This window comes from Chitinophaga sp. ARDCPP14 (assembly GCF_051362515.1).
GTDB lineage: Bacteria > Bacteroidota > Bacteroidia > Chitinophagales > Chitinophagaceae > Chitinophaga.
The window spans coordinates 173,014-230,684 of record NZ_JBKIXB010000006.1; the positions used below are offsets into that span (position 1 = coordinate 173,014).

Genomic DNA, 57,671 nt, shown 5'->3' on the forward strand with positions numbered 1-57,671 from the left:
GGGGCGCCAGCTTCAAACGCATCAACTACGACCTGCACAATGTACTGGGCTTTTACGCACTGCTGGTACTTTTTGCTATATGCGTTACCGGTATGGTATACGGACTGGAATGGTGGAGCAAAGGCCTCTACTGGGCTACCTCCGGTGGAAAAACATTGCCGGAATTCCGGGAACTGAAATCAGATTCCCTGCAGGCGGGCAAAAAACAGGATATTAACCTCGGCCAGAAAATGGATATTGCCTGGAAAACAGCGATAGGCAAACACCCGGAGGCATCCGGTTTTTACATGGCCTTCCCGGATACTTCCAAAGCCACCGCGTCTATTACCGTTATTGTATATCCTGAAAAAGGACAGTATTATAATAACCAGCGCTACGTATTTGATCAGCATACACTGGAACCGCTTACCGGGAATAAATTATATGAGCAATCCTTTGCAGAAGCCGAATTTGGCGCTAAACTCAGGCGCATGAACTACGATATCCACGTAGGCAGCATCCTGGGGTTACCGGGCAAGTTCATGGCATTCTTCGCCAGCCTGATCGGCGCTACACTACCTATCACGGGGTTTATTATCTGGTGGGGTAAAGGCCGGAAAAAGAAAACGCCGGCGCCGGTGAAAAGAAAGGCGCAAACAGCAGCAGTATAAAATAACTATTTCCCAATTACATAGATTCAGAGAAGAAAGGGCGTCATTCAGTTGATGTCCTTTTTTTATCGGGTGTACATACACCGGCTTTCTTTTAAATGTACAGAATTAAAGGAATAATGTACAAGTGAATAAAGAGATTATCGGTATAAATTTGCGCTTATAAAACAACGGACCATGAAAGCAATTGTTTTAAATAGTGCAGGAAGCGTAGATAACTTAGTACTCACAGACTTGCCGGTGCCGGTACCGGGAGAGGCCGAAGTACTGGTAAAAGTAAAGGCCATCAGCATTAACCCGGTGGATGTTAAAACCCGTGCCGGCAAAGGCAGGTACAACCTCCTGAAAGAGGAAAACCCGCTGATCCTTGGCTGGGATATTTCCGGCGTGGTAGTCGCTTCCAACTCACCGTTGTTCAAAGAAAACGATGAAGTATTCGGAATGGTCAACTTCCCTGGTCACGGCCGCGCATACGCGGAGTATGTAGCCGCGCCGGCCGCGCACCTGGCGTTGAAGCCGGCAAATATCTCTCACGATGAAGCGGCTGCAGCCACCCTGGCGGCGCTCACCGCCTGGCAGGCGCTGATAGATCATGCCAGCATAAGGCCCGGGCATAAAGTGCTGATCCATGCAGCGGCAGGCGGCGTAGGTCACTATGCAGTGCAGCTGGCCAAACATCTCGGCGCGTATGTCATCGGTACTTCTTCGGCCGCTAACAGGGAGGTGATCCTCGGATTGGGAGCGGATGAGCATATCGATTATCACACCCAGCCCTTAATAGATCATGTATCAGATGTCGATTTCGTTCTTGACACCATCGGCGGCGATACCATTGATCAGTCGCTCGAAGTAATGAAGCGCGGCGCTACTATTATCAGCATTCCTTCCGGTTTCCGGGAAGCGGTAACCGCCAAGGCGGAAGCAAAAGGCCTCACCGGCTTCTTCATCCTGGTGGCTTCCAACGGGGCAGAAATGGCTAGTATCGCTGCTTTGATGGAACAGGGCCTGCTCAGGTCCATCGTCTCCAAAACTTTCTCTTTGGAGGAAATGAAGCAGGCGCATCTCCAGATAGAAACCGGCAGAACAGTAGGTAAAATTATCGTACGGGTTTAACCGTTAGTAACGATTCCATAATAACAGCAGCGCAGTTTAAACAGGCGGTAGCCCGGCCGCCGGCGCTGCTGATTTTTTTTAGAGAGATGTAAAGAAATATTTCTATCTTGTTACCCATAATCAAGCACAAATGCACCGTATTTATTCAAGCACACCTCCGCCAGCTGTTGTTGTTTTGTCCGCAAAATAACCAGCACTACTACGGCTTCTAGCTATTCCTGTTACAGGAATCAGTTTGTCATTTATTTGCACTAAGTCTGTTTATTGACCTGGTTATTTTCGTGTACCCATATTCTCCCTTTTTTATTACACAACCGAAAATAATGACCAGGTATATATTAATGGTTTTTGCCGGCGCATGCAGCTTCGGCATCCTTTCTACTTTTGTAAAATTAGCCTACCGCGAAGGCTATACAGCCGCGGAAATATCCGTTACACAGGCCTGCACAGGCATGATCGTTTTGTGGATCCTGTATCTCCTTACCCGGCGGCAACGCCACCGGGTAAAGCCCGGCGATTGGGCCTGGCTGCTGTTGACAGGCGGCGGTATTGGCCTTACCAGTTTCGTATATTATGTGTCGGTAGCCTATATACCGGCATCGGTAGCTATCGTAATCCTGATGCAATTTACCTGGATAGGTTTGCTGATGGAAGCATTGCTGTTTAAAAAGATACCTTCCTTATTACAGCTCATCACCACCATACTGATCCTGGTGGGCACCTGGCTGGGCAGTGGGTTGGCCGGTGGCAGCCTTTCCGGCTTGTCTGTAAAAGGACTGTTGTATGCCGGCGCATCTGCTTTTTTATACGCCGTGTATATCATTGCCAACAGCCGCGTAGGCAAATCGCTGGATACCGGTAAGAAAAGTGCGGTCATCATTACTGGCTCCACGCTATGTATTTTCCTGGTAAACGCACCGCAACTGTTGGCCAGTACCCACTTCGATACGGGTCTGCTGAAATGGGCGCTGTTCCTGTCGCTTTTTGGAACCATTATTCCGCCGTTGCTGTTTGCCAAAGGAATCCCCAAGGTAGGGGCAGGGATCAGCGCGGTGATCATGACCGCCGAGTTGCCGGTGGCCATTGTGTGCTCGCATTTCATCCTGCTGGAACCTGTGAACGGCCTTCAATGGGCAGGAGTTGCGCTCATGTTGTTATCAATGCTGCTGCTGAATGCGCGTTATTTCCGCAAATAGAAGAGGAGACCGGGCATCTTGCCCGGTTCTTTTTTTACTGGTAGAAGATCGCTGAAAGCACTATTACCAGGCCATAGTCTTTAAACTCCCCGCGCATTACCTGCAACGATTTTCCCATGTGCTTTTCCACTGCCTTAACAGAGATGCCCAAACGCAGCGCGATTTCTTTATTGGACAAATGATCCCGGCGGCTCAGCAGGAATATTTCCCGGCTGCGCTCCGTTAATTTATCCAGCGCCAGCGCAAACCGCTGTTCCAGTAATTTCAGATCGTACGTATTATCTGTTTCGGCGGTAGTAGTTACGGGAAGTTGTTGGTGGTGCTGCTCATGCAGCAGCGAATTCCGCAGTTCATTCAGGATCCTGTTGCGCAGTGCGCCATGCAGGTATGCTTTGGCGTTTTTAATGCCGGTAAGGGTAGCGCGTTTTTTATACAGGGAGATAAAAATTTCCTGGATCATATCTTCCAGCAGATGAGGCGCCGGGAATTTCTTGTATGCATGTTGATACAGTTCTGCTGCATGGCGCTGGTATAAGACTTCAAAAGCCTTATTATCATTGTTCGCCAGTAGTGCCAGTAAAGCTTCATCCTGTAATGCAATATATTCCGTCATGCTTACCACTTAAGCCGGATCACATGATTGCCGGCTGCCCTTAAAAAGCATAAGATATAAAAAAAAGGATGCACCACATAAAACGCCCCGAAAAAATAAATTTCTACCAGGGGGTAGGGTAGCCTTTCACTGCTGTGTCTATACTGCAGACAACCAAAATAATGAGTGATCAACAACTGATAGGATTACTGGAAAAATACCTGCAGGGCAGGGGTACTGAAGAGGAACGGAATGCCCTGGAAGCCTGGTATGAAACATACCAGTCCGCAAAAGCGCCTGGCAGCGATCCGCAGCCCGATCTGCTGCAGATGTACCACGACATTACCGGCAGGCTGAAACAGGAAGGGGAATGGGTGGAGCCGCCACGCGCAAAAATCCACCCGCTCAAACAACGGGGATGGCGCATCGCCGCAGCCATACTGTTCCTGGTGGCCGGCGCCGGCATCTGGACGCTGCTTCCCCGCGCTAACAGGCAGCTGTCGGCAGATACAAAAGACGGCATCCGCAAAAAAATACAACTGGAAGATGGCACGCAGGTATGGCTCAATGTAAGCAGTCACCTTACCTATCCGGCCAACATCGGCAACAGCAGCAGGGAAGTATACCTGAAAGGAGAGGCCTTTTTTGAAGTAAAGCCAAAGGAAACACACCCCTTCACCATTCATACGTCGGGCGTGGACGTGCAGGTACTGGGCACCCGCTTTAACGTAAAAGCCTACCAAACCGATGAAAGCATGGAAACCACGCTGGTAGACGGCCGCGTGGCAGTAAGCCTTAGCGGGCATCCGGATAAAAAGCTGGTACTGGCGCCCGGTGAAAAACTCACCATCAGGAAGAAGGATAAAACGACGCCGGTAACAAATGGCCGTATCCTCGACTGGGACAGCGTACTGGCCATTGTAGAAACAATAACGCCAAATGTGACCAGCAAAAAGGTAAGCGAACTGGTATGGATGGACGACCGCCTGGAATTCAAAGACAAATCCTTCCCGGAACTGGCCATCTTAATGAGCCGCTGGTACAACCGTAAAATTATCTTAACAGATACCTTCCCGGCAGACTACCGCTTCAAAGGCACGTTCAAGAAAGAATCCGTTACAGAAGCGCTCAAAGCATTACAGGTCACTGCCGATTTTAATTTCACTATAAAGGGAGATACCATCTTTATACATCATTAATCAACCAGATCATAAAACAAACAGTAACACGATGAAAAAAATATTCCCGGTTCCCACCGAACCTGTATAACCACTCCTTCCGCCCATAAAAAAAGGGAAGTGCGGCAACACTTCCCCTAAAGCCAAACATGGTACGAAACAACGTAATCCGTGCGGGATGCCCGTTGTTTCTAATGTCTAACGTTCAATTTCAAATGTATGAAAAAAAAGCTGTGTTCAAAAACAGCCCTTTCCAACTATTCAGTGAGAAAAATATTCTTGTGTATGAAGCTTTGTCTCATCCTTATTACTGCTTCAATTTTACAGGTGCGCGCCGAAGTGTATTCGCAAAGCAAATTCACGCTCAACAGCCGGCAAATTGCCCTGCATAAGCTGCTGGAGTGGGTGGAAACGAAAAGTGACTACCGGTTTCTGTACAACTACAAAACTTTTCCGAAAGATGAAAAGGTAGATGTCAACTTCAAAGAAGCCACCCTGCCGGAGATCCTGGATAAAGTGCTGGCGAAAAATTTACGGTATAAAATGCTGGAAGGCGGACTGGTAGCCATCTCGGAAAGTACGGCCGATATCACGGTAACCGGTAAGGTAACGGCTGAAAATGGCCCCGAGCTGCCCGGCGTAAGCATCCAGCTGAAAGGGACCAGTCGTGGTACCACCACCGATGTTGACGGCAACTTTAAAATAACCGTCCCGGAAAACGGCGTCCTCATCATCTCCTACCTGGGATTTGAAACAAGGGAAATCGCCGTGAAAGGCAACGCGCAGCTGGCCGTCATAACACTGAAATCTTCCGATGCAGGTTTGAATGAAGTAGTGGTACTGGGATACGGACAAAAACAAACACGGCAAAGCATCACCGGCGCTGTGTCCAGCATACAAACAAAAGAACTGAAACAAAGCCCGGTAGCCAACCTCTCGAACGCACTGGCCGGAAGATTACCCGGCCTCATCACGGCGCAGCACTCCGGCCGCCCCGGCAGCGACGACTCACAGCTGTTTATCCGCGGTATCAGCACCACCGGCGCCACCAACCCGCTCGTGGTAATAGATGGCCTGCCCCGCGGAGATGCCAATATCGGTCAGCTGGACCCCAACGAAATAGAATCCGTTTCTATCCTGAAAGACGCTTCCTCTACTGCATTATACGGTATACAGGGCGCCAACGGTATCGTGCTGGTGACCACCAAACGCGGTAAAGACGGCCCGCCCAACATCCAGGTGAACATGCAGTATGCCTTGCAGCAGCCTACCAATTTTCCCCGCTTCCTCGATTCTTACCAATCCGGCCTGCTGGAAAATGAAGCCGCCAAAAATGATGGCATGCCGGCGGTATTCACCGACCAGGAACTGGAATATTATAAAACAGGACTGAAACCTTATGACTATCCAAATACCGACTGGTACAAGGAAATCATCCGGGACTATTCCCCGCAGAAAACAGTGAACATCAATATCGGCGGCGGTTCCAAATTCGTTAAATATTTTGTATCGGGTTCTTACCTGCGCCAGGAGCCGGTATACAACCACGCCAATGAAAATATCTACGGCATCAAATACAAATACGACCGCTTTAATTTCCGCTCCAACGTGGATATCACCCTCGATAAAAATACCGACCTGCAGGTAGACCTGGCCTCCCGCCTGGAAAACCGTACCAGTCCTTCTGCGGACCGTGGCAACAATGAATTTTTCTGGGTACTGCTGTCGCAGATGACCAATCGCCTTACACCCGTGTTTAACCCCGATGGCTCTATCGCCTCCGGCACCATGCGGGAAGATTTTTACAACCTGTATGGCGTGCTTACCCGTAACGGTTATATCGATGCCTATTGGCATAGTACCAACGGCAGCGTGGCACTCACCCGCAAGCTGGACTTTATCACACCCGGACTGAAAGTAAAAGGACTCTTTACTTTCGAGAACTATGGCGATATCAACTTTGCACTGGACCAGGACTTTGATTCTTATCGTTACAAATCAGTGCCCGGTGCAGAAGGTACGTATACCCAGCACCGTAAGGCCACCAGTTTACAACGCTCCGGTTATTCCAGCGGCGAAAGATATTACTACTATGATCTGAAAGTGATGTACGACCGCGATTTTGGTAAACACTCCCTCGGAGGCTTACTCCTGTTCAACCGCAATTACCGCTCCCAGTCGGGTAACCTCCCACGGGTATACGAAGGCTTTGTAGGCAGGATTGCTTACAACTACGCCACCCGCTACTACCTTGAATTCAATGCCGGTTACAATGGCTCCGAGAACTTTCCTCCCGGTAAACGGTACGGATTTTTCCCGGCGCTTTCTGCCGCCTGGGTGCTGAGTAATGAACAGTTCATGAGTGGCCAGTCGCTGTTCAGCTACCTGAAAATGCGTTTCTCACACGGTTACGTGGGTAACGACCAGGTAGGCGGCGACCGCTGGTTATATGTATCTGATTACGCCCGCGGCGATGGCTTTACTTTTGGCAGCGTGGGCACCGGCGCCGGCGGCTATTATGAAAACAGGGTGGGCAACACCGCCATTACCTGGGAGAAAGCAGCGAAAACAAACCTCGGTATTGAAACAGGATTTCTGAAAGATAAAGTGAAGTTTTCGGTAGATATTTTTAATGAACTGCGTAAAGATATCCTTACCTACGCCGGCACCATCCCTGCTTATCTCGGTATCACCGCATCACTGAACCGTAATATGGGCCGTATCCGCAATAAAGGTGTGGAAGCAGAACTGAATGTAAATTCCAACATCGGCGCAGTAGGCGTCTTTTCAAAATTGAATTACCAGTATGTAAAAAATAAAATACTGGAGATGGACGAACCCAAACTGGCATATCCTTACCAGAGCGCAGTAGGCCATCCTATCGGGTACGATCTCGGCTATGTGGCCGAAGGACTGTTCCGCAACCAGGATGAAATCAATAAAAGCCCGCAGCAAACTTTTTCACCACTCATCCCCGGCGACATCAAATACACCGACATCAATAAAGATGGCGTGATCAATGAAGCCGACAGGATCATGCTGCCCATGATGAATGTACCCACCAGTTATTTCGGGGCCACCTTCGGCATCGACTATAAAGGCCTGGATGTAAGTGTGCTGTTCCAGGGCGCAGGCGGCGGACGCCAGATCTACTCTTCGCAGCTCACCGGCAACTTCCGCGAAAGCTACCGGCCCATGCACCTGAACAGGTGGACGCCGGAAAACGCCGACAAAGCCACCTATCCTGTTTTACACTTATCGGAAAGTAATATGGCCAATAACTCGGTCAGTTCTACTTACTGGATCAGGAACACCGACTATGTTAAATTAAAGAATGCTGAGATAGGGTACCGGCTGCCGGCGCACCTCCTGAAAAAGGTGAAAATTAAAAGCGCACGCATCTATGTGAATGGTATGAACCTCATCAGCTGGGATAATGTGAAAGAACTGGGGATAGATCCGGAATCCAATACCGGCGGCCGCTGGGGCTGGCAGCCTTATCCGATTATGCGCGTGTATAATGCCGGTATCACCATCAATCTTTAATCACCTGTGATAAATTAAAATCATGAATACGTTCTTCGTTAAAACAGGGATAGCAGCAGTACTGATCATGTGTGTTACTGCCTGCGGTAAGAATTACCTGGACAGGAAGCCCAGTGATCTGATCACTGAAAAAGAAGTGTTTTCAAATATTGAAAACGCCGAAAAGTTTGTGAATACTATCTACCAAAGCTTACCCAATATTTTTAAGCCCGGGTCGGCATGGCCGCTCAGCAGTGCCACCGACGAAACCAACCAGGCCAGCGATAATTCCGCTTCTTATCCCGATGCCGGCAATTTCAACACCGGCTCCATGAGCCCTGCCAACTTCCCGATGCAGAGCTCCTGGGCCGACTATTATGGCAAGATCCGTTCGTGTAATAAGTTCCTTGCGCAGTACGACCTCGTGCCCCAGGATCCTAACTATCCGCAACGGCGCAGCCGCCTTAAAGGAGAAGTGCTCACCCTGCGCGCCTTCTACTATTTTGAACTGATGCGCGCCTGGGGAGGCGTACCACTGCTGCTGTCGGAGAAAAATCCGTTCGATGATCCAACAGGCATTTACTACAAACGCAACAGCATCGATGAAGTAACTGCCAGCATCCTCAACGACCTGCAGGAAGCCGGCACTTTGTTGCCGGTGGCTTACAACGATCGCCCTTCCAACTGGGGCCGTGCCTCCAAAATGATTGCACTGGCGCTGGAAGGCCGCGTACGGCTGTTTTACGCCAGCCCGCTCTACAATGCAGGCAACAATACCGCCCGCTGGCAGGCTGCCGCAACCGCCTGCAAGGCCGCACTGGACACTGCTATCGCCAACGGCTACACGCTGTACGACACCTACGGCGATATCTTCACCCAATACTTCAACCGTGAAGTGATCTGGAGCCGCCCCGCACCCGGCGCTTTCGGCGATGGTGGTATTGACCGGGAAATGAATCCCCGCAGCGCCAACGGCTACGGCAACATTACACCGCTGCAGGAACTGGTAGATGATTACGAAATGAAAACCACCGGCCTTTCCATTAAAGATCCCGCTTCCGGCTACAGCGCGCAACGTCCTTACGATGGGAGGGATCCCCGCTTTTATGCGACCATCCTGTATCCCGGCTGCTCCTGGAAAGGAAAGGTGCTGGATCCGAACGGGGCCGATGCACCGCGCTCCGGCCAGATTGCCACCAACTACTGGCCACGGAAATATCTCCTCCCTTCGGTCGACCTGTTTGCAGGCACCGGTGGCAGCGATCGCAAATGGGTACTCATCAGAACCGCGGAACTTTATCTCAACTACGCGGAAGCACAAAATGAAGCCGCAGGCCCCGCAACAGAAGTATACGATGCCCTCAATGCAATCCGCACCAGGGCCGGTATGCCGGGTATCAACGGTGGAACCAAAGAAACGTTGCGCGAAAAGATCCGCCATGAAAGAAGAATAGAACTGGCATTGGAAGATCATCGCTTCTGGGATGTGCGCCGCTGGAAAACCGCTGAACAGGTAGATAATAAAGAAGTACACGGCGTAGCCGTTAGCGGCACCGGCAATGTTTCCTACCGCTATCCGGTAATAGAAAAAAGGGTGTTCGATCCGGGTAAAAATTACTGGCTTCCCATTCCGCAAAGTGAAATGGATAAGGTAAGCAGCCAGAATCCTGAGTTTACGCAGAATAAAGGCTGGTAAAGCGTTCTACATCTCCCTAAATTTAAAAAAATGAAAACGATAATATACCGCTTACTGGCAGTATGGCTGTTGTTTACAGCCGCTGCCTGTAACAAAGACAACGATTTCGAACACGATAACAACGCACCGGTGGTGGTGGATAAATTTACACCGGAAACCGGCGCCGCCGGCACGGAAGTGCTGATCTATGGAACCAATTTCAGTAAAGATACCAATGGGGTGACCGTTACGGTGAATGGCAAAAAAGCCCTTGTCACCGGCATTATCAGCGATCATATCCTGGTAGTAATCCCGGAAAAAGCTGGCAGCGGTAAAGTAGTCGTAACCATTAACGGCAAAGCAGGCACCGCTCCCAAAGACTTCCAGTATTTATCTTCCTATAAAGTAACCACCCTGGCAGGCAACGGCGCGGCAGGCTACTCCGATGGCAAAGGCACAAACGCCGCTTTTAATTTTGATAAACGCTGCGGCCTCGATGTAGACGATAACGGAAACGTATATGTAGCCGATGCAGGCAACTTACGCGTGAGAAAAATTGCACCCGATGGCGCCGTCACCACACTCGCCGGCAGCGGCACCTCCGGCTATGTGGAAGGCAAAGGCCCCGCCGCACAGTTCTATCTTCCCTTTGATATTGTAACCGATAACAGCGGGAATGTATTCGTATCCGATCCTTCCGCATGGACCATCCGCAAAATCACACCCGATGGTACCACCTCCCGCATTTGCTGGGGCGAAGCCTGGGGAATTGGCATCGATAAACGCAACGGCACCCTGTACTACGCCAACAACGGCAGCCCTGGCAGCATTTATCAGGTAACGCCTGATGGCAGCAGCGTTACACCCATCATCACCGGGCTAAACAGACCCGCCGATGTAGCGGTAGATGACAAAGGAAATTTATTTGTAACAGAGAATGGAAACTCCGTGATCAAAAAGTTTGCTGCAGGTAACTGGGCGCCCACTATCATCGCCGGCGCGGAAAATCAAACCGGCCTGGTAAATGGTACCGGTACCGCTGCACGTTTTGAAAATCCCTGGAGTATTATCGTGGACAAAGCCAACAACCTGTTCGTAGCCGGTAACGGCAGTGCCGACGGATCTTCTGTTAACAGCAACCAATGCATCCGCTTCATCACTGCCAACGCCTGGGAAGTAAGCACCTATATAGGCGGCAGCACCGCAGGATTTGCGGATGGCGCCGGCGCAGCAGCGCTGTTTAATGCGCCTACCGGCGTGGCGGTTGACAAAGACGGCGTAGTGTATGTGCTCGACCGCAACAATAACCGTATCCGCAAAGTAACGGCAGAATAAGTAGCAGTGGCGGCCCGGAGACGGGTCGCCACTTTTCTCAGATAATTAAATGTTCAGTAATGTTCAAACAAGTCCTGTTTTATATAGCCCTATGGCTGTTGCCCGCAACTGCCATGTCGCAAACACCAAAAGATTTCAAATGGAACGTATTGCCTGTAAAAGGGTTGCTGCTCAGCGTACCAGCTCCCCAGGATGTGCCGCTGCTGTGCCGCTTTATCAAGGAAGCCCTGAAGGCGGAAGGGGTAAACACGCTGGCGTTACGGATTGAATATGCATACCAGTTTAAATCGCATCCCGAACTCGCCGAGCGCAACGCGATTTCGGAAACAGACCTCAAACAGATTGTAGCCGCCTGCAAGGAAGCCGGTATCCGCTTTATCCCTACCATGAACCTGCTGGCCCACCAGTCGGAACAAACAGAAATGGGACCGTTGCTGAAAAATTACCCGCAGCTCGACGAATCACCGGACTATAATCCGCCGGTGCCCTGGAAAAACGGCGGTATGTTCGACTTCTACAGCAAAAGCCTATGCCCGCTGCACCCCGACCTGTTCAAGATCATTTTCCCCCTGATGGATGAACTCATCGATGTATGCGGCGCCGATGCGCTTCACGTGGGACTTGATGAGGTGTGGATCCTGGGCTATGATAAGTGCCCCCGCTGCGGGGGCCGCGACAAAGCCGAACTGTTTGCAGGCTATGTAAACGCCTTGCATCAGCATCTCAAAGAAAAAAATTGCCAGCTGTGGATGTGGAGCGACCGCCTGATAGACGGAAAAGAAACCAACCTGCTCGGATGGCAGGCCAGTATGAACAATACCGCCAGGGCTATAGACCTGATCCCGAAAGATATCATGATCTGCGACTGGAAATATGAAGATGCACCGCCCACCCCGGCTTACTTTGCCATCAAAGGATTTCATGTATTGCCTTCCGCCTGCGGAAAAAAAGACGTGGCGCTGGCACAACTGGAACAGGTATATGCCGCCCGGAAAAATGCGCTGCGGGCAGATTTTTCCTATACGTTATCTGAACGGATGCCCGGCGTATTCGAAACCATGTGGGTAAATACAAAAGAATTTATTGATGCCTACTACAACCGAAAAGGTGTGCGCAAACCAACACAGGATAATGCAGATACCTTTAAAGCATTGTTTGCAGAGATCCGGAAAAAAGAAAAGATGTAGCATACTGCTATTTTACGCAATCGTTTGTGCTGGAAAAGCCGGGTGAAATCGCCTAACATTATCCTCCGTTCAACAGCACAAGCCATGAAAAGAAGATCCGTTTTTATTGCCATCTTATTGCTATCCCGGCTGGCGTTATCTGCCCAGGTATATTACGCCGGCAAAACGCCCGCCGTGGCAGTGGTGCAACCCGCTGCCAATACACTGGGGAATAATATACTGGAAGTAAAAATAAACGTGTTGAAGAACCACCTGCAACAGGTAACGTTTACGGATAAGCTGCGTGCTAAAGCATTCTCTTTTCCGCAATATAGTTTGTTTGAATTAAAATTGAAAGATGGAACCGTATTAACCGCCGCTGATTTCCAGGTAAGCACAAAAGACGCCGGTAACATCACTGCTTCACCAACCGCAGTACGGTTGATAGCGCGCCTGCCCGGTAAGCAGCTCACCTTTACATTGGTAAATACTGTAAAGAATATTCAGTTGATCTGGCGGATCACGTTGCACAACGACTGTAACTTCATTCAGCAGCATTTCCATATCACCGATCCTTCGTCGGCTGTGGACGATCTGTTACTGGTAAATGTTCCATCGGCCTATCAGCCGCAGCTTTCAGGCACTGTGGACGGTTCGCCGGTTATAGCCGGCAACAGTTTCTTTGCGCTGGAACACCCGATGGCACAGGGACGTGTAACAGACAAAGGTATTCAAAGCAGCGTGGCGGCATCTGCCACGCTGCGCTCCGGCAACGGGTTTGACGTGAGCACGGCCTGGGGCGTTACCCCGGAAACACAGCTCCGTCGCGGTTTCCTTTACTACCTGGAAAAAGTGCGCGCGGTACCTTATCGTCCTTTTCCACATTACAACTCCTGGTACGATGCAGGTTACGACGGCCGGGAAATTACCGAAGCCAACGCAATGGACCGTATCCGCATGTTTGGCGACAGCCTCGTCGTAAAACGCAAAGCAAAGATCAGCGCTTTCCTTTGGGACAGCGGCTGGGATGATTACAATAAACTCTGGTATTTCAGCAGGCACCTGCCCAACGGGTTTAAGAATATGGAAGCACTGGCGGCTAAATATCGTGCTGCCATGGGCGTATGGGTGTCTCCCTGGGGCGGCTACGACCAGGAAAAGATCAGTCGCCTTGCCAGCATTAAAACGCTCGGCCTTCCCTTTACGCCCAATGAAAATGGCCTTAGCCTGGCGGATAAAAATTACTTCGGCTACTTTAAAAAACTAACCACCGGTTTTGTGAAAGACCAGGGTGTGGTGAGCTTTAAATTCGACGGCGTAGGCGCAGGCAACGGCGCCAGCGGGGCAGGAGAGAAGTACGCTAAAGATGTGGAAGCATTTTTACGCGTCATCACCGATCTGCGCAAAATAAAACCCGACCTCTTCTTTAATTTAACGGTAGGCACCTGGCCTTCTCCTTACTGGCTCAATTATGGCGACGCCATCTGGCGCGCCGGCGGCGATATGGATGTACTGGGCGCCGGCACCAAAAGGCAGCAATGGATCAACTACCGCGATGCGGAAGTATATAAAAATGTAGTACAACGCGCAAAATTATATCCGCTCAACGCTATGATGTATCACGGCGTGGTAATCAATAATGAAAATGGCGTGGGCGCAGGTTTTACCAACGACGACAAAGGCATTGCGGAAGATATCTGGGAGTTTTTTGGCACCGGCACCGGCATGCAGGAACTGTATATCAATCCGCACCTGATGAGCAGCAACAGCTGGAATGTATTGGCCAAAGCCATGCGCTGGTCCGAAAAGCACCGGGATGTATTATCCGATGCACACTGGATGGGCGGTGACCCCGGCAAACAGGAAGTGTATGGCTTTGCCGCATGGAACCAACAGGAAGGCATTTTAACATGGAGGAACCCATCTCCCGGAACAAAAAGAATTACTTTCAATCTAAAAGAAGTACTGGAATTGCCGGTTGGCTATCATACCAGGTTTGCTGTTTTGAATGTTACAGAAGATGTAAAAGAAGAAGAGATGGATAGTGAGAAAACGATTATACTTGAACTGGCGCCATTCCAGGTGAAGGTGCTGGAGCTGAAGCCGGAGAAGTGATTCCAGGTTATTTATGGCGGGCGGTTTTTATGACAGCGTTTAATTCTGCGAGAAATAAATCAGCTTCCTTTTTATTTCTGATAGACATGGAAAGGCTATCGTTGCTTAAACGTTGCGTGGACGTATCCTCAACCGGCCTGACAGCCTTGCCGGAGCTTGCTGCAAACTGAATGATTTTATCTAATTTTTGTTGGATATTCTTCGTCATATGTCGAAATTATGGTTTTTTATTGAATAATCAGTTGTTTAAATGAAACATATAATACCTATAAAGATCCTTTGTAGATCTTTGGTAATCAAATTGTTCCGGTTTAGGTTTGAAAAACGGAAATCCCAGATTGTCTTTTTCAACTGTATTATTCCTTAATAATCTTACATACCAATCTACTCCAATTGTTATAATAACGTCGCAGAGATACTTTTTATTGGTTTGAAACATCCTGTGATACAAATATGCACGTATATCATTAGATCCATCCACGCCAATGGTCGATGAATTATTTTTCCGCAGAAAGCTTAAGGCAAACAATAAGACCGTCGAGAACATTTTGCCGATATTTGAGTGATTAACCTTAATCTCGTCGTTAATTTTTCCTTCTTCATTTAAAGGACCAAAGGCCAGGTTGAAAACATTTGGCAATAACGGATCGGTCAGAGGTCTGATTTCTATTTTTAGTAAAATCAATTTTCCGTTCTTTAGTCTGGAATAGAATTTTATATCCGTTAAATCAGTGGCAACTTCTATCGGCTCAAATGTATCTTCAAAGTTTATTCTGATCATTAGTCAAACGTATAGATTTTTTAGAAGGAGAATAACATTAATTGTACACTACAAAGACATAAATAGTAATATAGGTTTAACATATTTTTTTAAAAAAAAAAGGCGTTTCACACTCAATGAAACGCCCTCTCCACCTCATTTAAACGGGTCCGCATACTTCGGCTCCGTTACCAGCGACTGATCAGTCAGTGTTTTAAGAAAAGCAATAATATCATTTTTGTCTTTCGCGGAAAACACCAAGCCCCCGCTTTGTATTCCCGAAAACTGTATCCCGATATTTGGATTTTGTTTGATCCCGGTAGAATAGTGTTCTATCGCATCTTCGAGTGTGGCAAAGCGGCCATCGTGCATGTACGGGGCAGTCAGCTCCACATTCCGCAGGCTTGGAATTTTAAAGGTACCCTGATCGGCGGGTTTGTGGGTGATCTCACCAATACCTTTGTCGGTGTAGTTACTTTCCAGCCCGTTGTTGGAGCCAAACCCGGTATTTACCCCGGTATTGTCCACAATGAGGTAGGACGAGTTTTTTCCCACCCCGGCGGTGGAGAAGTCGCTATGACATTCGGTGCAGAAATCCGCCTGCATCAGCCGCATGCCATTTTTTTCTGAGGCGCTGAAGTTGCTGAATTGCGTGGCTACTCCCTGATCATACCTGGAATTGAAGGATACAATGCTCCGCAGGAACTGCGATATTGCTTTGGCTATTTTATCGGAGGTAACCACTTCGCTTCCGAAAGCAGCTTTAAATAGTGCCGGGTAGTAACTTATCCCTGTTAATTTCGTTTCAAGAGCAGCGAGGGAAGGTATTCCCATTTCTATATGATCCAGGACAGGCATCAGCGTTTGCGTTTCAATATCTTTGGCCCGCATGTCCCAGAACATGGTGGCCGACCGGAAGAAGCGGAGATTCACCACCGGCATGCTGTTACGCCGGGTTAAATTCCCTTCAAATCCTTCGGATGTGGCTACGCCGTCGGTAAAGGCTTTGTCCTGGTGGTGACAGGAACCACACGACCGGGTATTATTCACCGACAACGACTTGTCATAAAATAATACCCTGCCCAGGGTAGCTCCTGTATTGGTAATAGGATTGCCAACAGGCGTATTGTCCAGGGTAGGATTGGCATTCATAAATGCCTGCATGTAAGGAGGCATATTGTTGCGGGTGCCCACATAGTCATAAAGTGTACCGGGCAGGTTAGGAGCGTCAGGATCATTTCCGCCAGGCTCCGGGTTCGGCTCATTGGGTATGGGAGCGGGGTTGGCGCCGTTGTTTTCCTTTTTACAGGAAACCGAATTTAAAATAACAAGGGCTGTCCCGGCTATCAGGCAGATGAGATTTCTTTTGCTGATGGTTTTCGTCATGGTACAGATATTTGGGCTAATACACTTTAATTCATTTTTACCCTTACCTGGAACCATTAAAAAATTATTATTTGAAACAGATAGGGGGATTTGAAAGCTGAAGTGTATTACCAGGGAACGATCACTTCAATCACGGTAACCGGTTTTGTATTGAACGCACATATTGGCAAGGCAGATGACCTGTACAGGCAGATAGAAACATACTTTCAAATGTATTTTGAAGGATTGCACCGCTATGCCTTCACTATACTAAAAGATAATGATGAGGCCAAAGATGCAGTACAGGTGGTTTTCCTGAAGTTATGGGAGAAAAGGACAACAATAGACGGGCAGCAGTCGGTGAAATCCTATTTGTATACGGCCATCTACCATTATTGTCTTAATATAAAAAGACATAAAAAAATAAAAGATCATTACGCAACAACCAACAATCATCCTGCCGGCGAATTCAGGAATGCCCTGGTCAGCAAGGAAACGCAGCAACGGATCATGGCATGCATCGGAAAATTACCGCCACAATGTAAGCTGATCTTCACCAAAAGCAGGTTTGAAGGAAAGAAGTATGCAGATATTGCGGCAGAAATGGACCTTTCTGTAAAAACCGTAGAAGTCCAGATAGGAAAGGCTTTACGGATCCTTCGAGAGGAACTGTCGGACATCACGATCGCTGTATTTATTTTACTTTTATTACAACCATAATGAGCAACGGGGAGCTGTTATACGGGTTATTAGGGAAATACTTTTCCGGGGAAGCCTCCCCGGAAGAGGCGATGGCCGTGGATGACTGGATCACGCAACACCCGGATCACCGCAAATTATACAACGAAGCAGCAGCAGCCTGGGACGCAGCCGGGAACAACCCGCATCACCAGCTGCCGGATAAAGCGCTCCTGCTGCATGAAATCAAACAAAAGGCAGTGGGGTATAAACCGCAAAGGAACGCTTGGCGTATGGCAGCAGTCATATTGGTGCTGATAGGCGCCGCGACCCTTTACTTTATATGGCGGCCATCACCTGCAGTTGCTCCTTTGGTGATCAGGCAAACCACCACCGGCATTTACCACGATACCCTGCCGGACCACTCCCTGGCAGTAGTGAACAGCCATTCGGCTATCAAGTATACCCCGGGCCTCGCAGATAAAACAAGGTTCATTCAGTTAACCGGGGAAGCCTGGTTCAATGTAACTTCTGATCCCTTAAAACCGTTTATAGTATCAGTGGGGGACCTGCGCATTAAAGTATTAGGCACTGCCTTTAATGTCCGTGAACTGGCAGCCGTGATTGAAGTAGCGGTTACCAGCGGCGCTGTACTGGTCAGCAAGGGAGATACCGCTATAATAGTAAAAGCAGCACAGCAGCTGGAGTACAACACCATCTCCCAACGTTTCAGCATCAAAGGCGCCTTTAATCCCAATAAAACGGGATACGCCACCAGGATCTTTAATTTTGAAAATGCGTCGTTGAAAGAAATTATCACTCAACTGGAAAAGGCATACAACATTAAAGTGATCCTGGAAGATAAACGCCTGGAGAACTGCACCATGAGCAGTGCCTTTGAGAATAAACCGATACAATACGTATTTGAAGTGATTTCAGTTACGTTGAATGTACAATGTAGATTTGAGCATGACAGGATATATATCAGTGGGACAGGATGTAATTAGTCTGCTATCGAAATTTTTTATAGCGGCAGGGTTAACCCTCTTAACAGCCACCGTTTTTGCTCAGGAAGCCACCGTGAAGTTACAGGAAGAAGTAACCATTCCCGTTGCAGATATGCGCCTGGATGCCTTGCTGACCCTCGTCAGCAAACAGCAAGGCATCCGGTTTTCCGTGAACACAAGGAAGTTTCCAACCTCCAGGACCGTGCATGTAAAAAAAGGAACGCAATCTTTGTTAAGGTTGCTCACAGAGCTGCGTGAACATACCGGTATTGATTACCGTGTGCTGGGAGGTCATATTATTTTTGTAGATGCACCACCGCTTATTGTTACAAAAAAAGCTCCTGTAGTGATAAAACGGGAACGCGTAATACCACCTGCCCGTTTTGTCATCATCCCTGTTTCCCCGGTGACTACCAAACAGGCAGGTGTTATATTTCCCGCGCCGGACACCGTAAAAAAGAATACCGGCTATTTCTGGCCACTGATAACTGCACCACCTGCCGGCGCTAAAAGAAGCGAATCGGCATTCGCATTAAAACCCTATGCCGCCGCAGGGATGGTAGCAGACGAATCTTTTTATGTAAATCCAACCATCCATGTAGGAGTACCATTCCTTTACCTCGTCGGTTCCTGGAGCACTAACTTTTCTTTCTCTATGCTCCGGTATGGCGCAGGTACTTCTATACGTTTATCAGACAACTGGCGTTTACATCTGCAGGGTACTACAGGAAGGATGGAAGCGAACTACGACTCGCTGGCATTCCTGCAAAAAACAGTGAAAGCACAGCTACATAAGTTATCCCTGGCAGGGGAAAAACAAATAGGCGATCATTGGCGGCTTCAGTTTGGGGTGGCGCTGAATAGCCTGCAAACAACCTATTACACAGAAGGAAAACCACGTGCCCTGGGAAAGCAGGAGAGTGAGGCACTCGCTAATGTAAAGTACTTTAAACCACCTTATACCATCAGCAATAATTTCTCTCCGGATGCAAGCCGCAGTAATAAATTATGGATCGGTTTCCAGGCAGGCATCTTCTACAGTTTCTTAAGATGATTGCATTAAACATAAAAAAGAAGCCGGCTCCATGTAAGAAGCCGGCTTCCTTCCTCAATTACCTAACACCGCTTTCAACTTTTGATCCAATTCATCCCCGCCACTTCCAACAAGTTTGAATAATACTTTCCCGTCCTTATCCAGCAGTATTTTAGTGGGAAACCCGGTGATACCATACGCCATTGCCAAATCTGCCGATGCCTTTTCGTAGTTGTTAAGTACCTGTATCCAGCCGATGCCATCATCACTGATGGCTTTTAACCATGCCTTTTTTGCATCTTCCAGGTTGTTGGCTTTTTCATCTGCAACGCCCACTATTTCTAATCCTTTATTTTTATACTTTGCGTATACTTCCTTCAGGTGCGGGTGACTCGCCCGGCAGGGACCACACCAGCTTCCCCAGAAATCAAGTAATACATATTTCCCTTTAAGGGAGGATAACGTAAACGGCTGACCGTAATTATCTTTTTTGGTGAAGTTAATAGCCGTGGCGCCCTCGCTGGTAGCTTTGGCGCCGGATATCCGGGAGCCCAGGTACCTGCCTAAATAAGTACTTTTATAAGTATCGCTTAACTTGTTGTAAGCCTGCTCATAGGCTACTGCATCGTAGTCGCCCTGCAACCTTACCAGCAACATAACGCTTACGAAAGACTTGGGATGCTTTGCCACAAACTGTTTACGCATAACCGTGAGCTGTTCATTGGCGGCGGCCATTTCTGTTGTCATGGCTTTCCTGGCGGTGCTGTCTTCCGGTTTGCGCATGGCGGCCGACTTCTTCCTCAGCTCCCATACTTTTGATACCAGCGGCATTTCTCTTTGCCGGAGCGCATTCAGTTCTTCATTGGCTTTGTCGCCCTTCACTACTGCTTTGTAAAGTTCGGTGGCATCACCGGTAATGGTTACATCCGTATTTTCCGTGAGAAGGATTTCCAGGTTAGGCGCGGGCATAAACATACCGCCTTTCACCATTTCAAATTTTGAAGCAGGGTGGCGCGACAAAAAAGTACCCACTACCGGCTCCTGTACCTGCCCTGAAAAGATGAACTGGTCGCCATTGCGGGCAATTACCGTATCTGCCATATGCCCGCTGGCGGTTACATACGACAGGCTCAGACGATAGTCGTCCTGGCCTTTGATATGGGCAGTTATCTTGTATTTCTTTTGTGCGGTTGCCGGGAGAAAAGCGGCCAGCAGCATGCTGCCGGCCATTATCAATGTGTTTTTATTCATGGTTGGTGTATGATGTTTAGAAACTGGACATTGGAACAGAGGCCGCCTGTTTTGCAGGAACGGCTTTGGTGCCTTTTGCCAGGCTCTCCTTTATTTTCTTTTCTGCGTCTTCACTGTAGCCGGTGAAACGCTCCATAATTTTTCCTTCGGTATCCACCAGGTACATAGTAGGGATGCCGGAAAACTGGAATTGTTCCATAGTCTTATCCTTGTTATCACTCAGCAATTGTTCCCACGGCATAGCTTCCTCTTTCATTGCCTTTTCCCAGGCATTTTTATCAGTGTCGATGGAAATGCTTACTACCTCAAAGCCTTTTGCCTTGTAACTTTCATACAGCTCTTTTACCTTTGGGATGGCCTGCCTGCAAGGGCCGCACCAGCTTGCCCAGAAGTCAACCAACAGGTATTTACCCTTGTATTTTTCCAGTCCGGCCAGCGACCCATTGGCATCAGGGTACTTTACAGATGGCATAGGCTGCCCTGCTTTCAAACGCATGGCCTGTGCTTTGTTGGTGATAATCGTTTCCTTCAGCAGCTTTGCTTCTGTTAACCACGGATAACGCGCTATCAGCACTTCCAGCATTTTCATGGCATTGTCGTATTGTGCACCTGCCTGTGTGCCCGCCATACCACGGATGGCATATACCATCACCGGGCGGTCGGCATACGCTTTGGTAAGCACCTCTTCGCGGATTTTATAATCCTCGCCCATCGGGTTATATTTCTGATGGTCCCTCATATAGGCGTACCAGTTAGTATCAGTGGCTTTCTTGGCATAATACTCCATGTTGTATTCATCTATCATCCTGCGGTAATTCAGCTCGTTGTTCAGCTCGCGGAGGTTCACAAAGTTATTGTCGTAAGATCCTGCTACATAATTGTAGTGCGGAATCTTCACCTTATACCTGGCAGTATCATACCCTCTCATATGTACCGTTATATCGGCATCGCTCCAGAAGGTGGCACGGTCCCAGTTCATCGCATTGATAATATAAATGCCCTGGTGGTCCTGTTTAATTTTAAAAGAAAAGGAATTGTCTTTGCCTACTTCACAGGAATCTACTACCACAGGTTTTCCTTTGAAGTTATCTTTCGACAAAAATACTTTATTGACCGCCTGTTTGGGATCGGTAAATTCAACGGTGCCTTTTACCGTAACCGATTTAACTAACTTGTTCTGTTGCGCCTGTAATGCTGCGGGTATGGCCAGCACCGCTACACAAATCTTGAAAATTGCTTTCTTCATCATTGTTTGTTTAATTTATTATTTTAATATTTTATTTACTGTAATCTGCATTCTGCGCCAGGTCAGGATTGATGAAAAATTCCCTGGAAGGCAGCGGCATCAAAGCATGCGTTATGGGTTGCCCGAACGATTGCAGCCAGCTATCCATTTTACCAAAACGGCGCATATCACTCCACCTTAAACGTTCGCCAATGAACTCTCTGCGGCGTTCCTGTTCTATCATCGCAAGGAATGCGGCCGGGCTGCTGAAATCGCTGCTGCTGACAGTGCTGGCTTTACGGGCCGTACGCAGCTGGTTATACATGCTTACATCTGTTACGCCTTCCCGTGCATTGGCTTCTGCTACAATCAGTAATGCTTCGCTATAACGGCAAACCACATACGAAGGCGTAATTTCTGCAGGAAACTTGGTGAGAAAGTATACAGAGTCTATGATAGCGGCGCCTTTGGTACGCAGGAAACAAGTTCTGCGCACATCTGCCGGCTCATAGGATTTAACAAGGTTACTGTCGGCCCAGGTGTTGCCGGAACCGGACATATTCACGCCGTTGTAAGTACCGGGACCAAATACCGCAGGCAGTCCGTAAAAGGTACTGGTGCTGGTTTCATTGATCTTATACACGGCTTCTGCACTGTTCACCTGCGATTTGAAAATATCGGTATAGCTAGATTGGAGGCTGAACTTCCCGGAGCTGATCACCGCTGTTGCCTGGACCAGCGCTTCATCATTACGCCCCTGGTTCAGGTATAACCTCGACAGGAGCAGCTGCGCTGCCTGTTTGGACCCGGCTGCCGGGCTGGTGTAGTCTGCCAGCAGCGTAACAGCTGCTTTCAGGTCTGCTTCAATCAGCTGGTTGACTGCTGTGAGCGGGCTGCGCGCCGGCCGGCTTTTGGGATCTTCCCCGCCTTTTATGATAGCAGCGTCACCAAAGCATTCAGAGAGCAGCATATAGGAGAAGGCACGTAACAGGTACGCTTCTCCCAGCGCAGCACTGATGGTACTGTCGCCAGGAAACCCGTTGGCATATTGAATTACCATGTTGGCATTGGCAATACACTGGTAAGGCTGCCGGTACGCTACAGGCAACGAATTATCATTGGGCGCGATGTTATTGTTGTCGTATGTGGGGAAGGTGAGCGATTGAAAGTCGTCGCTCATAATATCCTGGAACGCATAATAAAGATAAAAGGAACCGTTGTTGGTGAGCGCCAGCTTGGCGCCGTTGATCACCAGCGGCAGGTTGTTTTTACTGAGTTGTGAAAAGCCGATCTTCGTATCGGGCGCCACCTCGTCCAGTTGCTTACTGCAGGCAGAAAAACTGATGGCGGCTATAGCGGTAAAATATAATAAAATATGTTTTTTCATGTGATGCCAGATTAGAATGAAAGATCTATACCTACAACGGCTGCGCGCGGATTGGGCAGGTTGGAACTTACAATACCGTTATTAGCGGCTGCTTCAGGATCAAACCCAATATATTTCGTGATGGTAAATACATTTTGGGCAGATGCGTAGATGCGTGCCCGTGAGATCTTTACCTTGCTTAAAACTACCGTTGGAATGTTATAGCTCAGGGAAATATTGCGCAAACGCACATAAGATGCATTGTAGATAAATTGTGTGGAAGGACGATAGTTCCAGTCGGCCGTTTGTCCGGCGCCATGTGGCCCTGTAATGGCCCTTGGCACATCCGTGATATCGCCCTTTTGCTTCCAGCGCTTATTGATGATATCAAATTTGTTAGGCATTACACCGTAAAAATCGGGGCTGTAGTTGCGTAATGTTTGCTCATAGAAATCATATACCTTGTTACCCACCACATAGTTGAACAGCGCATCTATTGTAAAGTTTTTGTAAGACAGGGTAATGTTGGTGCCACCGGTAAATGTGGGCAGCGCCACGGGTACGGTGATCATATCATTGTTATCCCATTTGCCATCCTTGTTCTGATCCTTATACAACATATCACCTGTTTGAGGATCCACCCCCAGCGACTCATACACCTGCACGGAGCCCAGCGATTGCCCCACTTTGGCTTTTGTCATAGGCCCGCCAAATACATAGGCGCCATAAGTAGTAAGGGAGTCTTTCAATGACAGCAACTGGTTCCTGTTGATATTCATATTGGTTTCCACTTTCCACGAAAACGCTGCCCCGGCACGGCTGCTGAGCGCCAGTTCCAGGTCAGCGCCATAGTTACGGATACTGCCTATGTTATCCGGGATGCTGCTGGCGCCGTAAATCCAGGAGATATCATTGTTGCTCATTAAACCATCGGTGGTTTTATTGTAATAATCAGCTGCCAATGTGAGCCTGTTGCCCAGCAGCGATACATCTATACCGGCATCTATCTGTTTGGTTCGCTCCCAGCGGATATTCGGATTGCCTATAACGGTGGTCAGCATCAACGCCGGATTGTTTACGTAAGAAGTAGCGTTAAGCAGATTCTGCGCATCAAAATATCCCAGCGGACGGATATTGCCACTGATGCCATAGCTGCTGCGGATTTTCAGCTGGTTCACCAACCTGCTGCCGGAAAGGAAATTTTCACGCGCTATATCCCATCCTGCCGATACCGCAGGAAACCAGCTATACCGGTTACCCGCATTTAGTTTGGAAGAACCATCGCGGCGGATGGAGGCATTGAGGAGGTATTTGCCTTCCCAATCGAGCCCCGTGCGCAGAAAGTAGGCGTCAGATACTTCTTTGTTACTGCTATTATTACTGCCAATGGCAAATGCGCTGCCATAAGCGCTGCCAGCGCCTCCGCCGGTAATACCATCTATTTTAGGAAAACCATTCAGCTCATAGCCAAAGTAATTAAGCTGGTTGTTATAAAACGTGTAACCCAGGGTGGCATTGATTCCCAAACGGCTTACCTTTTTCGTATAGGTGAAATAGTTATCGAAATTATAAGAGAAATTATCCACGCCGGTGTTTTTCAATACGCCCTTGTTAAAAGCCCCCAGGTAGCCGGTAGGAGGATAGAACACTGTGTTCAGATCATTGAACTTAGTGGCATTGAAAGAGGAGCGGAACGACAGGTCCTGCAATAATTTAATATCTGCAGATAAACCTCCCAGGTATACATTGTTCCTGTCTTTGTTGTTGTTGTCCATCATTACACCCAGCGGATGCTGCTGCTGACCAACATAATAACCCAGCGAGCCATCTGGGTTCAGTACCGGATCCGCCGGGGTGTCTGGCCGTGCATTGAATGCGGCCACCAACGGGTTATTGAAATTCTTCCTGACTGATTGCGTAATGTTGATGTTGCCATTTATCTTTAACCAGTTGTTTACCTGCTGGGTTACGTCCAGGCGGCCTGTATATCTTTCAAAATTGCCGGTACCAATGGTGGCTTCTTCTGCATAACGGCCCAGTGACATATAATAATTATTCCTGTCGCCGCCACCACTCATACTGGCCTGGATATTATTCACCGGCGCATTTTTATTTTTAACCCGGTCTATCCAGTCGGTGCTGCGATCCGCCATTTGCAGGCCATTCACCTGGCTTTGCAGGGTTTGTTTTTCGTTGGTCAGCTGGCTGATCTTGCCGGGCGTGAGGTTGCCGGGATCCGATAGCAACGTATTGATATCGCCAATACGGTTATTGCGGGCATCCAGGAAAGCGGAACTGTATTCTTCCGTATTCAGCATATGCCGGGAAGTAGGCACATTGTTCACTCCCGTGTACATATTGATGCTGAAAGCAGGCTTACTGTTCATCCTGCCCTTCTTGGTGGTAACAATGATCACACCGGTAGAGCCCCTGGCGCCATAAATGGCCGCTGATGCTGCATCTTTCAATACCTCAATGGATTCAATATCCTGCGGATTAATATTGTTGATAGAGATGGTACTTCCCTCTACGATCAAACCATCTATTACAATCAGCGGATTGGTGCTGGCCGCATTCACCGACTGCGCCCCGCGGATGAGGATATTGGGTGTGCCACCCGGACTTCCGTCTTTAGACGCAACAAATACGCCCGCTACACGGCCGGTCAGCGCTTTCCCGAAATCGCTGGCAATGTTTTTTTCAGGAGATAAAGCATCGCTTTTGACGGTGGAAATAGCGTTGGTTACTTTGCCTCTTTGCTGGGTGCCGTAACCCACTACCACGGCATCCGTGAGATTAATAGCCCTGATTTTCAACCATACCGGCGAAGCCTGGATAATACTGGCAGCAACAATTACATTTTCAAAACCTACAGAGGAGATCTGCAGTTGCGCATTGGCGGGAACATTCAGTTCAAATTCCCCTTTTTCATTGGTGGTGGCGCCTTTAGACGAACCAATTACTTTTACGGTGGCGCCGGGAACCGGTTGGCGGGAAACCGCATCCTTCACGGTTCCTTTTAGTACCTGCTGTGCATATACCGACGCCCCGGACATGCACAACAACAGGAATAAAAATGACTTTCTCATACAAATGGTTGGTTGATTTTTGCGATATACGGACTGTCTCAGAAAAATGAAAATCCAAGATACTTATCCTGTTTTCAGCTGCACCGGATAATGGACATACCGGGTGCGGAACAGTACATTCCCTCTTTTTACATGGATGAAACATTTTCCCCGCCACAAAAGCACGAATCACCGGAAAGTGCCGGCAGCAGGTACTTTCCGGTAATAATAAAGTACCAACAGGCATATAACAGGGACGAAAAAAATAAATATCGTTTTATGCCAAAACCGTTATTTCAAATGCTATCTTCAATGTTGTAAGTGTATATGCAACACATTAAACCATACCGTTATTTTGTTCACCTGGCCGTTTGCATGGCCGTGATACTGCTGTATAGTTTTCCGCAGCTGAAAGGAGGCTGGCCCTATCCCATTGCCATGAAATGGACATTGGTACGGCTGGTGCTGTACGGATGCATTAATTTCCACCTGTTTTACCTGCTGGTTTTCGGTTTACTTCCCCGCCCGGTACAATATAAACAGCACTGGAAAGTGATCATTTATGTCCTTGCAGCGATCTTTATTTTTGCTGTTATTAAGTACATGGTAGGTTATTTCTTTTTCCCCGACCAGGTATTGCTCCGCGGGATCCCTTTTATTGGCCGCCCCAAAATATATATGACCTTCGTCGAGTACGCACCGGAAACCATCAAAACAGGAATGGGAGTAGCCCTGCTGGCCTACGGTTACCGGTTGTTGTTGCAATGGCGCAATACCGCACCCGGCGACCGGTTGCTCGCTACCGCCGCCACACAAGCCGCCATCCGTTATGAGCGTATGCAGGATGGATCCAGGCAGCTGCTGCACTATCTCCAGCAACTCACACCGGTACTGGAAAATGAACAAACCCGCGAAAAAGAAGGAACCAAAGCGATCCTGCTGTTGTCTGATTTGCTGAGATATATGCTGTATGATAAAGCGCTGGAAAAAGATAAAGTGAGTTTTAAGAAAGAACTGCTCAACTATGAACGCTACCTGGATTTGCGCAGGATCTGTCATCCCCATCAGCCGCTGACCCTCCGCATCACCGGGGAGCCCGGCGGTATGATCGAGGCATTACGGCTGCAGAACACCACAGAAAAATACCTGCAGCAACTGGGTGATACGCCGGGCGGAATTATGATAGCACTGCATATAGTTGAACAATCGGTGGCGCTGTCTGTATCGCCGGTGCTCACAGCCGTTCACATCTCCCAACATAAAATAAAATTGTACCCGGAATATGCATAGTACCCGCAAAAATATACAGGAGCTGTTGCTCTTATTGCTGGTATGGATGCTGGCGGTATATGGTGTTAATGTGCTATTGGCGAGGCCGCTCACACCAGAGAAATTACACCATTTAAACATCAAATCCGGCCTGTTCGGGTTGTTTAACTTCCTGCCGTTTTATATTTATGTACGCTGGATAGTTCCTGCCTTTCTACAAAAAACAAATTGGATAAAACTGTTGCTGTCTGTAGTACCGGTCATCCTGGGAAGCATTGCATTGAAATATTTTATCGCGGATCATTTTTTCAGACAGGAAATACTTTATGCAGGTTACCGGTATGTGAATATGCAAAAAGTACAGCTGTATATTTCCGCAGGGGATTATTTCCTCAGTAACCTGTGGAGCGGCGCTATGATTGTGTTAGCCGCTTTCTCGTACCGGTTTTTTATTTTGTGGTTACAGGAAGATAAACGCAGGGCCATTTTACAGCAACAGCAGCTGCAGGCAGAATCAGGTTTTCTGAAGATGCAGCTCAACTCGCACTTTTTAATCAACAGCCTGAACAGCATCTATTCCCTGGCGCTGATGAACTCACCGGAAGTAGTAAGCGCCCATAAAACGCTTACCCACCTGCTGGCCTATATGGTAGAACAGCCTTCAGATATTGCTTACCGCGCTGCTATAACGGAAGAAATACGCTATTTGCAGGACTTCGTAACACTCCAGCGCATACGCACGGGTTGCAACGAAGGCGTTATTTTTTCTTTGCCGGAACAATTGCCCGGCAAGGAAATAGCACCGCTGCTGCTGGTGCCTTTCGTGGAAAATGCTTTTAAACACGGCGTGAGTAATCGCCCGGAAAAGCCGGTCACCATTACCATGATGTGTAATGAACAGCGACTGGTATTCCGCGTACACAACTATATATCCGGCCAGCAACGGGATAAAACCGGTGGCATAGGACTGGACAATGTAAGGAAACGTTTACAACTGATCTATCCTGGCCGGCATCACCTGGAAATTCAGGATTTGAAAGAAGAATATTTCAGTAACTTAACGATCAACTGGTAATAATATGGCGGTAAAGTGTATAGTAGTAGATGATGAGCCATTGGCCGCACAGGTGTTGGTAGCCTTCATCAACAAAACGCCGGACCTGCAGCTACTGAAAACATTTCACAATCCGCAGGAAGCACTGGCATTTGTAAAAAATGAGCCGGTAGACCTGGTATTCCTGGATATACAAATGCAGGAACTCAGCGGCATAGAATTTATGCAGCTCGCACCCCGCGGTATACAGGTAGTAATTGTTTCTGCCTACGATGAGTATGCAGTAGAAGGCTTCGACCGCGAAGCAGTGGACTATCTCCTGAAACCCGTATCGTTTGAGCGTTTCGCGCGGACCGTACAACGGGTGCTCGCGAAAAATGCGCCCGCTATATCGCAGCCTGCAGGCACCGATTATATATTTGTGCGCACCGATAAACGCATTGTACGGGTGGATGTAAAAGATATCCTTTTTGTAGAAGCGCTCCGCAACTACGTAGCCATACAAACTAACAAGCAAAAGATCCTGACGTTACAAAACCTCCGCAGCTTTGAAGACATCCTGGCGCCCTTCCGCTTTTTCCGGGTGCATAAATCGTTTATCATCTCCCTGGATAAAATAGACAGCATAGAACGGCAACGGATATTCACAGGAGAACATCATGTGCCGATTGGAGATGCTTACCTGAAACAGTTTATGGAAGCGATTAATATGCAGCGGTAACACTATCTCATTTAATAAAAACGGCCCGCCAACCGGCAGGCCATCTTTAAATTGAACCCCGGACCCGGACTACTCAGGCGCCAGTGGGTACTTCTTTTCTAATCCTCTCCGCCTCATGAATCGCCATCACCGTTTTTATGATTGCATCTGGTGTAACTGAAATACTATCTATGCCCAGCTGAACAAGGAACCTGGTGAAGTCCGGAAAGTCGGACGGTCCCTGCCCGCAGATCCCTACCTTTACATTCTGTTGCTTAGCCACCTTGATCAGGTGCGCAATCAGCCGTTGCACTGCGGGGTTACGCTCGTTATAAAGGTTGGCCACCAGGGAAGAATCCCTGTCGAGACCAAGTGTGAGCTGTGTCAGATCATTGGATCCGATCGAGAATCCGTCTATGTATGCAGAAAATTCTTCGGCCATCATAATGTTGGAAGGCAGTTCCGCCATCAGGTATACTTCCAGTCCATGCTCGCCGCGGCGCAGCCCGAATTCCTCCATCGTAGCCAGCACCAGCTGAAGCTCTTCCACGGTCCGGCAGAAAGGGATCATCACCACCACATTCTTTAATCCCATCGTTTCCCTTACTTTAAGGATCGCTTTACACTCCAGCTCAAAGGCTGGTTTGTATTCAGGGGAATAGTAGCGGGAAGCGCCTCTCCAGCCTATCATCGGGTTTTCTTCCGTAGGCTCAAAGTATTTACCGCCTAATAAATTGAAGTATTCATTACTCTTAAAATCAGAGAAACGGACAATTACTTTTTCCGGGTAAAAAGCCGCGGCAATTTTTCCTACACCATACGCCAGTTTATCAACGAAGTAATCTGTTTCGCTGGCATGTCCCTGGATGAGTTGCGCAATCTTCGCAGACAGCTCAGGGTCATTCAGTTCCTTGTGCTTCAGCAATGCCATCGGGTGCGCCTTGATGTAGTTGTTGATGATAAATTCTTCGCGGGCCAGTCCCACGCCTTTGTTAGGCAGGTGTGTAAACTGGAACGCCATGGCGGGAGAGCCTACATTCAGCATCAGCGGTGTGCGGATGGAAGGCAGGGTGCTCAGGTCCAGTTTATCTTCCCGGAACGGCAGGATCCCTTCGTATACAATACCATCGCTGCCTTCTGCGCAACTCACGGTGATGTCCTGCCCGGCGTTTAATTTTTCGGTAGCATCGCCGCAGCCAACAATGGCAGGGATACCCATTTCACGGGCTACTATCGCAGCATGACAGGTACGTCCGCCTTTATTGGTAACAATCGCAGAAGCCATTTTCATGATGGGTTCCCAGTCGGGATCAGTCATGTCGGTAACCAGTACGTCGCCCGGTTTGAATTCACTGCCCGTAATAAGGCGGTTATCGAGGGAGAAGAGGATGTTTACTTTGCCGGCGGCAATTTTATCACCCACCGCGATGCCTTTCAGCAATTGTCGGGGATGCGTGCCGTTATGGTTGATCGCATAAGTGGTGATGAGGTTATGATCTTTGCGTGAATGAATGGTTTCCGGCCTTGCCTGCACAATGTATAAATCATTGGTAAGCCCGTCTACCGCCCATTCCACATCCATCGGGCACCAGCGGCCTTTTTTCTCAGAATAATAGGTTTCAATACAACGCACCCAGGTAGCCAGCTGCATGATCTGGGCATCGCTTAAACAAAAATGTTGCTGCTGCTTTTTTTCTACCGGGATGATCTTTGTTCTTTCATCACTGCTTTCGCCATACACCATTTTCTTATCCTTTACACCCAGTTTCTTTTCAATGATAGGGATGTAGCCATCCTTCATGCATGGTTTGAATACAATAAATTCATCCGGCGATACGGCGCCCTGTACTACCATTTCTCCCAATCCAAAAGAACCGTTGATCACTACCACTTCTTTGAATCCGGATTCTGTGTCGAGCGAAAAAGCGACCCCGGAGGCGCCAAGATCGGCCCGCACCATTTTTTGCACACATACGGATAAGCCTATACTAAAATGGTCATAGCCGAAGTTCTGGCGATAGCTGATGGCGCGATCAGTAAACAGGGAGGCAAAACAGTTTCTTACCGAATCAATCAGGGCTGCGGGGCCTCTTACGTTGAGAAAGGTTTCCTGCTGACCGGCAAAGGAGGCATCAGGAAGGTCTTCCGCGGTGGCAGACGAGCGCACGGCTACATCGGTTTGTTCCTGCCCGTATTGCTGCGATAAAGCATAATACGCAGCAATGATTTCCTCGCTTAGTTCATGCGGAAACCGGGTGCTGCTGATGGCCTGCCGTATCTTCTGACCGGCCCTGCGCAGGGTGATGATGTCGCTGTAGTCTACCGTGGCTACCTGCTCGGCAATAAATTGTTCGAGCCCGCTTTGCTTCATAAATTCATAGTATGCTTTGGTAGTGATAGCAAACCCGGAAGGAACTGCTACGCCTGCTTCTGAAAGATTGGCAATCATCTCGCCCAGCGAAGCAGATTTACCGCCCACTAAGGCAATAGCATCCATGCCCACCGCGTGGAGCGGCAGTACAATACTCTCTCTCATGTAAAAATGAGTTTAGTGAATAATAATGAGGAAGGACATTTTTTTGTCTTCCAAACGTGGTTAGATTTCTATGACACCAAATTAGATCATGCAGAAATGGAATAGCGGCAACCCGGATAAAAGCGAAAACAAAACTAAAAAAAGGGGATGTCACCGATTTTTTTTCATCAAATCAGTAGCAGTATCATTATTTTTGATGAAAAATCGGCCCATGAATTTTATACCTGACCAGATTGATATGTGTATAATGGACATATTGCAGGAGGACGCCAGGACCACGAATAAAGAGATTGCTGCGAGGTTGGGTAAGTCGGTTACTTCTATTTTTGAAAGAGTGAAGCGCCTTGAAGCAGAGGGGTATATTTTACGCTATATCGCTGTACTGAATAAAAATAAACTGGGCAAAAATCTCGTAGCCTGGACCAGCATCACCCTCAAAGAGCACGGCCAGGACAAGTTTCCGGAGTTTGAACAAAAGATCAATACCTTCCCCGAAGTAATGGAGTGCTATAAAATGAACGGGCAGTTCGACTACCTCCTCAAAGTACTCATCGCAGATATGGAAGCCTATGAAGTATTTAATTTTACCAAACTATCCAAACTGGATAATATCTACAAGATCCGCAGCCTGTTTGTTTTAGCAGAAACAAAACAGGAAGTGGAACTCAACCTCAAAACAGGACTGCAAACAAAACTGCAACAGAAAAATAAATAATTTTAAAAAGTAGGGGAGAAGGTTTTTTTTTCCGGATTATCGTAATTTCAGGAAAAGTTAACCCATATGGCAAAACAAACCGGGATGCTCCAGTTCACCGGTAGGCTCGGTAACATTATCGGCTACAAACGAAACGGCTCCTACTTCCTCCGCACTATGCCGGAAACAGTCCGGCAAACTTCTGCTACCCGAAAGGCAGCACACCATTTTGGCATCGCCAGCAGGAAAGGTAAACTGATCCGGCAGGCCATTACTCCGCACCTGGACATCAATTCCGATGGATCACTGGTGAACCGCCTGAACAAAACACTTATTCCGGCAGGGAAAAATCACCTGCATGCTGTCAAAGGATTCCGGTTTAACCGGCATTGCGGCCTGGAATACTTCTTCCCGGATCAACCGGTTATCCAGGACAACATCGTGAAAATACCTGCACAGGTAATACCGCAACAGGAAGCTTTCACCCACCTGGTGGTAAAAGCCATTGCGGTACGGCTCTGTTTTACGGAACGCTGCATTGAGAAGATGTATACCGCCACTGCTATCATTGATCTGAACCAGCCCTTCAATGGCGCGGAACTGGAAACAACCCTTCCGGGGAAAGGATCACTGCTGGTAATACTACAGGTACAACCTTACAACGGTACCTATGCAATACAGAACAAACGCTGCATGGCGGCGGATATCATAGCGGTAACGGCACCCGCAGCCATAAAGCGAAAGACCATCACAACAACAACTGATCACCGCATCAAGTCCACCTTTTCTGCACGCATCTGGCGGGTCCTAAGCGACCCCTCGCCCCATCCTCCGCCATTGCTTAGCGATGTCACCGGCCATTCACCACCGGGAATTGTGAAATCCGCAACTTAGTACACCCAAAAGGTACCAAGGTAATCTCTTCTTCTTCCCCTGTTTCCATACCATAGGTAATGCTATACGGAATGGGGCCGGTCATCTCATTGTATAACTTCCAGGAAGGAATCCTTTTTGCGGTTGTTTTAAGGGAGATGGGTACCTGCCCGGGACTCCACGGCCAGCCAGTCTTACTGCCATGTTGCTCTACCCGGTAACGCGCTGCCAGCTGATCATCCGGAGTGGCTATCAGTGCGTAGTTCCATGGGGTAGTAGGCCGCACTTCCAGGTAACCGGCGCCATAGTCCAGGGGATCCTTATCGTTTTTTACCGCCCTCACTTCCTCGCCTATCTGCAGCGCATAGGTAACCGGGCCGCGTTCTACTGATAATGAATTTTCAAACCAGTGTTGCTGGTAGATATGCATCGGCAACAACAGTTCTACTACATCACCTTGCTGCCAGGTTCTTTCCACCTTCACTACCTGGTTGCCTGCAGCTTCCTGCCATACTTTACCATTGATCTTTATAACCCCTTTTTTACACCACGCAGGTATCCGCAGGTGAAAAGGGAAGTTTACTTTTTTGGGTGTATTAACGGTAAAAGTAACCGCTTCTTCAAACGGGTAATTAGTGACTTCCTTTACCGTAACAGGCGTTTGACCGGCCACATTTATCTTCACTTCGCTGGGGGCATACACCAATGCTGCCACGCCACTGTCGGCGGTAGCATACCAGAGGTTTTGTGCAAACTTAGGCCAGCCCTGGTGCATATTGGAGGTGCAGCAGGGATAACCGGACAACAACCCGTAACAAAGATCCGTACCGCTGTGGTTTACATCAAAGTTGCGGATATGCCGTGTAGCCATCACCTGGTTGGCCTGCTGGAAATACTGCCGGCTCATAAAGTCTTCGGTAATCTGCGAAGGCAATACATTAAACGCGATCTTCTCCAGCTGATCGGCATACCTTACATCGCCGCTTATCTCCAGGATACTTTCAAGCGAAAACATCATCTCTACAGCGCTGCATAACTCCGATCCCTGCGTGGGATTATTGCCATGCAGGGCTTCATCACCACCATAAAGGCCATTCGCCATCCCATTGAAGGTACGGAGGTCATCAAACCCTTTGGCCGTGGCCTGCGGGTATAACGTGTCGGGCTGCTGCTGGAAATAGATCATGGGCTCTTTTATGCCCTGGGCCAGGTTTACGCCATGAATACTCCCTGTGGTCGATAACAGGTTGGTATGCATAAAGGCGCCGGCATAGTCGAAGGTTTGCTTGTGGATCAGGGCTGCAAGGTCCAGCAGGAACGCATCTCCCGTAATATTATATAACCAGTACACCACCATCAGGTTATCACCCGCGCGGTACTTCGCCCAGAAGGTCCAGTGGTCCAGCGGCTTTTGCGGCAACTCTTTCAACTGGTACCGGAAGTAGTTGGTCATGAGTGTAATGATCCGCGGATCAGCGGTAGCATCATAATATTGCTTCAACACTTTCAGCATTACCATCTTGGGCCACCAATCGCGGCTGTTATCCCTTTGAATCCCCGGTTCAGCGGGATAGTCTTTAGCCGGACCAAAATAGCCGTCGGGTTGCTGGCTTTTGATAGACCATTCCACCCAGGGCTTTACCTTTGCAATCAGCGCTTCATCTTTCAGGAGATACGCCAGCGGCAGCAATCCGTCGATCCAGTAAGGGCCGCGTTCCCACTGGTCGCCATCCCCGCCCAGCCATCCGTTCCGCTGGTTCATGACCAGCGGGTACAATTTATCCAGCTGACCGGTAGCGCCATTCTTTTGCTGCACCAGCACGGTACGCAGCCATCCCTGTGGCGTAATAGCGCCCAAAGGAAGCAGGGAGTAAGGTTTAGGATGGAGCGGCGCCCGGTTGCCATAATACTGTGGTGCAGGCGCTGTATTCTTTTTTCCCTGCGCCGCTGCCTGTAAAGTAAGACCCAGCAATATCGAGGAAGCAATAGCAAAGTATTTCATAAATGAGTGGTGACGTGGCATAATGAAACGCCAATATATCTTTATTTCACAAGGCGAGTTATCCCGGTTGCCTCATTCTTTCTATAAAACGTATCATAACACCTACTCATAATGTATCTGGCAGTTGTTACAGAAAAAACTCCGCCGGTTGGTTTTACCCAGGTAGGCTTTGATGAGCGGGATCTCACAACGCGGACAAATCTTTTTCGTATGTGCGAGCCAGTGCTTCTTCAGCACAAAAGCTTTCTTCCATTCAAGAAAGTCGTAGCTGTATTGTACTGCCTCCTTTACCAGCTCCTTCTTCTTTTTCAACGGCAGCTTTCCCACCAAACTTTGCGGATGCACGCGGATACGGAACAACACTTCATTTTTGATAATATTCCCTACGCCGGCAAAAATATCCTGGTTTAGCAGGGCATCACAAACCAGGGCATCAGGTATCTTTTTAAGTTTAGCCATTGCCTTTGATGCATCCCAGCTTTCATTCAGCACATCGGCGCTCCAGTCGTATACTTCATCCAATGGCTCCTCTATGATCCGGATGGAAGAGGTATAAAAATTCAGTTCCCCTTTGGCAAACTGCAGGTGCAAACGGGCAGGCATATCCTTGGTTTCATTGATCCGGTAAGTGCCAAACATCAGGAAGTGAATGCGGACTGCAAAGCCCGGAAAACAGATCAGGAAATGTTTGCCCCAGCTTTTAAAAGCGATGATCTTTTTCCCTGTCATCCGGCTGAAATCAATTGTTTTGGAGTTGCCGGAGGCCATAAGCACCTTCTTCCCGGTAAAGCGGGCTGCCTCTTCTTTCAATATAACTATGGAAGGTCCTTCTGGCATAAAATTGATGTAAATTTATCTACCGTTAACCGTACTAAATTATGTGCCGTATATGTCGCAGTTAAGTTTTTTTGATGACAACGAAAGCCTGCGCTTCCCGGAGAACCTGCTGGAATATTACCCGCATTTCCTGGAGACAGGGCCCGCACTGGCACTGATGAATGAGTTGATAGCCACCGCGCCATGGAAACAAACCACGCTCACCATCAAAGATAAAGTACTGCTTACCCCGCGGCTTACCGCCTGGTATGGCGATGCACAGAAAAGTTACCGGCTGTCGGAAAAACAACTGCACCCATTTCCCTGGACACCTGCGCTGAGTGCGTTACGGGAAAAGGTAGAAGCCTTTACCCATATGCACTTCAACAGCGTATTGCTGAATTATTACCGCGATGGAAATGATTCGGTAGCCTGGCACAGCGATAATGAAAAGGAACTGGGACAACATCCCAATATTGCTTCCCTGAGCCTGGGACAGGCCAGGAGCTTTGATTTCAGGAGTAAGAAAGATCATCAGCAGAAGTATTCACTTAAATTGGGCAACGGTTCCCTGTTAATTATGAAAGGGGACCTGCAGCATCATTGGGAACACAGAATCCCGAAATCAGCCCGGCCCCTGCAACCAAGAATAAACCTCACCTTCCGGATTATTTATTAGTTGGTATTATTACACAGTTGAGGAATAATGTCACACCCGTTTATGGCATCTTGTTACAAATGCCTACTTTCGCAGTACGTTAAACACCTGTTTTATGAATCTATACACGGCAGTAGCATTACCGTTATTCCTTTTGACCCTGCATCCCCGGGATGTACACAGCAAAGACAAAGCTAACACGGAATTTTCGGCTCCAAAGCCCCAGTCACGGATCTCTATCGGCAAGGGTATTGATCTTATTGTAAAAGGACTCGGACTGAACATCGATAACGTCCGTTTTATTAAAGCGCCCAAAGCCACCGATTATTTTAAGAAGGCCAACGATAAAGCATCGTATGCACCTTCGCTCATTATTGCGGCTGTCAACGGACTGGAGTCGCTGCGCGACGTAAACCCGGAATCACCGGCTACCCGCGAACAGTTTGCCCTGGCGCTGTATGAAGCGATCCAGTCAACCGGGCAGTATCCCGTGAATATGATGTTTATCAACATCAAAGATGAAAAGTCTTTTGTAAGCGGAGGTATGAATGCCGTGCAAACATTGATCAAGTTTAATGTAGTGGCACTGGAAAATGGCAACTACCGTCCAAAGGCATATATCACCAAAACAGAAGCTTCCGGAATGGTGAAGAAGGCCGCTGCATTTATTCAATCGCATAAAAGCGCTGCAGCAGAACATAACGGAAAAGAAACGGCAAGCTTTACTTCCACACCGGTGAACGATAAAGTGAACAGCATCGTTATCACCGCGGAAAACCAGCCTACATCCGGCTATTCGGTTAAAGTAACCAGCATTGTTTTTACAGAAGCAGGCGAAGCAGAGATCCATTATAAACTCACAGCCCCGGCTTCCGGCAGCATCAACCTGCAGGTAATCACCTCACCAACAGCAGAAACATTTGTACCTGCCGGGTATAAAGTAGTATTGAAACAAGACTGATAAAATATCGCTATAAAAAAAGCGGGCATTTCATATCTGAGATGCCCGCTTTTTTATGATATTTTTTTTATTCAGATGCTGTCCTTGCCTATCACGGTCCAGTCGTTATTGCCATGTCCCTTCTCAATCCACCGGTCCATTTCAGCGGCAATAGCCGGCAACACCGCCAGTTTAACATCGCTTTTCTTTGCCGCATCTATAAACAGCTGCGTGTCTTTCCGCGCCATGCTCAGTTCCCAGGAAGGACTGTTATAGTTACCGGAAGTCATACGCTGTAAGCGTGCGGGCAACGCCGCTCCGGGGTTCCATGAATCAAATAACGTACTTACATCGCCCAAAGGAATGTTCAGTGCTTTGGCAAGCGACAGGGTATCAGCAAGACCGGCAGTGAGCCCCACCAGGAAGCTGTTTCCGATGAGTTTCATGGCCGCAGCTTTACCGGCCGTATCGCCGAAATTGATCACCTTCCCCGTCATTTTGGAGAGTGCAGGCTCCCATGTGCTGATCACTGCCTGATCGCCGGAAACCAGCATGTAACCGGTGCCGTCCAGCGCATTTGCCGGACCCATAAATACCGGTGCATGCAGGTAAGTAAAACCGCGTTCCTTCCATTCTTTTGTTCTGGCAGCTGCGCCTTCGGCAGAAGTGGTGGTATGATCAATGATCACCGCTCCCGGTTTAAGTGCAGTGGCTGCTGCCGCCAATACTTCATTTACAGTATGATCATCTTTTAAGGTAAGATGAATGCGGTCTGCGCCTTGCACCGCAGCGGTTACCTCCGGAAATACTTTGGCGCCGTATGCTTCCAGCGCTGTCGCTTTCGACGCGGTACGGTTCCATACCTGTACCTGTTCACCCTTGCCGATCAATGCCCTTACGAAATTTGACCCCAGGAGGCCCATGCCTAAGAATGCTATCATAACCTTTTTTTTCCGAAGGTAGCAAAAAGTTAAAAAGTGTTACCTGCATATACGGCCGGTTTACGTCCGCTCCACGGCGCCGCGGCTTCCAGCTGTGCTGCCAGCCGGAGCAGCAACGCATCGTTACCTGTTTGGGCCGAAAAGGTAATGCCAACAGGCAGGCCATTATCTCCCATACCCAATGGTAAGCTGATGGCCGGCACACCGGCAATATTGAATACCTGCCCAAAGGGAGCAACGGCACAAACTTCCTGCACCCAGCTATGCCAGTCGATGTCCGCGGCATTGCCGTTCATGCTGCCGGCTAACGGCGCCTGTATAGCGGTGGAAGGGGTGATCATAATATCGTACTCTTCGTAGAAGTTACCTGCTGCCCGTGATACGGTATTGCTGTATTCTACCGCCCTGATGAGGTCTGCGGCAGACAATGCCTGACCTGCCTGATAGCCGCTCAGCGTGCTGGTTTCCAGCGTTTGCGGGGAGATGTTGCGTTGCATGGCATGCGATACCTGTGTGATGCCGTAAAACGTATAGGCGCCCCAGATAGTCTTGATGCAATCGAGAAGCTGCGTCGCTTCCAGGTCAAAGCGTTGCTCTTCCACCCGGTGGCCCAGCGAGGCGCATAGCGCTGCTGCGGCTTTTACGGCATTCACTATAACCGGGTCAACGCTTCCGGGCAGCCATGGCTGCAGGTTGAAAGCGATGTTCAATACAGGCAGGGGCTGTGTTAACGCAGCTACATACGAGGCTGCCGGCGGTGTGTAGTAGAATTCGCCGGGCGCGGGGCCGGCAGTGGCGTCCAGGGCAGCAGCGGAATCGCGCACACTGCGCGTGAGCACATGCTGCACCGCCAACCCGAAAAAGGATTGTCCCCGGTCCGGCCCTACGGGATTGAGATTACGGCTGGGCTTTAGTCCTACCAGCCCGTTAAATGCAGCCGGTATGCGGATAGATCCCGCCAGGTCCGTAGCGTGCGCCATGGGAACCATACCCGCCGCCACCGCAGCCGCGGAGCCACCGGATGATCCACCGGGGGAATAGTCCGTATGCCAGGGATTGCGGGTAATGCCCGATGCCAGCGATGCCGTGTCGGTAGACCCGCCAAATTCAGGTGTGGTGGTACGACCCATGATGAGCAAGCCGGCGGCCTTGTACCGCTTTACCAGTTCGGTATCATGCGGCGCCCTCATACCTTTGGCAATGCGGCTCCCCATTTCGTAATACTGGCCTGCTTCAAAGGCTGCCAGGTCTTTCAGTAAAAAGGGGACGCCCGCAAATGGGCCGCTACCCGTATTTTCCGGTAAATGTGCTGCCCGGTCGGGGTAAACTTCCACCACGGCATTTAATACCGGGTTCAACTGTTGAATGGCGGCCAGCGCGCATTCCGCCACCTCTTTCCGGCTCACCTGTTTTTCTTTAATCAGCGCTGCCAATCCTGTGGCATCATAGCCGGCGTATTCAGATAAATGCATATTTCCTGTTTTTTGTTATAGCAAAATTATACCCGGTAGATGGGTTGTTTTAGGTATGATTTTGCCATTATTAGGTATATTTGCACTTATGAAAGAGAATCTGCATTATCCGTTTGAAATCATTTATAAGGAGCTGGAAGTAGGTGAAGAGAAGCGGCGGACGAGCAATTTTTTTGAGCTCATTTATATCATGGAAGGTACGGGGCAAGAGACCATCAATCAGCAAACATTTAATTACGTGCCGGGACGCCTGCTGCTCATCACCCCTGAAGACCTGACCACCTTTCATATCACTACGCCCACGAAGATGTTGTTGATCTGCTTTAATGATATCTACATCAGGTCGGCCGCTTTTTCCGGCAATGAGCGGGAGCGGGAAGCGTGGATTAAACGGCTGGAATTTATCCTGCAACACGCCAACCACGAACCCGGTTGTGTCCTGCCAAGCCAGCCACATAAAATGCTGGCAAAAACAATGGTGGAAACGCTGGTAACCGAATACCAGCACTGTGATCTGTACAGCAAGGAATTGATTCAGCAGATGGTGAACAGTCTTATCATTCTCGTGGCCCGGTCCATTGCGCAAAGGCTCCCCGATAAATTTACCCCGGTAGCCGATAAAAAAACGCTCGACATCTTCCAATATATCCACGAGCATATCTATGAGCCGGAACAACTAAAGGTGAGCGCCATCTGCCAGTATTTTAATATCTCCCCCAATTATCTCGGTAAATTCTTTAAAAAACAGGCCGACGAAACGCTGCAGCAATATATCCAGCATTATAAAATAAAAATGGTGGAAACACGCTTACTCCACAGCGATATGCGGATCAATGAAATTGTAAATGAATTAGGGTTTACAGATGAAAGCCATTTAAACAGGCTTTTTAAAAGATATAAAGGGATGAGTGCTTCCATGTACCGGAAAACAATGTGGAATGCGGATATCAGCGCGTTTACAAAAAACAAAACAATAGTGACGGACCAGCAGCGTGGCGCTTAATTTTTCAGATCTTCCTGAAGGATCGCTTCTTTCAATACTTCTTCGTGTGCATCTGCCCATTCTCCCAAAATTTTTATTACTGGAATGAGGGATGCGCCCAGCTTAGTAAGGCTATACTCCACCTTCGGCGGGGCCTGTGCAAACACTACCTTCGACACCAGGCCATGCTTTTCCATTTCGTTGAGCTGGATGTTCAATACCCGGCGTGTAGCATCCGGAATCTTCCGCTGTAGCTCACTCGGGCGCTTATGCCCTTCATGGATGAAATACAGCAGGCGCACTTTCCATTTACCGTAGAGCACTTCCCCCACGAGGTCGAGACCGCAATTCAGTGTAATGGGTAGTTTTTTTACATACATGGTTCAAAAGTACTTTATTGTTCTTAAACGGGCTATAGGGATAAATTCCACTCTATGCGAATCGTTTTTCCGTTATTGTCCGGCATAGATGATTGACGGAATTTTGCTGAAAATAATAATAACAGATGGAACCAAGATTAAGTTTTGACAACGAACTATCCGGTAAAACAGCCCTGGTTACAGGCGGTACAAAGGGAGCAGGAAAAGCCATTGCAGCACGACTGGCCAATGCCGGTGCAAAAGTGATCATCACTGCCAGAACGAAGCCGGCAGACACGAACCCGGCATTTCATTTTATAGGCGCTGATCTGAGCACTCCTGCAGGCATTACGAGCGTAGCAAACGAAATAAAGGAAAACTACGGCGGCGTAAACATCCTGGTTAATAACATGGGCGGTTCTGAAACCCCTGGTGGCGGCTTTGAGGTATTAACGGATCATCATTGGGATGCCACCCTCCAGGCCAACCTGCTGGCGCCGGTGCGGCTGGACAGAGCGCTGTTGCCTTACATGCTGGCACAAGGCACTGGTGTAATTATTCATATTGCTTCCATACAAGGCACTATGCCGCTGTATGATTCCACGCTGCCCTACGCAGCCGCCAAGGCTGCATTGATTAATTACAGCAAGGGCTTGTCCAACGAAGTGGCGCCGAAAGGAGTGAGGGTACTCACTGTATCGCCCGGCTTTATCCAAACCACCGCCGCCGACAAAATGATTCAGGAAATGGCCGACCGTGCCGGCAGCAGCTTTAACGATGCCTTGCAGCAACTCATGCAGTTCCTGGGCGGCATTCCCATGGGGCGCCCCGCCAAACCGCAAGAAGTTGCGGACCTTGTCGGCTTCCTCGTTTCCCCGCGTGCAGGATATTTAACCGGCACACAATACATCATCGATGGCGGCACCATCCCCACCACATAAATAAAAAATGGGAAGATGAAAATGCCACCATTTCCATCTTCCCAAATAAAAAATAAAAAATCCAACCCAACCCACCCCAATCAAATCAAAATCAAATCAAAAATCAAAATCAAATCAAATCAAATCAAAATCAAACCACCACACCAAATCAAAAAACCTAATCAGCAAAATCAGCGTAATCAGCGGGAAAGACAACCTCCGCTGCATTAAGTCCGCGCCTTGTCGGCCCCCCCGCTCTCCGCACCCGCATTACCCGTTTGCAGCAGGAGTACAAAAGGCGCCGCCCGCGGTGCATTCCCCACCTGGATGAAGTATTCACTCCGCCCGATCAGCTCCGGCGTTATCCGCGCTTCGGGCTGCCCCACAGGGGAGACTTTCAGCAGGATAACCCGCGGAGGCAGTTTCACCCGCAGGTTGCCGGATACCGGTACGTTGCACACTACCATGTAAACGCTGTCGGATCCGTTTTTGCGGATATAATAGCCCCAGTCCTGTTTGTCAAAACCGGCATAGCCGCCGCCATAAACAGCGGCGCCGTTTACTTTCATCCAGTTGCCGATTTCCTGCATACGCTGCGTTTCTTCAGGGCGGAAGGTGCCATCTGCTTTGGGGCCGAAATTGATGACGAAGTTGCCGCCAAGAGATGTGGATTTTACCAGCATTTCAATCAGCTCGTCCGAAGATTTAATATGCCCTGTCCATTTGGCGCAGTATCCCCACTGGTTCTCGGGGATGGTCATCACACCTTCCCAGTCGTTGCCATGGATGTCCGCATATTTTTCGGGCAGCTTGCGTTCCCATCCCTGTTCGTAATCGCCCATGAGGCGGCTGTTGGAATCAAAATGCCTTGCGCCTTTTTCGTCGGCGCGGAGGCGGCTGCCAATGATCAGCCCGGGATGCAGTTGCTGGAGGTATTGTTCCAGCTCATCGGAGAAGGCGCCGTCATTTTTCCAGGAGTCGTCCCAGGTGCCATCAAACCAGAAACCTTTTACGGTGGGATATTTCACCAGCAGTTCCTTCAGCTGGTTTTTCACAAATACTTTGAAGCGACTGTAGGCAAGGCTGTCGGCCGGCGTTTTGAGCGAGGCGTGCCAGTCGGGGTGGTTCCAATCGATGATAGAAAAATAGAGATATACGTCGATTCCTTTTTTATTATAGGCATCTACCATTGGGCCGATGATATCTTTTTTATAAGGCGAGGCGGCTACCGTATAGCGGGTATACTTACTGGGCCACAGGCAAAAACCATCGTGGTGTTTGGTGGTGATGATCATATAGGCTGCGCCCATATCCTTTGCATATTGCGCCCATTGTTCCGGGTGATAGTTTACGGGATTAAACTGTTTGTATAAGTTGTCATAGTCGCAGCGCGGCATTTCTTTCCAGGAGCGGATCCACTCTGCGGCGCCGTTGTATGTTTTCCCGTTCCATTCGCCACCGGGAATGGCATACAGGCCCCAGTGGATGAATTGTCCCAGGCGAAGGGATCGCCAGCGGGCCATATCGGCATCGGTTCTGTTGCCGGTGCGGTGGGCGCCGTGTTGCAGGGTGATGGTGTCTTTAATAGGATTGCTTTGTGCGCTGCTGTGCAGTTGTGCGAGGAGCAGTGCGGCAGCGATACAGTATTTTTTCATGTTGCTCTTTTAATGGGTCCAGGTAATGGTGTCCGTGTATACTTTACCGTTAGATACGCCGGAAGCGGTGAGGGTGTTCACACCTGTCTTCAGCGTAAGGTTATCAAAAATAAAGTCTTTACTATTGGCGCCTGTGCGACCGGTAACAGGCGCTCCGTTGTTCAGTGTGAGCGTTACCTTTTCCAGGTTGCTGAACACTTCTGCGTGTACCCGTTCGGGTTGTCGCACATGGTTCCGTCGCTCTGCAATGTAGATCATGGGAGCGGGGTTCCAGTTGGCTTTGTACCAGTAGAAGGCGTCCTTTTTCTGTTTGCGGTCGTAGGTGATGAGTCCTTTCAGGTTGCGTGCATTTACACCCCCGCGGTTCCACATGGGCACTGCAAATTCAAACATATTCCATAAATAGGAGGCCGCAATATAAGGATGCTTTTCTATCACTGCCCATTGTTGCACGTGTGTGGCAGTTTGATAGGTTTCCGGAAAAAACTGCCCGCTTACCGGATCAAAGTTGGTACTGAGACTATCGGTATGCTGATCAATATTTCCATCTGCGCCGTATTCTGTGAGCATCAGTTTATAGTCGGGGTAGTTTTTCTCCAGGCCGGATACCCATTTTTCAATGTCGCCGATCCTGCCTTCATACCAGCCAAAGTAGCGGTTCATGCCTTGTATGTCGGCGGCCAGGTTGGCCGGGCGGGTCATTTCACCATAACCGCTTACCGCAACGGTATACCTGCGGGGATCTTCTGTTTTGGCAAGGTCGTTCAACTGCCGGGTGAGTACGGCCACATGCTCGTCGGGTGTTTTGGAATACACTTCATTGTGCATGCCCCACACGTAAATGGAAGGATGATTGAAGTTTTGCCGGATCAGCTCCGTCAGTTGCTGCCTGGCATTTTCACTTTCCTTGCCGGAGAAGTTATTTACAAAAGGGATCTCTGCCCAGATCACAAAACCCATGCTGTCGCATTGCGAATACAGGTATTCAGACTGCTGGTAGTGCGCAAAGCGGATCGTGGTAGCGCCTATTTCCCGGATCAGGTTCAAGTCTGCTTTATGCTGCGCATTGGTGAGCGCATTGCCGCAGTCCTGCCATTCCTGGTGACGGGTAACGCCGTGCATTGCATAAGGCTGTCCGTTCAGGAAGCAGCCCTTGCCGGCGGTTACTTCAAAGCGGCGTAAGCCCAGCGGCTGTGTAACCGCATCGGTAATGCGCCCGTTGATAAGAATGGAAGTGGTGAGGGAATAGAGATACGGATCTTTTAACCCGTTCCACAAATGCGGCCTTATCACCGGTAGCTCCTGGCGGATGATATTAATGCCCTGCGGGCTCAGGTTTGTCTCTTTAACCGTAACGGCTACACGTTTTCCGTGCTGGTCGCGGATCTCTGTTTGTAGCTGTACGTTAGTATGATGTGGTTGTTTGTTCTCAATTTTTGCAGTAACACCCACTATCGCTTTTTTATCGCTCACGTTATCCTGGGTAATATAGATGCCGGGAGAAGCGTAGTCGGTAGTGGTGATGTTGATGTCATTGGTGATCAGCAAATTTACCGGCCGGTAAATTCCCCCGAAAATACCAAACAGGAAATTGTTGATGGGCAGTACATCTTCCCGTGCCGTGTTGTTGGCTTTTACTACAATAGTATTCTCTGCTTCATAGTTTACCGAATGGGTGATTTCAAAGCAGAAGGCAGCGTAAGAGCCTTTGTGCTCGCCAATGAAGCGGTTGTTCACATATAGTTGCGCTACCGAGCCTACGCCTTCGAATCGCAGGAATAATCTTTTTCCTTTCAGGGCGGCGGCTACCGGGAAAGTTTTCTGATAACACGCTTCACCTGCATAAAAATTCTTTCCTTCCTGCATGTCTTTGTTGTTCCAGGTATGCGGAATGGTAATCGCTTCCCACGTGGTATCAGTGCTGGCATTTAATGGTCCTTTCCTGAAAGTCCAGCCATCATTGAAGGGAATTACTTTTCTTCCTTCCTGCGCGTACCCCTGTAAAAACAGGAGTACGTGGAGGAAAGTGATGATACAATATTTAGTCATGTGCCGGATTATTTCGTATAGCCTGTGTTCTGTGTCAGCACGGCGTCTTTGTTCACATCAATTTCAGATTGCGGGATGGGCAGGTGAATGTTATAGTCGCTGATGGTAGGCGCTACTTTAGGGTTGTATTTCTTCACGCGTTCCACCAGTTTCTTTGTTCTTACCAGGGTAAGCCTGCGGAGTTCTTCTGCGGTGAGTTCGCGGGCTCTTTCATCGAGGAGATAGTCGAGGTTTACTTCGCCGGCCAGTACTTCTTTGGCGTGGGCGCGGCTGCGGATTACGTTGATGCTGGCGGCGGCATCGCCGGGGCGGCCCTGTTGCAGCTGCGCTTCTGCGAGCAGGAGGTAGGTTTCCCCGAGGCGCATCTGGATGCGGTCTTTGTACGACTGTGCTCCCTGCAGATCCTGCGGCTGGAACTCATACCACTTGGTGGTATGGGCATAGATATTCTGTATGGTATCAAACCCGCTCACAATTACCGGCTGACCATATTTCGGGGAAGCCGGATCGTTATAATAGTAGTTGCGACGGATGTTGTACGGGGAATTACGCATATCGTCTTTATCGTACAGTTCATAAGTCCACCAGTTGGTAGGCCTGATCCTGCCGATACCACGGCCTCCCAGCGAATCACAGATCTTCATGCCGGCTACGTTTACATAGAAAGGCCCCCACTCGCGCCGGCGCTGATCAAAGTCGGATCCGCCGCCGGTTACATTGTAGTTCTGCTCTATTACCCAGATGGCTTCTGTATTGCCCTGACTGCGGCGCATGTTGCCATAGGTGAACATGTCGGCAAACGGATCGCCGGGTTGCAATGCTTTGGCGCCGTAGCGTGCGGTGATGAGCGTAAAGAATTTACTGTCGATGATCCTTTTGGCAGCAGCTTCTGCATCCGCGGGTTTGTTGGCGCGCAGCAACGCTTCTGTAAGTAATTGAGCTGCCGCAAATTTATTGATCCTGCCCTGTTTGATCACATGCGCAGGGTCTGGCAGGTTGGCTTCTGCAAAAGTAAGATCCGCGATGATCTGGTTGATCACATCAGCTTCTTTTGCCCGCGTGTAATCCGTGCGTGGCACGGTTACAGGGGCAACGATCAGTGGCACATCTCCAAAAAGTATGGAAAGATGGTTGTAAGCATAAGCACGGAAAAAACTGGCTTCTGCCTTGTAAAATTTCCTTTGTTCATCGGTGAGCTGTGCGGAAGGGTTATCCGATGCCGCAATGATCACGTTGGCGCTGTTGATCAGCTTATATCCCCAGTTCCAGATCGAGCTTAATGAACCGGTTTGTGAATTGAGGTTCTGGTAATTTTCATACGGCGCCTGCACGGTGTTGGGCTGACCGGTAATAGCCATATCAGTGCCCACGTAAAAGGTGGCAAGTAATCCCTGCGTGTTGCCGTAATCGTTACGCATAATGCTCAGCATACCGGTGCTGGCGGCTTCAAAGCCCAGCTGGTCCACCAGCGTGTTATCCGGTGCATAACTGGATTTCAGCTCCTCGTCAAGAAAGCTTTTGCCGCAGGAAGATACGGTTAGCAGCGACATCCCCGCCAGCACAAATCTGTATATATATTTAGCGTGTTTCATTGTTTATCTCTTTAAAATTATAAACTGATATTTACACCCATGATCACCGTGGTATTCAACGGATAGAAGTCCGAGCTTTGCTGCCCTGCACCTTGTCCGTTGTTCAAACGGGTAGGGTTGGACGTAACGGAAGATGGCGAGGTTTCCGGATCATAGCCCTGCCATTTGGTAAACGTGCCAAGATTTCTTCCGCTGACATATACCGTGAGGTTGGAAATCTTATACCGCTGCAAAGTGCTCTTATCGAAATTGTAGCTGAGCGTTACGTCTTTTATACGGATAAAGGATGCATCCTGCGCATATTTATACCCTTTCGGATTGGTGTAAAACAACGCCGGGTTGGTATTGATCTTGTTTTCAGAGGTCCAGTAGGGAATTTCTGCGGGCAGGTTAATAATCCCTGCCTGGTCCCTGTTATCGAGGATGTTGTTGGCACGAAGGGAACCATGCACATCCTGGATGAAAATGTTCAGGATGAAATTTTTGTAGGTAAAGGTGTTGGTAAGTCCTGCAATATATTTTGGTAATTGTGTACCAAGATAGGAGCGGTCTGCCGCATCAATCTTTCCGCTGTTATCTATGTCAGCAAATTTGATATACCCTGGTTTGGCGCCCGGATCTATTTTGGCGTCTTCTCCTTCCTGCCAGATACCGGTCATAGTGTAATCATAGATCCCCAGCATGGGTTTACCGATAAACAGGTTATTCCCGATATCATCTTTATTATCGCCGTAAAGGGCTACCACTTTATTTTTATTAAAAGAGATATTAAAGCCGGTATTCCAGCTAAAGTCGCCCGACTGGATATTGCGGCTGTTCAGCATCACTTCCAGTCCTTTATTGGCGGTTTCTCCGATGTTATCGTATACAGAAGTATAACCATTGATGGACGGAATTTTCCTGCTGAGCAACAGGTCGGAGGTACGGGTGCTGTATCCCTCGATACTGCCGCTGAGGCGATTGTTCCAGAGGGCAAAATCGATACCTACGTTTAATCCCGCGGTGGTTTCCCATTTCAGGCGGCTGTTGCCCAGTGTATCCGGGATCACGCCAATGGAAGTAACGCCGTCATAAATATAGTTGACGGTGCTGAGCCTCGACAGCGTACGGTAGGCGCCTATCGCCTGGTTGCCCGACTTGCCATAGGACGCCCGTAACTTCAGCTGGGAGATCACCGGTGCTGCCGCCATGAACTTTTCGTTGTGGATATTCCATCCTGCAGCCACGGAAGGGAATACCGCGTATTTATTACTGGCGCCAAACCCCGAGTAGCCATCGCGGCGGATAGTGGCGGTGAGCAGGTAGCGGCTGTCGTAGTTGTAGTTGGCGCGGAACATCTGCGACAACAGCGTGCTCGCGCTGTAGCCGGTGGTAGTTTGCTGTACCTGTGCAGCCTTCATGTTATTGAAGTCCAGGTTATCATTGATAAAGGTATTGGCATCCAGTTGTGAAAAGAACTGTTCATCCTGCTGCGCGCTATAAAGTGCGGTAAAGTCCAGTGCGTGCTTATTCCGTGTGATGGCATAGGAGAGCAGGTTTTCCACGATCCATTGTTTACTTTCCGTATTGTCTACGCTGGCACTTCCTTTCAGATCGCCCATTTTCCGGCCGGTGTAATCGCCCGTGCGGGAAGGCCGGAATGCATAAGACGCATTAACTCGGTATTTTAGTCCTTTCAGGAAGGTGGGGGCTACTTCTGCATAACCGCTGGCAGTCATGTTTTTGCCGCGGTTTATTCCCGGGTTGTACAGGTTGATCAGCGGATTCAGATACAGTGTTTGCGGCGCAATGGGATATACTTCATAGTCGCCGGCTGCATTGTATAATGAGCCATATGGACTAAGGGCGTTGGCCTCATACATCGTCACTTTGCCGCCGTCCTCGTTATTATTTACAAGGAACAGGTTTACGCCTGTTTTCAGCCAGGAGGTTACATTGGCATCGAGGTTGGCCCGGATGCTGGAACGGTTGTACTGGAAGCCTTTCAGGTTCCCCTGTTCTTTCAGGTAAGTACCGGAGATATAGTATTTCACATGATCGGTACCACCGGAAATGCTTAGTTCATGGCTGTGGATATAACCCTGTTGGGCGATTTCTTTGAGCCAGTCTGTTTCCGGTGCGCCGTTGGCATAATTCGTTTGTTCTGTTAGGTAAGGCAGATCCGGCGCATCGGGGCGGCCTGCCTGGATATTGTACCAGTGATTTTTGGTGCGGTATTCTTCCCCGTTCATTTGTTTTACGGTATTGCTCTGGTATTCCGGTCCGGCGTAGCCATTGTAGGAAATCACCGGCTTGCCCGTTTTACCTTTCTTGGTGGTGATCATGATGACGCCGTTAGCGCCCCTGGCGCCGTAGATGGCAGAGGCAGATACATCTTTCAGAATGTCAACAGACTCCACATCATTGGGATTGATGTCGTTGTAACTGCCGCTGAATGGAATGCCATCCAGTACAATGAGCGGTGCATTGCTGGCGTTGATGGACTTAAGCCCGCGCAGGTAAAAAGCAGGCGAGCTGCCTGGCTTGCTGCTGTTACTGATAATGTTCACGCCGGGAGTGGTGCCCTGGATGGATTGCAATACATTGGTGACCGGCAGGTTTTTCAACCGTTCCTTTGGCACGGAGGATACCGAACCAGTGACATCACTTCTTTTTTGCGTACCGTATCCCACCACCACTACTTCGTTTTGTTGTTCTACAGAAGCTTTCAGCACAATATTAAAAATGCCGCTGCCGGTTACGCTTATTTCCTGCGGGATCATACCGAGGTAGGAGAATTGCAGCACCAGCGGTCCCTCTGTAGTGATATGAAGGGAATAACTGCCATCGGCGCCGGTACTTACGCCCTGCGTGGCGCCTTTTACCCTTACTGATACACCGGGTAAGGGATTGCCCGCTTCGTCGGTTACTTTACCTTTCACATCTGTGGCCGGAGCGGCGCTGGTATTGTTTTCATGGCCACCGGCAGATTTGGGTGAAATGAAAATGGATTTATTTTCAATCACGTATTTCAGTGGCTGATCTTTCAGCATGAGGTCGAGGAATTCCCGGATGGATACATTTTCCACCTTCATGGTTACCGGGTTGGCTTTGTCCAGCACGTCTTTGCTGGCCACTACGGTGTAGCCGGACTGGACACGGATCACGGAGAATATTTTTTCCACGCGCACATTTTTCCCTGACCAGGTGATCAGCTGCGCGTATCCCGTAGCGCTTACATTCAGAAAAACGACGGTAAGTAATAAAAACGTCAGTTTCATAACTAACAGCATTTTGGTTGGAAACCAGTTCCGGGTATGCGCTTTTCCTGATTTTGGCGCATAGGGGAACCGGTTACAAAGAGCATTTTTTTGCATAGCTTTGTAATGATTAGGCTTGTAAATAGATAGATGTACGGAATTACTCAATTGTTTTGCATAGCTGTAATCTTGTTGCCGGGGGTGGGTCGAATCACCTCCGGTTTTTTATTACGCTAACTTCATTGGCTGATCGCTGAAATTTTGTTCACTGTTTTCCTATAACTGTTTCTGTTTTGATGATTAGCTTATTTATTTTCCTATAATTAAAGTCCTGTTTTCGAGGCGGAAGTGTACGCCTGATTCCTTCAGGAAGTTCAGTACACTTGAAAGATTTACATCACTACCAATTTCCCCTACAAAAGTGATATCGGGAGGAGTCGTTTCATATACTACTTCAATGTCGTACCAGCGCGCAATCATACTGATAACGGTGGTGAGCTTTTTATCCTGGAAATTCAGGATATCATTTTTCCAGGCAATGATGGCGAGGGTATCTGCCTGGTTATTGAGGGCGGTAGCGCCGGATTTTTTATTGATCTCCAGTTGCTGACCGGGCTTCAGTAAACTCGTTTGCTGCTGCACATGTACCCTCACAGCGCCTTCCAGGAGGGTAGTGCTGATATTATTTTCGTCGGGGTATGCATGGATATTGAAATGAGTGCCCAGCACCCGGACGCTGGTTTCGTTATTGAGTTGTACAATGAAGGGTTGATCTTTATTCGCGGTTACTTCAAAGTAGGCTTCCCCCGTAAGGGTTACGCTGCGGGTGTTGCCGGTAAAGGCGGTGGGGTAGCTGATAGCGCTGGCTGCGTTGAGCCATACGTTGGTGCCATCGGGAAGGCGCAGCCTGAATTTGCGGCCACGGGGCGTGGTCATGGTATTCTGACTTACTTCGCCGGTGCCGGCGGCATCATAGGAGAGCTGGCCGTTGCTGAGTATTACGCGTGTGCCCTGTTGTGTGGTTACGGTGCCGTTGCCCAGGCTGTCCAGTACTACTTCGCTGCCGTCGGCCAGCGTGAGCACTGCGCCGTTTTTGCCGGGTTTTACATCGGCGGTGGCAACTATGGGAACGGTGCTTTTACGGGATGTCCGCTGCCAGGTAAAGTAGCCGGCGGCGACTACCAGTAAAGCAACAGCGGCTGCCGCAGCATAACGCATGATTACCGGGCGCCTGCTTCTTACAGGTGGATCCTGTTGCAGGATACTGTTCACCTGTTGTTCATACAAAGCAGGATTATAGGCCGGATCGGCGGGAGCCGCCGCATGCAGTTCACTGATCATGACAGTCCACTCCTCTTCATCCGTGCCGGTACGAAGTGCGGCAAACAATTCTTCCTCTTCCGCCGCAGTGGCAGAACCGTTGTAGTAACGCTCCAATAAAAACCTGTAGTACTCTTTTGCTTCCACGGTACAAACCCTTCTTTTGCTGATAGACGCTGAAATATTGTTACTGTACTATGCGTCTTAAAAAAAATTAAAAAAACTTCGACAGGAGTATAATCAACAGGATAGGAAGTCGTGTGCCGGTATGTTTTTCCAGGTATTCCCGGATGAATCTGCGGGCTGTTACCAGCTGGTTTTTGACCGTATTTTCAGAGATGTCCAGGGCATCGGCTATTTCTTTGCGCGATTTGCCTTCCTGGGTATTCATCATAAAGACTTCCCTGCGGGAGGCAGGTAATTTTTCTATGGCATGCCGGATCAGTACCTGTAATTCTTTTGCATAAATATCTGCAGGTACGTCTGCATTATCCGGCATATCATCGGCGATATCATCCTGCCGGTGCTTTTCACGGGCATGTTTTCTAAGCGCGGAAAGGGAGTAGTTGGCCGCCAGGGTATACATCCACCCACCCGGATTTTCGATGCTTTCCAGGGTATGACGCACCATCCAAACTTTAAGGAATACTTCCTGTAATACTTCCTCCGATGCCATGCCGGACCTGAGCAACTTCTTTACAGACCCCGCCAGTACTGCATTATAGCGGTGGTATAATAAACGGAAAGCTGCTTCATCTCCACCTGCAATTCTCGAAAAAAGTATCCTGTCCTCAGATAAACTCACAGCGTGATCCGGATTTTGTGGCAAAATGATAAGCTATGGTCAATATTATACTATTTAGGGGTTTCCTGCAAGCGCTTTCTTTGCTGCCTACCTATTTTCTTCCCCGGAAATCATAAATTTACAGCATGAGTCAACATCCGCGTTTTACAGAAATGGCCTCCGCGGCTATCCATGCAGCCCAATCCGATATGGCCGAACATGCCCACCTGGTACCGGTTTTCGCTACCGCTACCTTTACATTCGATAATGCACAACAGGGCATGGACCGTTTTAAAGGTACCGCCCCCGGCTATATTTATTCCCGGTTTGGCAATCCCACTGTAACAGTAGCAGAAAAGCTGATCGCCGCCCTGGAAGCTTTTGGCGTTACTACGGCAGATGGTGAGCCCCTGCAATTGAAAGCATTGCTGCACGCCAGCGGACAATCCGCTATGGCCAGCATGTTCCTGTCAAATGTAGTAGCGGGAAATACCATACTCACGCATTACTCGCTCTATGGAGGCACACACGAGTTCTTATTCGACTTCCTCCCGCAATTCGGTGTAAAAGCGCTCATTGCCGATCTGCATGACACAGCCGCCGTAGCTGCCCTGCTGCAGCAGGACCCGTCTATAAAAATGATCCATATTGAATCGCCCGCCAATCCATCCATGCGCTGTGTGGATATTGCAGCCATCTGCAAAATAGCCGGCACGCACGGCGTAAAAGTAAGTGTGGATAATACCTTTGCTACGCCTTATCTTCAGCAGCCATTCCGGTATGGGGCCGACTTTGTTTTTCATTCCACCACCAAATTCCTGAACGGTCATGGTACCGCTATTGGCGGTGTGCTCATCGGAAAAGATATTCCCCTGATGCAAACGAAAGTCAATAAAACAGCGAAATTGCTCGGTGGCTGCGCCAATCCGTTCGATACCTTTTTACTGATCCAGGGCATCAAAACACTGGAACTGCGCATGAAGCAACATTGCAGCAATGCGCAAACGGTCGCGGAATTTCTGCATGCGCATCCTGCCGTAGCGCAGGTCAATTATAACGGGCTTCCTTCCCATCCGGATTATGCGCTGTCGGCCAAACAAATGCGTCATCCCGGTGCGGTGATGAGCTTTGAACTGAAAGATGGATTTGACGCCGCCGTACGTTTTATTGACCGGCTGCAGATGTGTTTGCGCGCTGTATCATTGGGTGCCGTGGATACATTGGTATCTCACCCGGCATCTATGACGCATTCAGGAATGAAAAAAGAGGACCGTGAGAAAGCGGGGATTTCTGATGGTTTGATCCGAATTAGTGTTGGGCTGGAAAGTGTAGGGGATATTGTAGCGGATCTGAAGCAGGCATTGGAAGGGTAATAATTTTTTTATTAAAATTTATAGCAAGAGAAGACAGAAGTTGGAGCCTTTTTTTTGTAAATTTGTGAATGCCCCGACAATCAAAATATCACATAGGGATCGAAGTCGATAAACTGACCAACAGTATCTTAAATACTATTTCCGGAGACAGTTTTGAGACCGTTGTGAATCCACTTGCAAAGGAGGATTTAAAAGGGGTATCATTAAAGAATGGATGGAAATTCGATTGGAAAAAGGAGTTTAAAATGACCGATAGAGAAGTTTATAAACTTACTATCGAAGGAAATAGTCACATATTACAAGGATTAGCAAGTTTGAGCGATTATACCGATCATTTTTATCTCCATCTTATTGAAAGTGCGCCTTTTAATTTAGGAAGTGCAAAGTTATACGAAGGTGTGCCGGGTAACCTATTTGCTTTTGCCTGTCAATTATCTATAGACCGTGGATACGAAGGATTTATATCTTTCACATCCAAAACAAAACTCATTTCGCATTACGAAAAAACGTTGGGTGCGGTGCATATTGGTAATCATAAAATGATTATCTTTCCAGACGCAGCTTTAAAGCTGGTTATTAAATATTTTAACAATAAATAACATGGGATACATTAAAGAACCAAAGGGTATTAATTTTGTCGTGGATCCTAGGCCTGTTACAGAAAATGATAAGAAATTGATCAGTGAAGTAATTTCTCATTATAAGGCAACAGGAAAGAAGAAACGGGTTGTATCAGGCAAGCCTGCGAGCAAACAAAAGGATAGTAAAAAGCTATTCCATTAGGAGTTTTTTGTCATCTACACCGCCAGCACCAGCGACAACAAATACACCAACCCTACAGACACCAACCCCATTACCACGGTACCCGTGCTATACACCCGCAGCATATCTTTTATCTCCAATCCGGAGAATTTAGAGATCACCCAGAAGTAAGCGTCATTGGTGTGTGAAATCATCATGGACCCTGCACCCATTGCCAGCACACAAAGGATGCGGCCATTAGCCGAATCCAGTCCCATTACCGGCAGCAGCGGTTGCACAATGGCGGCCGCGGCAATCACGGCTACGGTAGACGACCCCTGCGCGGTTTTCAGGAGCGCCGTGATGAGGAAAGGAAGAAATAATCCCAGCGCAGCGATGGACTGGTTCTGCGCAATATGGCTGCCAATATCTGCTTTTGCGAGGATGGCGCCAAAGGCGCCGCCACCGCCAATAATCACCAGTATGCCTGCTGCTTTTTCAGCGCCTTCCTGCAGGATAGCGCCCATATTATTTTTCAGTTGGGATAACGCCAGCAGGATACCTGCGCTGATCGCCACTTCAGGAATACCAAGAATAGAGATCGCCTTTAGCGCCGGGGAAGGATGTGTTAATTCCAGGCCGCTCAGGGAACGGATGGCAATGAGCAGTACCGGAACAGCGATAGGCAGCACAGACATTAGCACAGAAGGACCACGGGGCGTTTCGGTAGCAATGTCTTCTTCATTACTAACGCCAACGGCTATCCGCCGGCCGGCGAATACCGACCATAAATAACCTGCCGCCGATACCGGGATGGCAATGAGTAATCCAAACAGCATTACCCTGCCCGTTTCCGCCTGTATAGTGCCGGTGGCGGCAGTGATACCGGGGTGCGGCGGCATCAGGCAATGAACGGCATACAGGCCGGTGGCCAGTGAAGATGCCATCACAATCATCGGAATCCCCGAACGTTTGGCCAGCGCTTTATTTAATCCGCTTAATACTATAAATCCCGAGTCGCAGAAAATAGGCATGCCCACCAGGTAGCCGATGATATTCATCGCCAGTGCAGAGCGGCCGGTGCCGGTACGGCGTAACACATAGTTGGCCAGCACAGTAGTGCTGCCGGTATGTTCCAGGATCAAACCCAGCGTAGTGCCGAGCACAATGAGCAATCCCAGTGAGCCAATAATATTACCCATGCCGCTTTTAATACTGCCGAGGATATCCGTTACGGGCAACTGTAAAATCACGCCGGTGAGAACACTGGCCAGCAGCAATGCAAAAAAAGCATGCACCCGGAAGCGCGCCGTGAGCAATACAATGAGCGCAATACCCGCCAGCAATCCCAGCATGCTTTGTATCAAAGGAATGGTATTCATATCTCTCCAAGATAAAAAGAATTACGCAATACCCCGTATAGGTGTTACCGTGGCAGCACCAGCGGGTTATAACATTAACGCATATATGTTTTTGTAAATATTACAGATTATTAATGCAACAGCTTGATAATAACTATTTTACCTACCTTTGCACCTTAATACAGCGGATATGAAAAGAATGTTATTGACCTCACGTTATTGCCTGCTGGCAATAGTGACCATTGTTTTAATGGCTTCGTGTGCATCTTCCCGGAAAAGCAGCAGCCAGCATGCCTATATGAACAAGCAGTATGAAGAGCTGAAAAACACGTTGAATGATGCGGAAGTAAGTATCATCAAAGACAGCCTGAAAGTGATCTTCCCCAACAACGTACTGTTTTCATCGTCTTCCGACCAGGTGAACGAAAGCGTAAAGCCTACCTTCAAACATTTTGCAGAAGTACTAAACAAATACAATAAAACAAAGATCCTGATCACCGGTCATACGGATAATACCGGCGCGGCGGAATACAACCGTGATTTGTCTGAACGCCGTGCAACAGGCGCCAAACAATTACTCAATAGTTTTGAAGTGAGCAACGACCGTATGTTTACCTGGGGATTGTCTGACCGTGATCCTGTTGCCACCAACGATACAGAAGCCGGAAAGGCAAGAAACAGGAGAGTGGAGTTTGTAATTTTGTATGATGTAAAGAATTGATTTTTTTATAAAGATAGTCAGCCGCTCCGTCGCCCGGAGCGGCTTTTTTTTTGATATGATTTCCTGGATAAATTTTGTATTATTAAGGAATCAATGAAACCCAAATCTCCCGTCATGAATACTCGTCGTGATTTTATACAGAAAATTGCCGCCTCCGCTATGGTACTGCCCCTGATGCCGCTTGCCGGTTGGGCAAAAGATCTCCAACACTATGATGGCCCGGTATTACGTGTAGCCATTATGGGATTGGGCAGCTATGGCAACCGGGTGGCAGAAGCCATGCAGGCATGCGTAAAGGCAAAACTGGTAGGCGTGGTCAGCG

General features: G+C 48.7%; 48 protein-coding genes (2 of these 48 only partly in view). 27 read left to right on the forward strand and 21 right to left on the reverse strand.

Annotated features, from left to right (window positions below):
* The 3 genes from ACLHR0_RS18085 to ACLHR0_RS18095 form a co-directional block, all read left to right on the forward strand.
* Window positions 1-650, forward strand: the 3' portion of a protein-coding gene (locus tag ACLHR0_RS18085; RefSeq protein ID WP_436488424.1) for a PepSY-associated TM helix domain-containing protein. It extends 580 nt beyond the left edge of the window; only the last 650 of its 1,230 coding nucleotides appear in the window; the start codon falls outside the window, past its left edge; the stop codon is at window positions 648-650.
* A 177-nt stretch (window positions 651-827) separates the two neighbouring features.
* Window positions 828-1,763 (forward strand): NADP-dependent oxidoreductase, encoded by a 936-nt coding sequence (locus ACLHR0_RS18090; RefSeq protein WP_436488426.1) that lies wholly within the window; start codon window positions 828-830, stop codon window positions 1,761-1,763.
* 323 nt (window positions 1,764-2,086) lie between these two features.
* Window positions 2,087-2,959: an EamA family transporter gene (locus ACLHR0_RS18095; protein WP_429046242.1), complete on the forward strand. Its 873-nt coding sequence runs from the start codon at window positions 2,087-2,089 to the stop codon at window positions 2,957-2,959.
* Between the two features lie 34 nt (window positions 2,960-2,993).
* Here ACLHR0_RS18095 and ACLHR0_RS18100 read toward each other — a convergent pair whose 3' ends face one another.
* Window positions 2,994-3,572, reverse strand: a complete 579-nt coding sequence (locus ACLHR0_RS18100) for an RNA polymerase sigma factor (RefSeq protein ID WP_429046243.1) — start codon at window positions 3,570-3,572, stop codon at window positions 2,994-2,996.
* 161 nt (window positions 3,573-3,733) lie between these two features.
* On the opposite strand from ACLHR0_RS18100, the gene ACLHR0_RS18105 reads away from it, so the two are divergent.
* The 6 genes from ACLHR0_RS18105 (at window position 3,734) to ACLHR0_RS18130 (ending at window position 14,545) form a co-directional block, all read left to right on the forward strand.
* Window positions 3,734-4,750 (forward strand): FecR family protein, encoded by a 1,017-nt coding sequence (locus tag ACLHR0_RS18105; protein ID WP_436488428.1) that lies wholly within the window; start codon window positions 3,734-3,736, stop codon window positions 4,748-4,750.
* 264 nt (window positions 4,751-5,014) lie between these two features.
* Entirely contained in the window at window positions 5,015-8,275 is a 3,261-nt protein-coding gene (locus ACLHR0_RS18110) for a SusC/RagA family TonB-linked outer membrane protein (RefSeq protein WP_436488430.1), read from the forward strand.
* A gap of 22 nt (window positions 8,276-8,297) precedes the next feature.
* On the forward strand, window positions 8,298-9,950 hold the full coding sequence (locus tag ACLHR0_RS18115; RefSeq protein ID WP_436488432.1) for a RagB/SusD family nutrient uptake outer membrane protein: 1,653 nt from the start codon (window positions 8,298-8,300) through the stop codon (window positions 9,948-9,950).
* Window positions 9,951-9,980: 30 nt separating this feature from the next.
* Window positions 9,981-11,264, forward strand: coding sequence for an IPT/TIG domain-containing protein (locus ACLHR0_RS18120; RefSeq protein ID WP_436488434.1), 1,284 nt, complete (start codon window positions 9,981-9,983; stop codon window positions 11,262-11,264).
* A 59-nt stretch (window positions 11,265-11,323) separates the two neighbouring features.
* Window positions 11,324-12,451, forward strand: a complete 1,128-nt coding sequence (locus tag ACLHR0_RS18125; RefSeq protein WP_429046253.1) for a family 20 glycosylhydrolase — start codon at window positions 11,324-11,326, stop codon at window positions 12,449-12,451.
* Between the two features lie 84 nt (window positions 12,452-12,535).
* On the forward strand, window positions 12,536-14,545 hold the full coding sequence (locus ACLHR0_RS18130; protein ID WP_436488436.1) for a hypothetical protein: 2,010 nt from the start codon (window positions 12,536-12,538) through the stop codon (window positions 14,543-14,545).
* Window positions 14,546-14,552: 7 nt separating this feature from the next.
* Here the strand turns inward: ACLHR0_RS18130 and ACLHR0_RS18135 are convergent, their stop codons facing one another.
* The 3 genes from ACLHR0_RS18135 to ACLHR0_RS18145 all read right to left on the reverse strand — a co-directional run bounded on the left by ACLHR0_RS18135 (window position 14,553) and on the right by ACLHR0_RS18145 (window position 16,691).
* Window positions 14,553-14,753, reverse strand: a complete 201-nt coding sequence (locus ACLHR0_RS18135; protein WP_436488438.1) for a hypothetical protein — start codon at window positions 14,751-14,753, stop codon at window positions 14,553-14,555.
* Between the two features lie 30 nt (window positions 14,754-14,783).
* Window positions 14,784-15,326: a DUF6934 family protein gene (locus tag ACLHR0_RS18140; RefSeq protein ID WP_436488440.1), complete on the reverse strand. Its 543-nt coding sequence runs from the start codon at window positions 15,324-15,326 to the stop codon at window positions 14,784-14,786.
* Window positions 15,327-15,461: 135 nt separating this feature from the next.
* Window positions 15,462-16,691 (reverse strand): cytochrome-c peroxidase, encoded by a 1,230-nt coding sequence (locus ACLHR0_RS18145; protein WP_436488441.1) that lies wholly within the window; start codon window positions 16,689-16,691, stop codon window positions 15,462-15,464.
* A gap of 90 nt (window positions 16,692-16,781) precedes the next feature.
* On the opposite strand from ACLHR0_RS18145, the gene ACLHR0_RS18150 reads away from it, so the two are divergent.
* From ACLHR0_RS18150 to ACLHR0_RS18160, 3 genes are read left to right on the forward strand one after another with little or no spacing between them, the layout of a single operon-like run.
* Window positions 16,782-17,390, forward strand: a complete 609-nt coding sequence (locus ACLHR0_RS18150) for an RNA polymerase sigma-70 factor (protein WP_436488443.1) — start codon at window positions 16,782-16,784, stop codon at window positions 17,388-17,390.
* Complete coding sequence (locus tag ACLHR0_RS18155) at window positions 17,390-18,355, forward strand: FecR family protein (RefSeq protein WP_436488444.1); 966 nt, start codon at window positions 17,390-17,392, stop codon at window positions 18,353-18,355. Before ACLHR0_RS18150 ends, ACLHR0_RS18155 begins: the two co-directional genes overlap by 1 nt.
* A complete protein-coding gene (locus ACLHR0_RS18160) occupies window positions 18,318-19,409 on the forward strand; it encodes a hypothetical protein (protein ID WP_436488445.1) in 1,092 nt (363 codons plus the stop codon). Before ACLHR0_RS18155 ends, ACLHR0_RS18160 begins: the two co-directional genes overlap by 38 nt.
* A gap of 54 nt (window positions 19,410-19,463) precedes the next feature.
* Here the strand turns inward: ACLHR0_RS18160 and ACLHR0_RS18165 are convergent, their stop codons facing one another.
* The 4 genes from ACLHR0_RS18165 to ACLHR0_RS18180 are packed head-to-tail and all read right to left on the reverse strand — an operon-like array spanning window position 19,464 to window position 26,319.
* The gene (locus tag ACLHR0_RS18165; RefSeq protein ID WP_436488447.1) at window positions 19,464-20,639 is read right to left on the reverse strand and encodes a redoxin family protein; all 1,176 of its coding nucleotides are present in this window, start codon (window positions 20,637-20,639) and stop codon (window positions 19,464-19,466) included.
* Window positions 20,640-20,655: 16 nt separating this feature from the next.
* A complete protein-coding gene (locus tag ACLHR0_RS18170) occupies window positions 20,656-21,888 on the reverse strand; it encodes a TlpA family protein disulfide reductase (RefSeq protein WP_436488449.1) in 1,233 nt (410 codons plus the stop codon).
* Window positions 21,889-21,916: 28 nt separating this feature from the next.
* Window positions 21,917-23,251: a RagB/SusD family nutrient uptake outer membrane protein gene (locus ACLHR0_RS18175; protein ID WP_436488450.1), complete on the reverse strand. Its 1,335-nt coding sequence runs from the start codon at window positions 23,249-23,251 to the stop codon at window positions 21,917-21,919.
* Between the two features lie 11 nt (window positions 23,252-23,262).
* Window positions 23,263-26,319 carry a SusC/RagA family TonB-linked outer membrane protein gene (locus ACLHR0_RS18180; protein WP_436488453.1) on the reverse strand — a complete coding sequence of 1,019 codons (3,057 nt, stop codon included), beginning with the start codon at window positions 26,317-26,319 and terminating at the stop codon, window positions 23,263-23,265.
* A 306-nt stretch (window positions 26,320-26,625) separates the two neighbouring features.
* On the opposite strand from ACLHR0_RS18180, the gene ACLHR0_RS18185 reads away from it, so the two are divergent.
* From ACLHR0_RS18185 to ACLHR0_RS18195, 3 genes are read left to right on the forward strand one after another with little or no spacing between them, the layout of a single operon-like run.
* Entirely contained in the window at window positions 26,626-27,588 is a 963-nt protein-coding gene (locus ACLHR0_RS18185) for a hypothetical protein (RefSeq protein WP_429060849.1), read from the forward strand.
* Window positions 27,581-28,642, forward strand: a complete 1,062-nt coding sequence (locus ACLHR0_RS18190; protein ID WP_436488454.1) for a sensor histidine kinase — start codon at window positions 27,581-27,583, stop codon at window positions 28,640-28,642. The genes ACLHR0_RS18185 and ACLHR0_RS18190 overlap by 8 nt, the downstream gene beginning before the upstream one ends.
* Before the next feature lie 4 nt (window positions 28,643-28,646).
* A complete protein-coding gene (locus tag ACLHR0_RS18195; protein WP_370911638.1) occupies window positions 28,647-29,342 on the forward strand; it encodes a LytR/AlgR family response regulator transcription factor in 696 nt (231 codons plus the stop codon).
* Window positions 29,343-29,415: 73 nt separating this feature from the next.
* Here the strand turns inward: ACLHR0_RS18195 and ppsA are convergent, their stop codons facing one another.
* Entirely contained in the window at window positions 29,416-31,857 is a 2,442-nt protein-coding gene (ppsA, locus tag ACLHR0_RS18200; protein WP_429046277.1) for a phosphoenolpyruvate synthase, read from the reverse strand.
* A 211-nt stretch (window positions 31,858-32,068) separates the two neighbouring features.
* Between ppsA and ACLHR0_RS18205 the strand changes: the two genes are divergently transcribed.
* Together ACLHR0_RS18205 and ACLHR0_RS18210 are read left to right on the forward strand one after the other, a co-directional pair.
* Window positions 32,069-32,572 carry an Lrp/AsnC family transcriptional regulator gene (locus ACLHR0_RS18205; RefSeq protein ID WP_370911640.1) on the forward strand — a complete coding sequence of 168 codons (504 nt, stop codon included), beginning with the start codon at window positions 32,069-32,071 and terminating at the stop codon, window positions 32,570-32,572.
* A gap of 66 nt (window positions 32,573-32,638) precedes the next feature.
* Window positions 32,639-33,445, forward strand: coding sequence for a hypothetical protein (locus ACLHR0_RS18210; protein WP_436488456.1), 807 nt, complete (start codon window positions 32,639-32,641; stop codon window positions 33,443-33,445).
* Here the strand turns inward: ACLHR0_RS18210 and ACLHR0_RS18215 are convergent.
* Both ACLHR0_RS18215 and ACLHR0_RS18220 read right to left on the reverse strand, forming a co-directional pair.
* Window positions 33,402-35,426: a beta-L-arabinofuranosidase domain-containing protein gene (locus tag ACLHR0_RS18215; RefSeq protein ID WP_436488458.1), complete on the reverse strand. Its 2,025-nt coding sequence runs from the start codon at window positions 35,424-35,426 to the stop codon at window positions 33,402-33,404. The two genes, ACLHR0_RS18210 and ACLHR0_RS18215, sit on opposite strands and share 44 nt — an antisense overlap.
* A 102-nt stretch (window positions 35,427-35,528) precedes the next feature.
* Window positions 35,529-36,263, reverse strand: coding sequence for a DNA-formamidopyrimidine glycosylase family protein (locus ACLHR0_RS18220; RefSeq protein WP_436488460.1), 735 nt, complete (start codon window positions 36,261-36,263; stop codon window positions 35,529-35,531).
* Between the two features lie 52 nt (window positions 36,264-36,315).
* Between ACLHR0_RS18220 and ACLHR0_RS18225 the strand changes: the two genes are divergently transcribed.
* Both ACLHR0_RS18225 and ACLHR0_RS18230 read left to right on the forward strand, forming a co-directional pair.
* Window positions 36,316-36,921, forward strand: a complete 606-nt coding sequence (locus ACLHR0_RS18225) for an alpha-ketoglutarate-dependent dioxygenase AlkB family protein (protein WP_436488461.1) — start codon at window positions 36,316-36,318, stop codon at window positions 36,919-36,921.
* A 94-nt stretch (window positions 36,922-37,015) separates the two neighbouring features.
* Window positions 37,016-37,861 carry a protease complex subunit PrcB family protein gene (locus ACLHR0_RS18230; protein ID WP_429046282.1) on the forward strand — a complete coding sequence of 282 codons (846 nt, stop codon included), beginning with the start codon at window positions 37,016-37,018 and terminating at the stop codon, window positions 37,859-37,861.
* Between the two features lie 71 nt (window positions 37,862-37,932).
* On the opposite strand, the gene ACLHR0_RS18235 is transcribed toward ACLHR0_RS18230, so the two are convergent.
* The gene (locus ACLHR0_RS18235) at window positions 37,933-38,781 is read right to left on the reverse strand and encodes an NAD(P)-dependent oxidoreductase (RefSeq protein WP_436488463.1); all 849 of its coding nucleotides are present in this window, start codon (window positions 38,779-38,781) and stop codon (window positions 37,933-37,935) included.
* Between the two features lie 29 nt (window positions 38,782-38,810).
* Window positions 38,811-40,253 carry an amidase gene (locus ACLHR0_RS18240; protein ID WP_436488465.1) on the reverse strand — a complete coding sequence of 481 codons (1,443 nt, stop codon included), beginning with the start codon at window positions 40,251-40,253 and terminating at the stop codon, window positions 38,811-38,813.
* Window positions 40,254-40,341: 88 nt separating this feature from the next.
* On the opposite strand from ACLHR0_RS18240, the gene ACLHR0_RS18245 reads away from it, so the two are divergent.
* Complete coding sequence (locus tag ACLHR0_RS18245; RefSeq protein ID WP_436488467.1) at window positions 40,342-41,256, forward strand: AraC family transcriptional regulator; 915 nt, start codon at window positions 40,342-40,344, stop codon at window positions 41,254-41,256.
* On the opposite strand, the gene ACLHR0_RS18250 is transcribed toward ACLHR0_RS18245, so the two are convergent.
* Entirely contained in the window at window positions 41,253-41,615 is a 363-nt protein-coding gene (locus ACLHR0_RS18250) for a winged helix-turn-helix transcriptional regulator (protein WP_436488469.1), read from the reverse strand. The genes ACLHR0_RS18245 and ACLHR0_RS18250 overlap by 4 nt on opposite strands.
* Before the next feature lie 125 nt (window positions 41,616-41,740).
* Here ACLHR0_RS18250 and ACLHR0_RS18255 point away from each other — a divergent pair, with 125 nt between their 5' ends.
* A complete protein-coding gene (locus ACLHR0_RS18255; protein WP_436488471.1) occupies window positions 41,741-42,535 on the forward strand; it encodes an SDR family oxidoreductase in 795 nt (264 codons plus the stop codon).
* A gap of 15 nt (window positions 42,536-42,550) precedes the next feature.
* The gene (locus tag ACLHR0_RS18260; protein WP_436488472.1) at window positions 42,551-42,745 is read left to right on the forward strand and encodes a hypothetical protein; all 195 of its coding nucleotides are present in this window, start codon (window positions 42,551-42,553) and stop codon (window positions 42,743-42,745) included.
* Here the strand turns inward: ACLHR0_RS18260 and ACLHR0_RS18265 are convergent.
* From ACLHR0_RS18265 to ACLHR0_RS18290, 6 genes are all read right to left on the reverse strand, one after another.
* On the reverse strand, window positions 42,742-44,169 hold the full coding sequence (locus ACLHR0_RS18265) for an alpha-L-fucosidase (RefSeq protein ID WP_436488474.1): 1,428 nt from the start codon (window positions 44,167-44,169) through the stop codon (window positions 42,742-42,744). The two genes, ACLHR0_RS18260 and ACLHR0_RS18265, sit on opposite strands and share 4 nt — an antisense overlap.
* A 9-nt stretch (window positions 44,170-44,178) precedes the next feature.
* Entirely contained in the window at window positions 44,179-46,218 is a 2,040-nt protein-coding gene (locus ACLHR0_RS18270; protein ID WP_436488476.1) for a glycoside hydrolase family 2 protein, read from the reverse strand.
* Between the two features lie 8 nt (window positions 46,219-46,226).
* The gene (locus ACLHR0_RS18275; RefSeq protein WP_436488477.1) at window positions 46,227-47,810 is read right to left on the reverse strand and encodes a RagB/SusD family nutrient uptake outer membrane protein; all 1,584 of its coding nucleotides are present in this window, start codon (window positions 47,808-47,810) and stop codon (window positions 46,227-46,229) included.
* Between the two features lie 17 nt (window positions 47,811-47,827).
* On the reverse strand, window positions 47,828-51,070 hold the full coding sequence (locus ACLHR0_RS18280; RefSeq protein WP_436488479.1) for a TonB-dependent receptor: 3,243 nt from the start codon (window positions 51,068-51,070) through the stop codon (window positions 47,828-47,830).
* 288 nt (window positions 51,071-51,358) lie between these two features.
* Window positions 51,359-52,516 carry a FecR family protein gene (locus ACLHR0_RS18285; protein ID WP_436488481.1) on the reverse strand — a complete coding sequence of 386 codons (1,158 nt, stop codon included), beginning with the start codon at window positions 52,514-52,516 and terminating at the stop codon, window positions 51,359-51,361.
* A gap of 67 nt (window positions 52,517-52,583) precedes the next feature.
* Window positions 52,584-53,174, reverse strand: a complete 591-nt coding sequence (locus tag ACLHR0_RS18290) for an RNA polymerase sigma factor (protein WP_429046295.1) — start codon at window positions 53,172-53,174, stop codon at window positions 52,584-52,586.
* A gap of 125 nt (window positions 53,175-53,299) precedes the next feature.
* Here ACLHR0_RS18290 and ACLHR0_RS18295 point away from each other — a divergent pair, with 125 nt between their 5' ends.
* From ACLHR0_RS18295 to ACLHR0_RS18305, 3 genes are all read left to right on the forward strand, one after another.
* On the forward strand, window positions 53,300-54,526 hold the full coding sequence (locus tag ACLHR0_RS18295) for a trans-sulfuration enzyme family protein (protein ID WP_436488483.1): 1,227 nt from the start codon (window positions 53,300-53,302) through the stop codon (window positions 54,524-54,526).
* 68 nt (window positions 54,527-54,594) lie between these two features.
* Window positions 54,595-55,125, forward strand: coding sequence for a hypothetical protein (locus ACLHR0_RS18300; RefSeq protein ID WP_436488485.1), 531 nt, complete (start codon window positions 54,595-54,597; stop codon window positions 55,123-55,125).
* Between the two features lies 1 nt (window position 55,126).
* Window positions 55,127-55,309, forward strand: a complete 183-nt coding sequence (locus tag ACLHR0_RS18305; RefSeq protein ID WP_436488487.1) for a hypothetical protein — start codon at window positions 55,127-55,129, stop codon at window positions 55,307-55,309.
* A 14-nt stretch (window positions 55,310-55,323) separates the two neighbouring features.
* On the opposite strand, the gene ACLHR0_RS18310 is transcribed toward ACLHR0_RS18305, so the two are convergent.
* Window positions 55,324-56,649 carry a GntP family permease gene (locus ACLHR0_RS18310; protein ID WP_436488489.1) on the reverse strand — a complete coding sequence of 442 codons (1,326 nt, stop codon included), beginning with the start codon at window positions 56,647-56,649 and terminating at the stop codon, window positions 55,324-55,326.
* Between the two features lie 169 nt (window positions 56,650-56,818).
* Between ACLHR0_RS18310 and ACLHR0_RS18315 the strand changes: the two genes are divergently transcribed.
* Together ACLHR0_RS18315 and ACLHR0_RS18320 are read left to right on the forward strand one after the other, a co-directional pair.
* Entirely contained in the window at window positions 56,819-57,349 is a 531-nt protein-coding gene (locus ACLHR0_RS18315; protein ID WP_436488491.1) for an OmpA family protein, read from the forward strand.
* A gap of 114 nt (window positions 57,350-57,463) precedes the next feature.
* A protein-coding gene (locus ACLHR0_RS18320; protein WP_436488493.1) for a Gfo/Idh/MocA family protein crosses the window boundary here: on the forward strand, window positions 57,464-57,671 show its 5' end (the start). 902 nt of this gene lie beyond the right edge of the window; the window shows 208 of its 1,110 coding nt (coding positions 1-208); the start codon lies at window positions 57,464-57,466; the stop codon falls past the right edge of the window.

Bases quoted from the DNA above. Each gene is read 5' to 3' on its own strand.
- ACLHR0_RS18090 (WP_436488426.1), top strand. From the start codon at position 828: ATGAAAGCAATTGTTTTAAATAGTGCAGGAAGCGTAGATAACTTAGTA.
- ACLHR0_RS18195 (WP_370911638.1), top strand. From the start codon at position 28,647: ATGGCGGTAAAGTGTATAGTAGTAGATGATGAGCCATTGGCCGCACAG.
- ACLHR0_RS18215 (WP_436488458.1), bottom strand. From the start codon at position 35,426: ATGAAATACTTTGCTATTGCTTCCTCGATATTGCTGGGTCTTACTTTA.
- ACLHR0_RS18095 (WP_429046242.1), top strand. From the start codon at position 2,087: ATGACCAGGTATATATTAATGGTTTTTGCCGGCGCATGCAGCTTCGGC.
- ACLHR0_RS18235 (WP_436488463.1), bottom strand. From the start codon at position 38,781: ATGATAGCATTCTTAGGCATGGGCCTCCTGGGGTCAAATTTCGTAAGG.
- ACLHR0_RS18125 (WP_429046253.1), top strand. From the start codon at position 11,324: ATGTTCAAACAAGTCCTGTTTTATATAGCCCTATGGCTGTTGCCCGCA.
- ACLHR0_RS18115 (WP_436488432.1), top strand. From the start codon at position 8,298: ATGAATACGTTCTTCGTTAAAACAGGGATAGCAGCAGTACTGATCATG.
- ACLHR0_RS18100 (WP_429046243.1), bottom strand. From the start codon at position 3,572: ATGACGGAATATATTGCATTACAGGATGAAGCTTTACTGGCACTACTG.
- ACLHR0_RS18250 (WP_436488469.1), bottom strand. From the start codon at position 41,615: ATGTATGTAAAAAAACTACCCATTACACTGAATTGCGGTCTCGACCTC.
- ACLHR0_RS18145 (WP_436488441.1), bottom strand. From the start codon at position 16,691: ATGACGAAAACCATCAGCAAAAGAAATCTCATCTGCCTGATAGCCGGG.
- ACLHR0_RS18175 (WP_436488450.1), bottom strand. From the start codon at position 23,251: ATGAAAAAACATATTTTATTATATTTTACCGCTATAGCCGCCATCAGT.
- ppsA (WP_429046277.1), bottom strand. From the start codon at position 31,857: ATGAGAGAGAGTATTGTACTGCCGCTCCACGCGGTGGGCATGGATGCT.
- ACLHR0_RS18230 (WP_429046282.1), top strand. From the start codon at position 37,016: ATGAATCTATACACGGCAGTAGCATTACCGTTATTCCTTTTGACCCTG.
- ACLHR0_RS18205 (WP_370911640.1), top strand. From the start codon at position 32,069: ATGAATTTTATACCTGACCAGATTGATATGTGTATAATGGACATATTG.
- ACLHR0_RS18255 (WP_436488471.1), top strand. From the start codon at position 41,741: ATGGAACCAAGATTAAGTTTTGACAACGAACTATCCGGTAAAACAGCC.
- ACLHR0_RS18185 (WP_429060849.1), top strand. From the start codon at position 26,626: ATGCAACACATTAAACCATACCGTTATTTTGTTCACCTGGCCGTTTGC.
- ACLHR0_RS18295 (WP_436488483.1), top strand. From the start codon at position 53,300: ATGAGTCAACATCCGCGTTTTACAGAAATGGCCTCCGCGGCTATCCAT.
- ACLHR0_RS18110 (WP_436488430.1), top strand. From the start codon at position 5,015: ATGAAGCTTTGTCTCATCCTTATTACTGCTTCAATTTTACAGGTGCGC.
- ACLHR0_RS18270 (WP_436488476.1), bottom strand. From the start codon at position 46,218: ATGACTAAATATTGTATCATCACTTTCCTCCACGTACTCCTGTTTTTA.
- ACLHR0_RS18310 (WP_436488489.1), bottom strand. From the start codon at position 56,649: ATGAATACCATTCCTTTGATACAAAGCATGCTGGGATTGCTGGCGGGT.
- ACLHR0_RS18140 (WP_436488440.1), bottom strand. From the start codon at position 15,326: ATGATCAGAATAAACTTTGAAGATACATTTGAGCCGATAGAAGTTGCC.
- ACLHR0_RS18220 (WP_436488460.1), bottom strand. From the start codon at position 36,263: ATGCCAGAAGGACCTTCCATAGTTATATTGAAAGAAGAGGCAGCCCGC.
- ACLHR0_RS18210 (WP_436488456.1), top strand. From the start codon at position 32,639: ATGGCAAAACAAACCGGGATGCTCCAGTTCACCGGTAGGCTCGGTAAC.
- ACLHR0_RS18260 (WP_436488472.1), top strand. From the start codon at position 42,551: ATGAAAATGCCACCATTTCCATCTTCCCAAATAAAAAATAAAAAATCC.
- ACLHR0_RS18245 (WP_436488467.1), top strand. From the start codon at position 40,342: ATGAAAGAGAATCTGCATTATCCGTTTGAAATCATTTATAAGGAGCTG.
- ACLHR0_RS18155 (WP_436488444.1), top strand. From the start codon at position 17,390: ATGAGCAACGGGGAGCTGTTATACGGGTTATTAGGGAAATACTTTTCC.
- ACLHR0_RS18305 (WP_436488487.1), top strand. From the start codon at position 55,127: ATGGGATACATTAAAGAACCAAAGGGTATTAATTTTGTCGTGGATCCT.
- ACLHR0_RS18170 (WP_436488449.1), bottom strand. From the start codon at position 21,888: ATGATGAAGAAAGCAATTTTCAAGATTTGTGTAGCGGTGCTGGCCATA.
- ACLHR0_RS18225 (WP_436488461.1), top strand. From the start codon at position 36,316: ATGTCGCAGTTAAGTTTTTTTGATGACAACGAAAGCCTGCGCTTCCCG.
- ACLHR0_RS18315 (WP_436488491.1), top strand. From the start codon at position 56,819: ATGAAAAGAATGTTATTGACCTCACGTTATTGCCTGCTGGCAATAGTG.
- ACLHR0_RS18280 (WP_436488479.1), bottom strand. From the start codon at position 51,070: ATGAAACTGACGTTTTTATTACTTACCGTCGTTTTTCTGAATGTAAGC.
- ACLHR0_RS18180 (WP_436488453.1), bottom strand. From the start codon at position 26,319: ATGAGAAAGTCATTTTTATTCCTGTTGTTGTGCATGTCCGGGGCGTCG.
- ACLHR0_RS18135 (WP_436488438.1), bottom strand. From the start codon at position 14,753: ATGACGAAGAATATCCAACAAAAATTAGATAAAATCATTCAGTTTGCA.
- ACLHR0_RS18300 (WP_436488485.1), top strand. From the start codon at position 54,595: ATGCCCCGACAATCAAAATATCACATAGGGATCGAAGTCGATAAACTG.
- ACLHR0_RS18240 (WP_436488465.1), bottom strand. From the start codon at position 40,253: ATGCATTTATCTGAATACGCCGGCTATGATGCCACAGGATTGGCAGCG.
- ACLHR0_RS18190 (WP_436488454.1), top strand. From the start codon at position 27,581: ATGCATAGTACCCGCAAAAATATACAGGAGCTGTTGCTCTTATTGCTG.
- ACLHR0_RS18275 (WP_436488477.1), bottom strand. From the start codon at position 47,810: ATGAAACACGCTAAATATATATACAGATTTGTGCTGGCGGGGATGTCG.
- ACLHR0_RS18265 (WP_436488474.1), bottom strand. From the start codon at position 44,169: ATGAAAAAATACTGTATCGCTGCCGCACTGCTCCTCGCACAACTGCAC.
- ACLHR0_RS18120 (WP_436488434.1), top strand. From the start codon at position 9,981: ATGAAAACGATAATATACCGCTTACTGGCAGTATGGCTGTTGTTTACA.
- ACLHR0_RS18130 (WP_436488436.1), top strand. From the start codon at position 12,536: ATGAAAAGAAGATCCGTTTTTATTGCCATCTTATTGCTATCCCGGCTG.
- ACLHR0_RS18105 (WP_436488428.1), top strand. From the start codon at position 3,734: ATGAGTGATCAACAACTGATAGGATTACTGGAAAAATACCTGCAGGGC.
- ACLHR0_RS18160 (WP_436488445.1), top strand. From the start codon at position 18,318: ATGACAGGATATATATCAGTGGGACAGGATGTAATTAGTCTGCTATCG.
- ACLHR0_RS18165 (WP_436488447.1), bottom strand. From the start codon at position 20,639: ATGAATAAAAACACATTGATAATGGCCGGCAGCATGCTGCTGGCCGCT.